Annotated in this window: 57 protein-coding genes, 12 tRNA genes, 1 pseudogene and 1 riboswitch (1 of these 71 running past the window's edge); of the genes and pseudogenes, 10 read left to right on the top strand and 60 right to left on the bottom strand. The window is 54.3% G+C overall.

Annotated elements, in window-relative coordinates:
- The 6 genes and pseudogenes from QO008_RS07620 to QO008_RS07595 all read right to left on the bottom strand — a co-directional run.
- Positions 1-1018, bottom strand: the 5' portion of a protein-coding gene (locus tag QO008_RS07620; RefSeq protein ID WP_232006496.1) for a carboxylate--amine ligase. 188 nt of this gene lie to the left of the window's left edge; only the first 1018 of its 1206 coding nucleotides appear in the window; the start codon lies at positions 1016-1018; its stop codon lies beyond the left edge, outside the window.
- A gap of 133 nt (positions 1019-1151) precedes the next feature.
- Positions 1152-2093 carry an ABC transporter permease gene (locus QO008_RS07615; RefSeq protein ID WP_232006495.1) on the bottom strand — a complete coding sequence of 314 codons (942 nt, stop codon included), beginning with the start codon at positions 2091-2093 and terminating at the stop codon, positions 1152-1154.
- Positions 2086-3198 carry an ABC transporter permease gene (locus QO008_RS07610; RefSeq protein ID WP_307385475.1) on the bottom strand — a complete coding sequence of 371 codons (1113 nt, stop codon included), beginning with the start codon at positions 3196-3198 and terminating at the stop codon, positions 2086-2088. The genes QO008_RS07615 and QO008_RS07610 overlap by 8 nt, the downstream gene beginning before the upstream one ends.
- Positions 3191-4720, bottom strand: a pseudogene (locus QO008_RS07605) (ABC transporter ATP-binding protein). The gene QO008_RS07610 and the pseudogene QO008_RS07605 overlap by 8 nt, the downstream one beginning before the upstream one ends.
- A 104-nt stretch (positions 4721-4824) precedes the next feature.
- A complete protein-coding gene (locus tag QO008_RS07600; protein WP_126464962.1) occupies positions 4825-5922 on the bottom strand; it encodes a BMP family lipoprotein in 1098 nt (365 codons plus the stop codon).
- A 110-nt stretch (positions 5923-6032) separates the two neighbouring features.
- Positions 6033-6968 (bottom strand): hypothetical protein, encoded by a 936-nt coding sequence (locus QO008_RS07595; protein ID WP_307385473.1) that lies wholly within the window; start codon positions 6966-6968, stop codon positions 6033-6035.
- 219 nt (positions 6969-7187) lie between these two features.
- Between QO008_RS07595 and QO008_RS07590 the strand changes: the two genes are divergently transcribed.
- A complete protein-coding gene (locus QO008_RS07590) occupies positions 7188-7649 on the top strand; it encodes a hypothetical protein (protein WP_126464958.1) in 462 nt (153 codons plus the stop codon).
- Positions 7650-7681: 32 nt separating this feature from the next.
- Here QO008_RS07590 and QO008_RS07585 read toward each other — a convergent pair whose 3' ends face one another.
- From QO008_RS07585 to QO008_RS07545, 9 genes are all read right to left on the bottom strand, one after another.
- Positions 7682-8872: an NAD(P)/FAD-dependent oxidoreductase gene (locus QO008_RS07585; RefSeq protein WP_307385471.1), complete on the bottom strand. Its 1191-nt coding sequence runs from the start codon at positions 8870-8872 to the stop codon at positions 7682-7684.
- 31 nt (positions 8873-8903) lie between these two features.
- Positions 8904-9944: an ABC transporter substrate-binding protein gene (locus QO008_RS07580; RefSeq protein ID WP_126464954.1), complete on the bottom strand. Its 1041-nt coding sequence runs from the start codon at positions 9942-9944 to the stop codon at positions 8904-8906.
- A 1-nt stretch (position 9945) separates the two neighbouring features.
- Complete coding sequence (locus tag QO008_RS07575; RefSeq protein ID WP_307385469.1) at positions 9946-10725, bottom strand: ABC transporter permease; 780 nt, start codon at positions 10723-10725, stop codon at positions 9946-9948.
- Positions 10715-11548, bottom strand: coding sequence for an ABC transporter permease (locus QO008_RS07570; protein ID WP_126464950.1), 834 nt, complete (start codon positions 11546-11548; stop codon positions 10715-10717). Before QO008_RS07570 ends, QO008_RS07575 begins: the two co-directional genes overlap by 11 nt.
- Before the next feature lies 1 nt (position 11549).
- Complete coding sequence (locus tag QO008_RS07565; protein WP_307385468.1) at positions 11550-12587, bottom strand: ABC transporter ATP-binding protein; 1038 nt, start codon at positions 12585-12587, stop codon at positions 11550-11552.
- A gap of 9 nt (positions 12588-12596) precedes the next feature.
- The gene (locus tag QO008_RS07560) at positions 12597-13136 is read right to left on the bottom strand and encodes a helix-turn-helix domain-containing protein (RefSeq protein ID WP_126464946.1); all 540 of its coding nucleotides are present in this window, start codon (positions 13134-13136) and stop codon (positions 12597-12599) included.
- Between the two features lie 178 nt (positions 13137-13314).
- Complete coding sequence (locus tag QO008_RS07555; RefSeq protein WP_197721107.1) at positions 13315-14244, bottom strand: pseudouridine-5'-phosphate glycosidase; 930 nt, start codon at positions 14242-14244, stop codon at positions 13315-13317.
- Positions 14231-15154 (bottom strand): carbohydrate kinase family protein, encoded by a 924-nt coding sequence (locus QO008_RS07550; RefSeq protein WP_307385466.1) that lies wholly within the window; start codon positions 15152-15154, stop codon positions 14231-14233. Before QO008_RS07550 ends, QO008_RS07555 begins: the two co-directional genes overlap by 14 nt.
- Complete coding sequence (locus QO008_RS07545; protein WP_307385464.1) at positions 15151-15729, bottom strand: thymidine kinase; 579 nt, start codon at positions 15727-15729, stop codon at positions 15151-15153. Before QO008_RS07545 ends, QO008_RS07550 begins: the two co-directional genes overlap by 4 nt.
- Positions 15730-15894: 165 nt before the next feature.
- Between QO008_RS07545 and QO008_RS07540 the strand changes: the two genes are divergently transcribed.
- The 3 genes from QO008_RS07540 to QO008_RS07530 are packed head-to-tail and all read left to right on the top strand — an operon-like array spanning position 15895 to position 19090.
- A complete protein-coding gene (locus QO008_RS07540) occupies positions 15895-16617 on the top strand; it encodes an ABC transporter ATP-binding protein (protein WP_307385462.1) in 723 nt (240 codons plus the stop codon).
- The gene (locus QO008_RS07535) at positions 16604-18202 is read left to right on the top strand and encodes a hypothetical protein (RefSeq protein WP_126464937.1); all 1599 of its coding nucleotides are present in this window, start codon (positions 16604-16606) and stop codon (positions 18200-18202) included. The genes QO008_RS07540 and QO008_RS07535 overlap by 14 nt, the downstream gene beginning before the upstream one ends.
- A 9-nt stretch (positions 18203-18211) precedes the next feature.
- Complete coding sequence (locus tag QO008_RS07530; protein WP_126464935.1) at positions 18212-19090, top strand: DMT family transporter; 879 nt, start codon at positions 18212-18214, stop codon at positions 19088-19090.
- 71 nt (positions 19091-19161) lie between these two features.
- On the opposite strand, the gene QO008_RS07525 is transcribed toward QO008_RS07530, so the two are convergent.
- The 11 genes from QO008_RS07525 to QO008_RS07475 form a co-directional block, all read right to left on the bottom strand.
- Entirely contained in the window at positions 19162-20004 is an 843-nt protein-coding gene (locus QO008_RS07525) for a metal ABC transporter permease (protein ID WP_126464933.1), read from the bottom strand.
- Positions 19998-20669, bottom strand: coding sequence for a metal ABC transporter ATP-binding protein (locus tag QO008_RS07520; RefSeq protein ID WP_307385458.1), 672 nt, complete (start codon positions 20667-20669; stop codon positions 19998-20000). The genes QO008_RS07525 and QO008_RS07520 overlap by 7 nt, the downstream gene beginning before the upstream one ends.
- Complete coding sequence (locus QO008_RS07515) at positions 20666-22060, bottom strand: metal ABC transporter solute-binding protein, Zn/Mn family (RefSeq protein ID WP_126464929.1); 1395 nt, start codon at positions 22058-22060, stop codon at positions 20666-20668. The genes QO008_RS07520 and QO008_RS07515 overlap by 4 nt, the downstream gene beginning before the upstream one ends.
- Positions 22061-22738 carry a ZinT/AdcA family metal-binding protein gene (locus QO008_RS07510; RefSeq protein ID WP_307385456.1) on the bottom strand — a complete coding sequence of 226 codons (678 nt, stop codon included), beginning with the start codon at positions 22736-22738 and terminating at the stop codon, positions 22061-22063.
- 253 nt (positions 22739-22991) lie between these two features.
- A complete protein-coding gene (locus tag QO008_RS07505; RefSeq protein ID WP_307385454.1) occupies positions 22992-23930 on the bottom strand; it encodes a D-alanyl-D-alanine carboxypeptidase family protein in 939 nt (312 codons plus the stop codon).
- Between the two features lie 111 nt (positions 23931-24041).
- Positions 24042-24647 (bottom strand): peptidylprolyl isomerase, encoded by a 606-nt coding sequence (locus QO008_RS07500; protein ID WP_126464923.1) that lies wholly within the window; start codon positions 24645-24647, stop codon positions 24042-24044.
- 1 nt (position 24648) lies between these two features.
- Positions 24649-25401: a type I methionyl aminopeptidase gene (map, locus tag QO008_RS07495; protein WP_307385451.1), complete on the bottom strand. Its 753-nt coding sequence runs from the start codon at positions 25399-25401 to the stop codon at positions 24649-24651.
- Entirely contained in the window at positions 25398-26291 is an 894-nt protein-coding gene (locus tag QO008_RS07490) for a tetratricopeptide repeat protein (RefSeq protein ID WP_126464921.1), read from the bottom strand. The genes map and QO008_RS07490 overlap by 4 nt, the downstream gene beginning before the upstream one ends.
- An 18-nt stretch (positions 26292-26309) precedes the next feature.
- Positions 26310-28382 (bottom strand): heavy metal translocating P-type ATPase, encoded by a 2073-nt coding sequence (locus QO008_RS07485; RefSeq protein ID WP_307385448.1) that lies wholly within the window; start codon positions 28380-28382, stop codon positions 26310-26312.
- 110 nt (positions 28383-28492) lie between these two features.
- A complete protein-coding gene (locus QO008_RS07480; RefSeq protein WP_126464919.1) occupies positions 28493-29296 on the bottom strand; it encodes a nitroreductase family protein in 804 nt (267 codons plus the stop codon).
- An 18-nt stretch (positions 29297-29314) separates the two neighbouring features.
- Positions 29315-29854 (bottom strand): phosphatase PAP2 family protein, encoded by a 540-nt coding sequence (locus tag QO008_RS07475; RefSeq protein ID WP_307385445.1) that lies wholly within the window; start codon positions 29852-29854, stop codon positions 29315-29317.
- Positions 29855-29958: 104 nt separating this feature from the next.
- Here QO008_RS07475 and QO008_RS07470 point away from each other — a divergent pair, with 104 nt between their 5' ends.
- Positions 29959-31824, top strand: a complete 1866-nt coding sequence (locus tag QO008_RS07470) for an ATP-dependent helicase (protein WP_126464917.1) — start codon at positions 29959-29961, stop codon at positions 31822-31824.
- Between the two features lie 23 nt (positions 31825-31847).
- Here the strand turns inward: QO008_RS07470 and QO008_RS07465 are convergent, their stop codons facing one another.
- From QO008_RS07465 to ribD, 8 genes are all read right to left on the bottom strand, one after another.
- Complete coding sequence (locus tag QO008_RS07465; protein WP_126464916.1) at positions 31848-32474, bottom strand: DUF47 domain-containing protein; 627 nt, start codon at positions 32472-32474, stop codon at positions 31848-31850.
- A gap of 9 nt (positions 32475-32483) precedes the next feature.
- A complete protein-coding gene (locus tag QO008_RS07460) occupies positions 32484-33536 on the bottom strand; it encodes an inorganic phosphate transporter (protein ID WP_307385442.1) in 1053 nt (350 codons plus the stop codon).
- Positions 33537-33563: 27 nt separating this feature from the next.
- Positions 33564-34919: a PFL family protein gene (locus QO008_RS07455; protein WP_307385440.1), complete on the bottom strand. Its 1356-nt coding sequence runs from the start codon at positions 34917-34919 to the stop codon at positions 33564-33566.
- A 13-nt stretch (positions 34920-34932) separates the two neighbouring features.
- Complete coding sequence (locus tag QO008_RS07450; protein WP_307385438.1) at positions 34933-35202, bottom strand: ACT domain-containing protein; 270 nt, start codon at positions 35200-35202, stop codon at positions 34933-34935.
- A gap of 196 nt (positions 35203-35398) precedes the next feature.
- A complete protein-coding gene (gene ribH / locus QO008_RS07445) occupies positions 35399-35860 on the bottom strand; it encodes a 6,7-dimethyl-8-ribityllumazine synthase (RefSeq protein ID WP_126464913.1) in 462 nt (153 codons plus the stop codon).
- A complete protein-coding gene (locus tag QO008_RS07440; RefSeq protein ID WP_126464912.1) occupies positions 35857-37086 on the bottom strand; it encodes a bifunctional 3,4-dihydroxy-2-butanone-4-phosphate synthase/GTP cyclohydrolase II in 1230 nt (409 codons plus the stop codon). Before QO008_RS07440 ends, ribH begins: the two co-directional genes overlap by 4 nt.
- Positions 37087-37095: 9 nt before the next feature.
- The gene (locus tag QO008_RS07435; protein WP_126464911.1) at positions 37096-37734 is read right to left on the bottom strand and encodes a riboflavin synthase; all 639 of its coding nucleotides are present in this window, start codon (positions 37732-37734) and stop codon (positions 37096-37098) included.
- Entirely contained in the window at positions 37716-38801 is a 1086-nt protein-coding gene (gene ribD / locus QO008_RS07430) for a bifunctional diaminohydroxyphosphoribosylaminopyrimidine deaminase/5-amino-6-(5-phosphoribosylamino)uracil reductase RibD (protein WP_307385436.1), read from the bottom strand. The genes QO008_RS07435 and ribD overlap by 19 nt, the downstream gene beginning before the upstream one ends.
- Positions 38802-38875: 74 nt before the next feature.
- Positions 38876-38990, bottom strand: a riboswitch (FMN riboswitch).
- A gap of 99 nt (positions 38991-39089) precedes the next feature.
- Between ribD and QO008_RS07425 the strand changes: the two genes are divergently transcribed.
- The 3 genes from QO008_RS07425 (at position 39090) to QO008_RS07415 (ending at position 41439) form a co-directional block, all read left to right on the top strand.
- The gene (locus QO008_RS07425) at positions 39090-39965 is read left to right on the top strand and encodes a GIY-YIG nuclease family protein (RefSeq protein ID WP_307385434.1); all 876 of its coding nucleotides are present in this window, start codon (positions 39090-39092) and stop codon (positions 39963-39965) included.
- 72 nt (positions 39966-40037) lie between these two features.
- The gene (locus QO008_RS07420) at positions 40038-40589 is read left to right on the top strand and encodes an RNA polymerase sigma factor (protein WP_307385432.1); all 552 of its coding nucleotides are present in this window, start codon (positions 40038-40040) and stop codon (positions 40587-40589) included.
- Positions 40576-41439, top strand: coding sequence for a hypothetical protein (locus QO008_RS07415; RefSeq protein ID WP_307385430.1), 864 nt, complete (start codon positions 40576-40578; stop codon positions 41437-41439). Before QO008_RS07420 ends, QO008_RS07415 begins: the two co-directional genes overlap by 14 nt.
- A gap of 117 nt (positions 41440-41556) precedes the next feature.
- Here QO008_RS07415 and rpsI read toward each other — a convergent pair whose 3' ends face one another.
- Both rpsI and rplM read right to left on the bottom strand, forming a co-directional pair.
- A complete protein-coding gene (gene rpsI, locus QO008_RS07410; protein WP_126464906.1) occupies positions 41557-41946 on the bottom strand; it encodes a 30S ribosomal protein S9 in 390 nt (129 codons plus the stop codon).
- Between the two features lie 16 nt (positions 41947-41962).
- Positions 41963-42391: a 50S ribosomal protein L13 gene (gene rplM, locus QO008_RS07405; RefSeq protein ID WP_126464905.1), complete on the bottom strand. Its 429-nt coding sequence runs from the start codon at positions 42389-42391 to the stop codon at positions 41963-41965.
- A gap of 194 nt (positions 42392-42585) precedes the next feature.
- Here rplM and QO008_RS07400 point away from each other — a divergent pair, with 194 nt between their 5' ends.
- Positions 42586-43560, top strand: a complete 975-nt coding sequence (locus QO008_RS07400) for a hypothetical protein (protein ID WP_307385428.1) — start codon at positions 42586-42588, stop codon at positions 43558-43560.
- A 45-nt stretch (positions 43561-43605) separates the two neighbouring features.
- Here the strand turns inward: QO008_RS07400 and QO008_RS07395 are convergent, their stop codons facing one another.
- From QO008_RS07395 to QO008_RS07345, 11 genes are all read right to left on the bottom strand, one after another.
- Positions 43606-45117 (bottom strand): 4Fe-4S dicluster domain-containing protein, encoded by a 1512-nt coding sequence (locus tag QO008_RS07395; protein ID WP_126464903.1) that lies wholly within the window; start codon positions 45115-45117, stop codon positions 43606-43608.
- Positions 45118-45129: 12 nt separating this feature from the next.
- On the bottom strand, positions 45130-45387 hold the full coding sequence (locus QO008_RS07390) for a (2Fe-2S) ferredoxin domain-containing protein (RefSeq protein WP_126464902.1): 258 nt from the start codon (positions 45385-45387) through the stop codon (positions 45130-45132).
- 29 nt (positions 45388-45416) lie between these two features.
- Complete coding sequence (locus QO008_RS07385; protein WP_126464901.1) at positions 45417-45908, bottom strand: QueT transporter family protein; 492 nt, start codon at positions 45906-45908, stop codon at positions 45417-45419.
- Positions 45901-46416 carry a phosphatidylglycerophosphatase A gene (locus tag QO008_RS07380; RefSeq protein WP_307385424.1) on the bottom strand — a complete coding sequence of 172 codons (516 nt, stop codon included), beginning with the start codon at positions 46414-46416 and terminating at the stop codon, positions 45901-45903. The genes QO008_RS07385 and QO008_RS07380 overlap by 8 nt, the downstream gene beginning before the upstream one ends.
- Positions 46417-46429: 13 nt before the next feature.
- Positions 46430-46930: a hypothetical protein gene (locus tag QO008_RS07375; protein WP_307385423.1), complete on the bottom strand. Its 501-nt coding sequence runs from the start codon at positions 46928-46930 to the stop codon at positions 46430-46432.
- On the bottom strand, positions 46920-48023 hold the full coding sequence (locus QO008_RS07370; protein ID WP_164715180.1) for an FAD:protein FMN transferase: 1104 nt from the start codon (positions 48021-48023) through the stop codon (positions 46920-46922). The genes QO008_RS07375 and QO008_RS07370 overlap by 11 nt, the downstream gene beginning before the upstream one ends.
- Positions 48024-48178: 155 nt before the next feature.
- The gene (locus QO008_RS07365; protein ID WP_126464897.1) at positions 48179-48526 is read right to left on the bottom strand and encodes an ArsR/SmtB family transcription factor; all 348 of its coding nucleotides are present in this window, start codon (positions 48524-48526) and stop codon (positions 48179-48181) included.
- A 215-nt stretch (positions 48527-48741) separates the two neighbouring features.
- Positions 48742-49515, bottom strand: a complete 774-nt coding sequence (locus tag QO008_RS07360) for a TPM domain-containing protein (protein ID WP_307385421.1) — start codon at positions 49513-49515, stop codon at positions 48742-48744.
- 9 nt (positions 49516-49524) lie between these two features.
- The gene (locus QO008_RS07355) at positions 49525-50076 is read right to left on the bottom strand and encodes a LemA family protein (protein ID WP_126464895.1); all 552 of its coding nucleotides are present in this window, start codon (positions 50074-50076) and stop codon (positions 49525-49527) included.
- Entirely contained in the window at positions 50073-51260 is a 1188-nt protein-coding gene (gene thiI / locus QO008_RS07350) for a tRNA uracil 4-sulfurtransferase ThiI (protein WP_307385418.1), read from the bottom strand. Before thiI ends, QO008_RS07355 begins: the two co-directional genes overlap by 4 nt.
- Position 51261: 1 nt before the next feature.
- Entirely contained in the window at positions 51262-52389 is a 1128-nt protein-coding gene (locus QO008_RS07345) for a cysteine desulfurase family protein (protein WP_307385416.1), read from the bottom strand.
- Positions 52390-52436: 47 nt separating this feature from the next.
- On the opposite strand from QO008_RS07345, the gene QO008_RS07340 reads away from it, so the two are divergent.
- Complete coding sequence (locus tag QO008_RS07340; protein WP_307385414.1) at positions 52437-53243, top strand: hypothetical protein; 807 nt, start codon at positions 52437-52439, stop codon at positions 53241-53243.
- Positions 53244-53304: 61 nt separating this feature from the next.
- On the opposite strand, the gene QO008_RS07335 is transcribed toward QO008_RS07340, so the two are convergent.
- From QO008_RS07335 to QO008_RS07275, 13 genes are all read right to left on the bottom strand, one after another.
- Positions 53305-54207 carry an acetamidase/formamidase family protein gene (locus QO008_RS07335; protein ID WP_307385412.1) on the bottom strand — a complete coding sequence of 301 codons (903 nt, stop codon included), beginning with the start codon at positions 54205-54207 and terminating at the stop codon, positions 53305-53307.
- A 135-nt stretch (positions 54208-54342) separates the two neighbouring features.
- Positions 54343-54417: transfer RNA gene (locus tag QO008_RS07330), tRNA-Trp, on the bottom strand.
- 150 nt (positions 54418-54567) lie between these two features.
- A tRNA-Phe gene (locus QO008_RS07325) sits at positions 54568-54643 on the bottom strand.
- Positions 54644-54647: 4 nt separating this feature from the next.
- Positions 54648-54724 (bottom strand) — tRNA-Ile (locus tag QO008_RS07320).
- A gap of 9 nt (positions 54725-54733) precedes the next feature.
- Positions 54734-54824, bottom strand: a tRNA-Ser gene (locus QO008_RS07315).
- Positions 54825-54829: 5 nt separating this feature from the next.
- Positions 54830-54918 (bottom strand) — tRNA-Ser (locus tag QO008_RS07310).
- 7 nt (positions 54919-54925) lie between these two features.
- Positions 54926-55001 (bottom strand) — tRNA-Lys (locus QO008_RS07305).
- Positions 55002-55005: 4 nt separating this feature from the next.
- Positions 55006-55082, bottom strand: a tRNA-Gln gene (locus tag QO008_RS07300).
- Between the two features lie 11 nt (positions 55083-55093).
- Positions 55094-55170: transfer RNA gene (locus QO008_RS07295), tRNA-Arg, on the bottom strand.
- Between the two features lie 3 nt (positions 55171-55173).
- Positions 55174-55247 (bottom strand) — tRNA-Gly (locus tag QO008_RS07290).
- Between the two features lie 35 nt (positions 55248-55282).
- Positions 55283-55368, bottom strand: a tRNA-Tyr gene (locus QO008_RS07285).
- Between the two features lie 23 nt (positions 55369-55391).
- A tRNA-Thr gene (locus QO008_RS07280) sits at positions 55392-55467 on the bottom strand.
- A 181-nt stretch (positions 55468-55648) separates the two neighbouring features.
- Positions 55649-55725: transfer RNA gene (locus tag QO008_RS07275), tRNA-Asp, on the bottom strand.
- Positions 55726-55742: the final 17 nt, after the last annotated feature.

Below are 55742 nucleotides of genomic sequence, written 5' to 3'. Positions count from 1 at the left end.
ACAGCCCTCGCGCTGTATGGCGGTGACAACCTTCTAAGCCGCCGTCGAGCACATCGTTTAAGAGATAGCTGATATAATTGAGCCCGCCGGCTTCCATATAAAAGCTGGAACGACCCGGTCGCAGGTTCATTTCGAAAACCTTAAATCTCCCATCGCGGGGGTCTCGCTTTAAATCGAAATTGCCGTAGCCTTTATAGCCGATCGCCTCCAAAAACTTTTGATACCGGTCGTAGACTTCCGGATTGTCTTCGGTAACGAGGGCATTGTAGTTGCCGATATTTAAGGGCAGCACCTCGTCTAAGAGGCATTTGCCGTAGCACATCATGCGCACGCGTCCCTCGCCGTCGGAATAGGTGTTGAGCACTGCCATTTCACTTTGATCCCCCGGGATAAAGTCCTGGAGGATCATGGCTCCCTTATAACCGGCGCCGTAGATCTGTGCCATCACCGTCCGCGCCGCCTGCGGCGTATGTATGGTGTAGGCCTTTTTTTTATGGGGAAAATCGATCATGGCATACCCAATGCTGTCATTGGGCTTTACTGCAATGGGATACTCCAAGCCCTCAAAATCAAAATCCGCGTATTCCGCATCCAATACATGGGTATCGGGATATTCGAGCCCGTAGGTTTCACACATATGGTAAAAGTCGATTTTATCTTCCAGTTTTCGGCGCAGCGCCTCCTCTACGATGCGAAAGCGATAGGCGCCTTGTAAGACTTCGGCATTGCGGCTCATCAGCTCCGCATAGAGATCCGAACAGGGCACGAGCACTTTCTCCTTGTCGGGATGCGCCGCGGCGAAGTCGAGGAGCGTGCGGGTAAATACCTCGTCGCGATAAAAACCCTCGACGATATGCGGCGTTACAATGCGGCTGTTTGCCGTCTCGACGAGCGCCTTGTAGCCGAAGGCATGAGAGGTCTTTTCGTAATGAGAATGACAGCTGCGGGCGATGCCGTATGCGTTGATGTCTGTGCCCAGTATGACGAGCATAACATTTTCCAATCGATTGCGATTCATCTTTCCTCCGTACTTTTTATATGTATTTGACGGCTGCCGATCGTTTTGAATCGACAATTATTCCTATTCTAGGATATCGCAAAGGAGAGCAAAAAAAAAGATGCGCAGACGCATTTGTCTGCACATCAACCATTTATTTGTTTCGCTTGTAGGGCAACCCGTTTGCCGACGGTCCACGTGCCTCGCCTACGAAGGCGATCATGGCGACCATGGTGATGACATACGGGAGCATATTCAAGAGGTCCGGCGCCACCGAAAGGGAGGTCGAACCCAGATAGACCACCAGGCCTTCCGCCGCCCCGAAAAGGAGGCACGCGAGCAGCGTGGTGTGAGGCTTCCAGCCGCCGAAAATGACCGCCGCAAGGGCGATAAAGCCTTGGCCCGAAATGAGGGTCTCGCGGAAGTTCGCCACCACGGCGAGACTCAGGCTCGCACCGCCCAGGCCCGCCAAAAATCCCGAGGTCAATACGCCGATGTATTTCATCTTATACACATCGACACCCAGGGTCTCGGCGGCGTGCGGGTGTTCGCCCACCGCCCGAAGGCGCAGTCCCAATTTGGTCTTGTAGAGGACGAAGTAAACCACGGCGACCAAGGCGATGGCGATATATACGGTGATATATTGGTTAAAGATAATATTGCCCACGGTGCCGCCCTTAAAGACGCCGGAAAATACCCGGGGCATCTTGTTGCCGAGGGGGATGGGTTGAGTCATCGCCGCCCCGTCGAAAAACAGGCGGGCGAGGAAAATCGAAAGGCCCGGCCCCAGCAAGTTGATGGCGGTACCGCTCACCACGTGGTCGGCGCCGAAGTGGATCGTCGCCACGCCGTGTAGGAGCGCAATGGCCATGCCCCCCAATCCGCCGGCGATAAAGGCGAGCCAGGGGTTTCCCAGATAAAATCCGACCGTTGCGCCCACCAGGGCGCCGATGGTCATCATGCCTTCGAGTCCGATATTGACGACGCCGGTGTTTTCGCTGACGATGCCGCCCATGGCCGCATAAATCAAGGGAGCGGCGTAGAGCAAGGTGATGCCCAGCACCCCGGCGATGCTTAACAGTATTGTGTTATTCAATGGTTTCCCCTCCCCCTTGTTTCTTCGCGGCAAATTTGTTGCGGATCCAGTCCATAAAGCGCGGCATGGCGATAAACAACACGATAATGCCGATGACGATATTGATAATCTCCGAAGGCGTCTTCATGGCGGAATTTAGCTTCCCGCCGCCGTAACTGAGGGCGGCAAAGAGAATGCCCGCAGGAATACAGGCGATGGGATGATTGGCGGCGATCAAACTGACCGCGATGCCGTTAAATCCGTAGCCCTGTTGTGCCGCCAACAGGCCGATATTACCCTGTACGCCGAGCACCTGCACGGCGCCGGCGAGCCCGGCGATGGCGCCGGAAACGGCCATGGAAATCATGACGTTCTTAGAGATATTGATGCCGCCATATTCCGCGGCAAATTTATTGTAGCCCACCGCCTTCAATTCGTAGCCCAAGCTGGTTTTCTTTAAAATAAACCACACTGCAATGGCGACGACGATGGCAAGCAAAATACCCCAGTGAACCGGCGGGTTCAAGATGTCCTTGAGGATTTCGTGTTCGCGCAAAAAGGCGCGCCCGGCGCCGGAGCGCTTCCACTCGCCCAAAATGCGAATCCCCGCCGACGGGTGAATGTCGAAGGAATAGTTGCTGTCGGGCTTTCTGAGAAATGCCTTGGTGAGCATATAGTTGCTCAGGTAGAAGGCGATCCAGTTCAACATAATCGAGGAGATGACCTCGTTGACGCCCCGCTTTGCCTTGCAGATGCCGACAATCGCGCCCCAAAGCGCGCCGAAGGCGACCCCTGCGAGTATGGCGACGACGGCGTGGATCACCGGCGGCATCTCGACCGCCGCGCCCACCATAATGGCGCCCAAACTCCCGACGATAAACTGTCCTTCCGCCCCGATATTAAAGATGCCGGTGCGAAAGGCGAAGGCGACGGCGATCCCCGTAAGGATGATCGGCACCGCCTCGACGATGGTCCAAGACAGATACTTGGGACGGCCGAAGGCGCCCAAAATCATGACCTTATACGCTTCTATGGGGTTTACGTCCACGGCAAGCAAGATAATCGCTCCCACCAAAAGGCCCAGGGCGACGGACATCAGCGTGTAGTAGAGCATACGCTTATTCATGGTCTTTACCTCCCGCCATATAGTAGCCCAATTCCTTTTCGTCGGCCTCCCCGTCTCGGAAGATCTTGGTGATCTGTCCCTCATATAAAATTCCGATGCGATCGGAAAGACTCATGACTTCCTCCAATTCGAAGCTCACCAACAGCACCGCCTTGCCGCGGTCCCGTTGTTCCACCAGGAATTTGTGAATGTATTCGATTGCGCCCACGTCGAGACCCCGCGTCGGCTGCGCTGCGATCAGGATTTCGGGATCGTCGTCGATCTCGCGCGCCAAGATGACCTTTTGCTGATTCCCGCCGGAAAGTTCTCCCGCCAGATAATCGCTGCGCCGCGGCCGAATGTCGTACGATTCCATCAGCCCTTGTGCATGGGTACGGATGGCTTCATCCTGCAAGATGCCGCCCTTGGCATAGGGCATCTCGTGGAAGCGGTGAAGGATCATATTTTCCGCCACGCTAAATTCCTACACCAGGCCCCGCTTGTTTCTGTCTTCGGGAATGTTGTTCATGCCCGCATCGCGGATCTCCTTGGGTGACTTTTGCGTCATATCCTTGCCGCCGATGAAAATCTTTCCGCCCTCAATGGGTCGTAAACCCGTAAGCGCCTCCAACAACTCCGATTGGCCGTTGCCGTCGACGCCCGCGATGCCGAAGATCTCGCCCTTTCGGACTTCGAGATTCAAGCCGCGGAGTTTTTCCACGCCGCGAAAATCCTTGACGCGAAGGCCTTCCACCTTGAGGAACTCCTCGCCCAACTGCATGGGCTTTTTATAGACCGAAAAGGCGATCTCGCGGCCGACCATCTTTTCTGCCAGTGCTTCTTCGGAGGTCGACGCCACATCCACCGTGTCGATCCACTTGCCCCGACGAATGATCGTGCAACGCTCCGCCAACGCTTTGATCTCGCCCAATTTGTGGGTGATGATGATAATGCTTTTTCCTTCTTCGGCGAGGGAGCGCAGGATTTTAATCAGCTCCTCGATCTCCTGGGGCGTAAGTACCGCCGTGGGTTCGTCGAAGATCAATATGTCCGCATCGCGATAAAGCGCTTTTAGGATCTCGACCCGCTGCTGCATACCCACCGAAATGTTTTCGATGCGATCGTCCGGGTCGATCTTGAGGCCGTAGCGATCGGAAAGCTCCATCACGCGTCTACGCGCTTCTTCTTTGTCCAGCACGACGCCTTTTGTGGGTTCTTCTCCCAAAATAATATTTTCTACCACGGTAAAGGGCTCGAACAGCATAAAGTGCTGGTGCACCATCCCCAAACCCGCCTCGATGGCGTCCTTGGGACCGCGAAAATCCACGGACTTTCCGTGGATCCGAATCGCGCCTTCCGTGGGCGCATATAAACCGTAGAGTACGTTCATCAGCGTACTCTTGCCCGCGCCGTTTTCACCTAAGAGTGCGTGGATCTCCCCTTTTTCGACGACGAGATCGATCGTGTCGTTCGCCACGAAGTCACCGAATTTCTTGGTGATTCCACGCATCTCCACGGCGGGCGCATTTTGTCTTTCAACCATCGTTATCCCCCTTAATATACTCGTTTTATTATACACTATCCCCCCGCTTTTCTAAAGGCGCAAACAAAAAGGAGAGGCATTTCGCCTCTCCCGCGAGATCAAATTTATTTTGCTTCAAATGTTTCGTATTCTTCCTTGGAGCTCGGCACCTTGATTTCGCCGGATACGATCTTTTCCTTTAAGGCGTCGATCTTGGCGAGGATTTCCGGTTTTACATTCTTGTCGCTGGTGGGTGCGATGTCGACCGTATCGCCGTCCTTCAAGCCGAAGCTGAGGTTTTCGCCGCCGGGGAAGTCTTCGCCCTTGGAAAGGCCTTCGAGCACCTTATAGACGGCGCTGTCTGCGCGCTTCATAGCGGAGGTGAGTACATTGTCCGGTGCGATGTCGTTTTGGTCGCGGTCTACGCCGATGGCCCATTTGTCTTGGTCCTTGGCGGCTTCGATTACGCCGTCGCCCGCACCGCCGGAAGCGTGGAATACCACGTCGGCGCCCTGTTGATACATATTGGTCGCGATGCTCTTGCCTTTGGCCGCATCGGAGAAGTTGCCGACGTATTGGCTGACGAACTGGATCTCTTGGCCCTTTTCCTTGGCCGCTTGGTCCACGCCCGCTTTGTAGCCGTATTCAAAGGTTTGAATCAACGTGGATTCTTGTCCGCCAACAAAGCCGACTTTGTTGGTTTCGCTGGTAAGCCCCGCGATATAGCCGACGAGGAAGGAAGGTTCTTCCGCCTTAAATTCGAGACCGGTCAGGTTGTCCGGACCGTCTTCGTAAGTATAGTCGACGATGACAAAGTTAACGTCGGGGTTATTTTCCGCCGCTTCCAACATCGCATCGCCCAAGTTGAAGCCAGCCGCTACGATGACTTCGTTGCCGGCATCCAACAGGGTTTCGATATTGGGTGCGTAGTCGCCCGCCTCCTTGGATTCTTGGTAGGATACGTCGAATCCGAAGTCGGCGTTTGCCTTTTGCAAGCCTTCCCATACGCCTTGGTTAAAGGATTGGTCGTTGATGCCGCCTTCGTCGGTGACAAAGCCGATCTTCATACCCTTTACGTCGCCGTCGGTCTTGCCTTCGGCTTCCGTCTTATTTGCATTCGTACCTTCATTGCCGTTATCGGCCGCTTTCTCTGCGCCGCCGCATGCCGCCAGTACAAATGTAAAGAGCATGATCATGGCCAGAAACAGCGATTTTTTCTTCATTTGGTTCCCCCTTTATTTGATCTGCATTTATTATAATATGGAATAGATAAAAATACAATTCGGTAAGGTTTTCCGGGTGTTTTTCTATACCCCCTTCGGGCCCTGTGATTTCAGAAGTAAATCCCCCTGGGCACCACAAAGACAAAGACCGAAAGGCAGAAGGCGAGGAGGAAAAATCCCAATCCCTGCCGCAGATCCAGCCCCGAAAGCCTGAGTTCCCGCCGCGTCATCAGCTTAAAGAGCAAATAGCCGATGCCCGCCGCAAGCGGAAGGAGCAAAAAGGCGCCGAGATTTCCTGGTGCTTTTCCCATCGCCCGGGGAAGCGCAAATACAAATGCGAGCATCGAAAACGGAATCACAGGATACAGCTTTTTGCGGTCGAGAAAAATCACCGCGCCGACGGCGATGACGGCGACCGCCGCCACGACCTTCGAAGCCGTATTCCAAAAGCGGACGCGGTTCATCGCCGCGGGATAGATCCTCTCCAAGCTGTTGATATAGATGCCCGAACGGGTCTTGGAACCGGTGACGGGCTTGACGTCCTTGTCGTCGTCCTTTGCGACATCGGAAAAGTCGTCGACCTTGCCGTTGGTGATAAATACGCCTACGGTCGCCACCGGTCTTTTCGAAGAGAGCGACAGTGTCCCCGGCAGATTCGACACGCTGAAGGCATAATCCCCTACCTTTTCATCCAGGGGAATGCGCATTTCGGCGTCCGGTTGGAGCGTAAAGTCCTCCTTTGCGACCAGATCGCGAATGTTTAAAGACTCATAGACCGCACCACTCACCTTGTCGTAGTCGCCCTTGAGCCGCACCTTGCTGTGCGACGGTTCCACGCCCTCCGGCAGGTACACATTGTCAGAAAGCGCGCCCAATACGCGCAGACTGGAAGCGTCGCCCCGATAGCGAAAACGCACGTCATAGCGATAGCGGCCGTCTCGTCCCCCTTCCGGTCTGCGGGTGATCTTCAAATGATCCACCCGGGCGGGATTGTCGAAAATCAATCCGTGGAAGGGTAAGTCTTTCGTCTCTTTGACGGGAAACAAAGCGGCTTCCGATATGAAGGGCGTTAGAGTCAGTAGAAAACATAGTACTAAAAAAACAACAAAAATAATTCCGTTTTTTATCTGTTTCTGCATGATCATCCCCCTAATTTCTACACGATTTTAATTTATCATACCATAAAGTCTACGCCGTGGGATGGAAAATTGGTGAAACCTTTTCATAGAAGCCGCCCCTGTGCTATACTGATTTCGGAGGTAACTATGGAAATCGAAAAAACAAAACTCTTACAGATCTTAAAAAAACTGGATTATATCGGGATGTTCGCCCTGGGCATTATGGCCGTCGCACATCCCTTCCTTCCCCTGTACGATGCATCCGGCAATTTCGTCGAATCCGCCGCCTTGGCGCGCATTGCGGTGATTATGGTCGTACTCGCCGTCGGCATTCCCTTTTTTAAGAAAGAGATCAACGCCATCGACGCCGGCAAAAAGCCCTTTAACATACATAAAAAGCACCCCACCGTCGTCTTGCCCAAGGTAAACAAAATCATCGCCATCGCCTTTGCGGTCTGCCCCTTTTTGTTTATCCCCCTGGCGATCTGGCGATACAAGGACGAAGGATTACAGTGGCAATTTTTTTACAGTCTATTTTACGTCTTCGTCTATCTCGCCATCGGCACGCGTCTGCAACTGAAGATCGCCCTGCAAGCGCCGGACAAATAAAAAATTCCCGAACCATCAAGTTCGGGAATTTTTTATGCTTTCTTTTCGGTAAAGGGATAGACCGCAGATATGGCTTCGTCGACGGGCGCCTTTTCTTCGACCATTTTCTTGAATTTCATCATATTTTTGGTCTCGCCGTAGAGGATGACGCCGGTGATCATGCCGTCTTTGGCGTAGAGGCGATGGTGAATGTCACCGTCGTCGTAGAAATAGACATCGCCCTCGCCGACCTCGCCGGCGCTGAAGATCTGAATGTCCCCCATATCCAACCGGGTAAAGAGCATGGGATTGTCGTAGCGAAGCGCGCCGCCCGCCATATTGGCGCCGGCGACTCTCCCCATAGACATCGAGGCGGGCCAGATTCCCATCACTTTGCCGTCTACCTGTGCCACATCCCCCGCGGCATACACGCCGTCGATATTGGTCTTTAAGCTATGGTCGACGACGACGCCACGGTCGATTGCGAGGCCCGTGCCTTCGAACAATTGGATATTGGGCTTAACCCCGGTGGAAAGGAGCACGAAGTCCAGATCGAGCACGCTGCCGTCCTCGAATTCGATGCCTTCCAGATGGTCGTCGCCTAAAAACCGAGAGGTGTTTTTGTCGGTATAGACCATATACCCCTGGTCCTTCAGCTCTTCGTTGAGCATTAGGCCCAGTTCGCGGTCCAGCTGCCGGCTCAATACGTAATCGGAGTGGTGGATAATCGCCACTTCTTTGCCCAATTCCTTCAGGCTGCGCGCCGCTTCGAGGCCCAACAGGCCGCCGCCGATGACCCCGACGCGCTGTTTGCCTTTTAAATATTTCTGAATGCCCAGCAAGTCGTCGTAACTTCTTAAGGTAAAGACACCGGGGATGTCCTTATTTTCAAACGGGGGCGCACTGGCATGGCTGCCGTTTGCCAAAAGGATTTTGTTGCCGCGAACGGTCTTTCCGCTCTTTAGGGTCAGGATCTTGGATTCGAAGTCGATCTTTTCGACCTTTTCGCCGATGAATTCGTCGATCCCCAACTGTTTCGCCCATCCCTCTTTGTTCAGATCGGGAAAGGTCGGATCCTTCTCGCCCAAGAGTTCGGTCAGCTTGATTCTGTAATACCCGTCTCGGTTCTCATCGCCCAACAACAAGATGGTGCCCGTGTCGTCGTTTTTTCGGATTTCCTTGGCGGCCGTTACACCGGCGATACCGCATCCGACAATTACATACTCATAAGCCACAACTAACATCCTCCTTCAGAATAAATGGTTTTTCGTGATCCTACCGCGCCGTCACTTCCGTCCAGATTCGGTCGTATTCTTCGACAAAGCTGCCCAGATCGCGGTACACTTCCAAGGGAGGGAGGGTATCGGGATCCGGATAGGCGACGGGATCGTTTTTGATCTCGTCTGGAAGCATTTCTATGGCCTCGGGGATCGGCGTTGCATATCCGACGTTGAACTCGGCGTTTTTCGCCGCAATATCCGGTCGGGACATAAAATTAATAAAGCGCATCGCCGCTTCGGGATTCTTTGCATTCTTTGGAACTACAAAAGAATCATACCATATATTCGTACCCTCTTTCGGTATTACATAATTTAAATCTTCATTTTCTTCCATCATCATCAGCGCATCGCCAGAATACATCACCGAAAGAGAGGCATCGCCCTGGCTCATCACATCTCGACCTTCGTCGGCAAGATAGGCATAGACCAAAGGCTTTTGCTCGATCAACGCTTGCCCCGCCGCCTCGAGCTCGTCGATGGAGCGGCTGTTCATGCTATATCCCAGCTTTTTAAGCGCCACGGCGATGGAATCGCGCTGGGAATTATACATAATGATCTGGTTTTTATACTTGGGATCCCACAGGCTGTTCCACGAGTCGATCTGCTCATCTACGTATTTCTCGTTGACGACGATCCCCAGCGTCCCCCAGTAATAGGGCACCGAATACTTGTTGTTCGGGTCGTATTCCATATCCAAAAAGCGCTTGTCGAACTTTTTGATATTTGGGATCAAAGAATAGTCCAGCGGCATCAGCATATCTTCTCGAATCATGCGCTCGATCATATACTCGGAGGGCACGATCACGTCATAGGGTTCGTTGGATTTTTTGATCTTGACGTACAGGTCTTCGTTGGAGGCGAAGGTGTCGTAGATCACCTTGATGCCCGTCTCTTCTTCGAACTGGGCGATGGTATCCATATCCACATACTCGCCCCAGTTGTAGACCGATACGGTCTGTCCCTCGTCCTTTTGATCGGCGCAACCCGTTAGGGCGAGGGCGAATATCAAAATGAGGATCCAAAACTGTTTTTTCATATTACACCTCGAAGTGGATCAGATCGATATCCCGCTTGTTCAAAATCAACAGCAGGATAAAGATCGTCACAAAGAGAATGGTAGAGATGGCGTTCATCGACGGGTTGATCCCCGTCTTCGCCATGGAATACAGCGCAATGGAAAGATTCGAGACCCCTTGTCCGGTGGTAAAAAACGAGATGATAAAATCGTCCACCGAAAGCGTAAAGGCCATCAGTGCGCCGGAGGCGATGCCGGGTTTGATCTGCGGAATCACCACATAGCGGAGCGCCTCGATGGGCTTGGCCCCCAAATCGAAGGCCGCCTCGACGGTGTTTTGATCCAGCTGGTCCAATTTGGGCAGCACCGATAGGATCACATAGGGCGTACAAAAGACGATATGCGAAAGCGTCATGGTTACAAGCCCCCGCTCCAAGGCGAGAAAGCCGAACAAACTCATCAGCGCCACCGCCGTTACGATGTCGGGGTTTAAGACCGGCAGATAGTTCACGTTTAAGACGAGGCTCTGCTGTCTGCGCCTTAAAGCGCGGATCCCGATGGCGGATACGGTACCCAAGACGGTAGAAACCACCGTCGCCACCGCCGCCACGAGGATCGTATTGTAAAAGCTGTTTAAAATAATGGGATCGGAAAAGAGATCCGTGTACCAGTGGGTGGTAAAGCCCGCCCACACCCCGCGGAGTTTGGTGTCGTTAAAACTGAACACAATCAACACCGCAATCGGCAGATACAAAAAGGCGAGCATCAGGCCCAAATACAGTTTTCGAAGTTTATTTCCCATGTTTCACGCCCTTTCCGTCGTCGATCCCGAACTTGCGGGAAAAGAAGAGCATCGTGAACAAAATCAGCATCAGCACCACGGAAATCGTCGAGCCGAAGGCCCAGTTGCCCGTAAAGCGGAACTGCTGTTCGATGATATTGCCCACCAAATAGTACTTATTGCCCCCCAAGAGCGCCGAAATGACAAAGGTCGAAAGCGCCGGGATAAAGCACATCAAAATCCCGCTGTAGATGCCGGAAAGAGAGAGCGGTAGCGTCACCTTGCGAAAGGCGTGCCAGGGAGAAGCCCCCAAGTCCTGCGCCGCCTCCAAGAGCGACTTGTCCATCTTCGTCAGTACGGAATAGATGGGGAGCACCATAAAGGGGATAAAGTTATAGATCATACCCATCAAAATCGCCCCTTCGTTATACATCATTTCGAAGGGCCCGAGACCCAACAGCCCCATCATGCGGTTTAAGACGCCGTTTCTGCCCAATAGGGTAATCCAGGCATAGGTCCGCAAGAGAAAGTTCATCCACATGGGAATCACAAAGAGCAGAATCATCATCGAGGCGTCCTTTTGCTTGAGCCGGGAGATAAAATAGGCGGCGGGATAGCCCAAAAGCAGGCAGACGACGGTCGATACCGCCGCGAGCACGATGGAACGCCACAGAATCCGGAGATAGATGGGCTGCAAAAACCGCGCGTACTGTTCCGTCGAAAAGCGGTATTCACCCATATTCATGGTGCTGATGCCGTTAAAGCTCATATAGACGATCAGCGCGATGGGAAGGAGAATAAACAATACCGCCCAAAAAATATAGGGAATCGAGAATCGCTTCATATCAGGACTCCGCCTTCATCACGTGGAAGTTGTCCGGTTCGATATAGATCCCCACCTCGTCGCCGGGTTCCTTGGAAAGGGTGGACTGCACCATCCATCGCTGGCCTTCCACATCGAGAATCATTTCGTAATGCACGCCCTTAAAAACCGTAGAAAGTACCTTACCCTTCAGCACATCCTCGTCCGTATAAGAGAGCTCCACATCCTCGGGCCGGATGACGATCTGCACCGGCTCCGACGGCAGAAAGCCCGTATCCACACAGGCGAATTCCCGCCCGTAAAAAGAGATCAAGCGGTCTTTTACGAAAATGCCGGGGATAATATTGCTCTCGCCGATAAAGTTCGCGACGAAGGCGTTTTGCGGCTCGTTATAGATGTCGATGGGCGTGCCGATCTGCAGGATCTCTCCGTCCTTCATGACCACCACCCGATCGCTCATGCTCAGTGCCTCTTCCTGGTCGTGGGTGACGTAGATAAAGGTAATGCCCACGCGCTCTTGGATCCTCTTGAGTTCAAACTGCATCTGCTTTCTGAGCTTTAGGTCCAAGGCGCCCAACGGTTCGTCGAGAAGAAGGATCTCGGGGTCGTTGACCAGGGCCCGGGCGATGGCGATACGCTGCTGCTGCCCGCCGGAAAGGGAGTCGATCTTTCGACTTTCGGTGCCGGGCAGATTGACGAGGGCGAGCATTTCCCGCACCCGCGTCTCGATCTCTTTTTGGGGCGTGCCCTTGAGTTTTAAGCCGAAGGCGACATTGTCGAAGACATTCAGATGGGGAAAGAGCGCGTATTTTTGAAACACCGTATTTACCGGCCGCTCGTAGGGCTTCAGGGCGGTCATATCCTTCCCGCGAAACAACAGCGTGCCTTCATCCATGGTTTCAAAGCCGGCGATAATCCGAAGGGTCGTCGTCTTTCCGCAGCCGCTGGGACCCAACAGGGTGACGAACTCGCCATCTGCGATCTCCAGATCGATGCCCTTCAGTACTTCCGTTTCGTCAAAGGTCTTTCGAATGCCCTTGAGCGTAATAATTTTTTCCATGTCCACCTCCTAAAAACTCGGGGGATCCGCAACCCACAAAATGCGCGCTATCCGCTTGCCGCGATTCACAAAATAACAGGCGGCATTGCCCGACGCATAGATCGTATCGCCCTTTTTGACCTCGTGTCGTTCCTCTCCGTAAAAGAAGTAGAGTTTGCCCTCGAGGATATAGGCGAAGCTTTCGCCTTCGAAGGGCGAGAGTACGCGACTTCTCCCTTCGGGCTCAATTTGCCAAAGGGTCGGTTCCATGGCGTTTTTCTGCGCATTGGGGACGATATAGTCGATCGAATAGCCGTCTTCTTCGCTTCTCGCTTCAAAGGCGTCGTCGGGCGTAAAGACGACTTTTTCTTCGCCCTTTTCACGAAAGAACTCCTCCGGCGTGATGCCGAGGGCCTCGCAAATGTCGAGAAAAGTCGCCACCGACGGGCTGGTAAGGTCCCGCTCCACCTGAGAGATAAAGCCCTTTGTCAGCTCGCTGCGCTCCGCCAGTTCTTTCTGCGTCAGATTCTGTTTTAGCCGCAAATTGCGTATTTTCTTTCCGAATTTCATGGATCACCACTAAACTTTAAGGTTAATTTACTAAACAACGGATACCATTATACGAAACCAACCCCCCCCGGGTCAACGGCAATTCGAAGACTTTGCGGGAATTTAACGGAAACAAAAAAAAGAGGACGGCAATGTCCTCTTTATAAAATCGATATAAATTCTCTGACAACGAAGTCGTTTATGCCTGCGCGGCATATGCCTTGGCGATGGCGGCGCCCAGGCGGGTATTGTTGTATACCAGCGCGATATTGGACGCGAGACTGTCCCCTTCGGTGGCTTCCAATACCCGAGACAGCAAAAACGGCGTAATCTGTTTACCGTGGATGCCCGCATCTTCGGCATCGGCGACGGCGGTTTGAATCGCCTCTTCGATCCGATCCGCATCCATAGCATCGGCCTCGGGAATGGGATTGGCCACCAGAATGCCGCCGGAAAGGCCGAGTCCCCACTGGGTGTGCATCAGCGCGGCGATTTCCTCGGCGCTGTCGTAGCGGAAGTCTACCGCATGTCCGCTCTCTCTCGTGTAAAAGGCGGGCATGGCTTCGGTCTGATAGCCGACGACGGGCACGCCCTTGGTTTCTAAATATTCGAGGGTGAGGCCGATGTCGAGGATCGACTTACAGCCGGCGCAGACCACGGCGATGTCGGTGTCCGCGATCTCTTCCAGATCTCGGGAGATGTCCATGGAATCCGCTCCGCCCCTGTGCACGCCGCCGATGCCGCCGGTGACGAGGATCGGAATGCCCGCGAGTTTCGCCGTAAGGATCGAGGTGGCGACAGTGGTGGCGCCGTTTGCCTTTGCAGCGACGATATGGGCATAGTCGCGGGTAGAGCTCTTGACGACATCCTTTGCCGTCGCCATAAACGCCAGCTCTTCTTCACTGAGGCCGACCTTGATGCGCCCGCCGATGATCGCGGTGGTGGCGGGGGTGACCCCTGCCTCGCGCAAAATCTCTTCACAGCGCTTTGCCGTCTCGAGATTTTGGGGATAGGGCATCCCGTGCGAAATAATGGTCGATTCCAGCGCCACGACCGGCTTGTCTTCCTCGAGGGCCCGCGCCACTTCCGGCGCGATGTCCATATATGCCTTCAGATCAAATTGTTTCATAATAAACCTCCTCTTTTTCTCGCTCCCACGCGTCTCGGCGGAAGTCGATCAGTTCGCTTTCGTCACGCATAAGCACCATGCGGGCACAGGCGACGGCGCCCCGCGCGGCCTGCACGATGTCGTCGCCGGCAATCAGACCCGCCGCTAGCCCCGCGCAAAAGGCATCGCCCGCCCCGGTGGCACCCCGTATTTTCATGGGATTGGACGAAAAGTGAAGGGTCTTTTCTTTCGAAAAGAGATACGCCCCCGCCGCCCCCGCGGTAATTACGGCATAGGTAACGCCGCGTTCGACCAATCTGTGGCCGCAGTCGAAAATATCCGCATCCTCTGTCGTTCCGGCGAGGGCCCGCGCCTCCGCTACATTGCACTTGAGGATGTCGATGCGATCCAGCACGTCGCGAAACTTTTTTACCTTGATCGCACTCACCCCGTCGACGACGGCAAAAATCTCCCAGGAAAGGATCGTCTCGATGCTTTCTCGGGGCAGGTTGCCGTCGAGTACCACCGCCCGGGCGCCTTCCGCCTCGCTGCGCCTCTCTAAGATCCGATCGGGCGTAAGATGGCGAAGAACCGCCATGTCGTTTACGGCATAGACCATTTCGCCCTCCTCGTCCAACAAGACGAGATAGGTGCCGGTCCGTTCCCCGGGGGCGATATAGGCGCCTTTTGCGTCCACATTCGGAGGCAGAGAACTTAAGATCATCTCTTTTGCGGCGTCGTCTCCGAGCGCGGTCATCAGCTTGACCTCTACGCCCATGGCGGCCATATTCGAGGCGATATTTCGCCCCACGCCGCCGGGCCCGATCTGTACCCGCCCGGGATTGGAATCGCCTTCGGCGAGGGGCTCGGCGGATCGGCCGCTGATGTCCAGATTGCAGCCGCCGAATACGAACGCATAGGGCGCGCTCACCGCTCTCCTCGATTCTTGAGTCGCTTATAACAGGGCCGGCACAGGGGTTCGTATTTTTCGGTGGCGCCGATCACCACGCGACCCGCCTCTTTGCTGGTGCGGTGCGAAATCCACGCATCGGCGCCGCAGTGGGCGCAGACGGCGTGGTGCTTTTCCACATAATCGCAGACCGCCATCAATTCTTTTACGATCTCAAAGGGGCGCCCCTCGTAGTCCATATCGAGCCCCGCACAGACGATGGTCTTGCCCTCGTCCAGCAACCGGTCGAAGGCGGCGAGAATCTCCGCCGTATCGCCGCCCAAGAACTGGATCTCATCGATCGCCACTACATCCGCCTGGCGATCGTAGACCGCCTCTACCACCCCGTCGATATCCTCTACCACCAATGCCTCGGTGGAGGTGTCGTCGTGACTGGTAATCGCCGATCGAATAAATCGGGTATCCATCGTAGGCTTTAAGACCACGGTCTCATAGCCGGCGATGCGAAATCGCTTAATCTCCTTTTCCAAACTCGAAGTCTTGCCGGAAAACATACTTCCGGTGTGTAGGATCAATCTTCCTCTATACTGATGCATTGTTTCCTCCTCGGGGAAAAATTATACCACACTCCTCGCTTCGAATTTTAATAATCCCATCTCCCTTCTTACGATATAGATTTCCATTTTCCGATTCTGTTATGATCCTGTTATACTGTTATGTTATATTGTTAAGGTAAGAGTATAAATATAAGAGGAGGTCCTATGCTAAACATTCAAAATCTCTCAAAATTCTACGGGAACAAACAGGTGCTGTACGACATCAGCTTTTCCCTGGAGCCGGGCGACATCTGTGCGTTTATCGGGGCAAACGGCGCCGGTAAGACCACCACGATCAAATCCGCTTTGGGGCTGATCCCCTTCGATGCGGGGACGATTGCCATCGGCGGGCACGACATCGAAACCGATCCGGTGGCGGCAAAAGCGCTGATCAGCTATGTGCCGGACAATCCCGAACTCTATTCCTTTATGCGGGGGATCGACTATTTGAATTTTATCGCCGACATCTTCCAACTGGATTTCGAGACGCGGAAAGAGCGGATCGAACGCTATGCCGCGGAATTTTCCATCCACGACCGCTTGGGCGAAGCCATCAGCAATTACAGCCACGGCATGCAACAGAAGCTCGCGTTGATCGGCGCATTGCTCCACGATCCGCGCCTCATCGTCCTCGACGAACCCTTTGTGGGGCTCGACCCCCTCGCCACCCGTTCGGTGCGGGAGAATTTTAAGAAGATGGCGCAAGAAAAAGATACCACCATACTCTTTTCCACCCACGTACTTGAGGTGGCGGAAAAACTCTGCAACAAAGTCGCCATCATCAAAGACGGGCATCTGATCTATTTCGGCCCCACCGAAGAAATCCTCGCCAAGGGCAGCCTAGAAGACCTCTTTGTAGAAAGGATGCAGGCCGATGGAATTGCTTAAAATCCTATCGCGTCTGGAACGCAAGCGCATATTTTCCAAATTTCAGGCGGGCAAGAGTAAAATCTTCGGCATCTTTATCTATCTCTTTTCCCTTTGGGGCATGCTGTTTTTGGGCGGATTCTTCCCCATGTTCATCGTGGCGGGACGTACGGCGACGCTTTCCGATGCGCAAAAGGATCTGCCGTTTTCCGAGATCCTCAGTGCCGCAGAAATGCTTTCGGTCGTGGATCTGGTCCTCTTGCTCTTGTTTGTGTTAATGGCGCTCGGGACCTTCTTCCAGTTTCGGGACCTCTTCTTCCATTCCTTTGATGAGAACACCCTCTGGGCGCTTCCCATCCCCAAAGAGAGCTTTATTCTCGCGAAATTTAGCGGTTCCTGGATGACGGAAGTCCCCATGATCCTCGCCTTTTCGGTGGGGTCCCTGGTCCTATGCTATCTCGCCACCGAATCTCTCTTCAAAGTGTTCCTGTTGCTCTTGTCGTTTCTCTTAACCACGATCCTCGGAGAAGCCGTCGGCGGATTTCTTCGCATCGCGTTTTCCCGCATTTCGTCGGGCCGCGAAATGCCGAAGTTTGTGAAATCCCTGATCGCCGTGGCCATCTTCGCCACCTTTATGATCCTCTATTACTACGAGATCGCCCAGGAATTTCGCCATATCGCGGAATTTTCCGCCTTCTACAACAATCTGCCCGGTCCCTTCCACCTGTTTTCTTATATGTTGTCGGCCCATATATGGGTGTTTATTCCCTATGCGCTGCTCGCGATCGGGATCTTTTATCTGTTCCTGACCTATATGGGAAAACACTTCTTCGAAATCGCCGAGCGATTGGAGAAAAAGGGCGCGACAAAAGTCATCGGCGAAGACGCCTTTTCCCCTCGCTCGAAACGATCCGCCCTCTTGCGAAAGGAAATCTCTCTCTACTGGAGCAATACAGCGGTCGCCATGAATACCTTCTTCGGCATATTGGTGCCCATCATCCTCTCGCTCCTCCTCTTCGTGCCCTCACTCAGAGAGGCCTTCCTCTATTTTATCGAATCGCAATCCCTTCTCCCCAGAGACGCCTTTATCTTCCTTGCGGCGATGGGCTTCGGCGGCATGATGAATATATCGACCTTCTTCTTTTCCCTGGAAGGCAAGAATGCCTATAACACCTACGCCCTCCCCCTCTCGGGGCGAGAGATCTTTTTGACAAAACTCGCGGCGGGACTCGTGCTCTCCCTCCCCTCTTTGCTGTTGAGCATCGTCCTGGTAATCATCGCGCTTCAGCCCGCGGCCGCCTACTGGCCCTTTTTGCTCCTCGCGCCCTTGGCCTATGCCTGCCTCTCCAACGGCTTCGGCCTGTTCTTCGACTGGAAGTTCGCGAATTACAATTGGGAGAACCCCCAGGAACTCGCCAAAAACTCCAAGCAGAGTTTCTTCTCGTTCTTCGGCTCCCTCTTTGTGACCTTTGTGATGATCTTTTTGGGCGTCGAGATTATGGGCGCCTTTCCCCTGCTCTATGCCGGCATTTTGACCGCGATCCTCGTCCTCGCCGATGTCATTCCCTTTCTCTTGCTGCGGGATATCCGCATCTACGAACAATAGGAGGCACCGATGAAAGAACGAAACGCATCGATCCTCCTCGCCGCGGTGATCATCGCCCGAGCGAGCAGCTATTACTTTATTAAGCTCGGTATGGAGAGTATGGAAACCTTTAATCTCCTCTCGACCCGATTTTTCCTGGCGACGGCGCTCTTGGCGATCTTCTTTTTTAAGCAGCTCTTTCCCATGACGCGCAGCACTTTTCGCCACGGCTTCGTACTCGGCATTCTGTTCTTCGGCGTGATGGCCTTCGAGTTTAAGGGGCTGCTCTCTGCGGAGGCGTCGACGGTGGCGTTTTTAGAAAACACCTCCATCGTCCTTGTGCCCTTGATTCTCGCGGTGCTGTCGCGCACCTTTCCGGATCGCTGGTCCTTGGTGGGCGTCGCCATTACGCTGGTGGGGGTCGCCTTTCTGACCGGCCGTGACGGCGGGATAAATCTTTCCATCGGCGAGATCTATGCCCTCTGCTCCGCCTTGTGCTATGCCGCGGTCATTATTATGACGGCAAAATATGCCGCCACCGACGACACCTTCCAGCTGGGATTTTTGCAGGTCTTTTGGATCTTTGTCTACTCGACCGCGGCGACCTTCCTCTTCGAGACGCCCCATCTGCCCCGCACCGGGGTGGAATGGTGGGTGATTGTCGTTTTGGCCGTGGTATGCACGGGCTTCGGCTTTACCTTACAGCCCGTGGCGCAAAAATACGTCTCGACCCAAAGGGCGGGGATGTTCTGTGCCTTTAACCCCCTGTGTGCGACGATTATGGGCATCACCCTCTTGGGCGAAGTACTCACGCCATATAAAATCGTGGGCATCGTCTGCATACTCCTCGGTCTGTTTCTCCCCATTTGGATGGAAAATCGAAAACCGCGCAATCGCGCGGCATCGTAAATACATTTCGCCCTTGGAAACCAAAAAGACGGCGGCAAGTTGGATTGTCTCACTTGCCGCCGTCTTTTTGGTTATAGGGATATGCGTCGTATATGGTTTTCTTTTTCTTCCCGGGCGGATCCCCGCGAGCGCCACTTTTTTCCGGCGGCCACGAGGAGCATCCCTGCCACCGCAAGCACCACGATCACTCCGCCGGTGGGGACGTCGAAATAATAGGAAAAGAGAATCCCGCTCATGGTATAAAATACGCCCAACAACACAGAATTGCGATACACCTGTCGATAGCTTTTCCCGACGATCAGCGCCGTCGCCACCGGCAAGATCAGGATCGAGGAGATCATCAAAGCGCCGACGATTTTACAACTTAAGGCGATGACGATCGCACTCAATGCCGTAAGCATGCCGTTTACAACGGGCACGTGTACGCCCGCCAAACGCGCCAGATTCTCGTCGATCGCGATATTTACCAAGCCGCCGTATAGGACGATGCTGAAAAATACCGTAACCGCGAAGACCACCGCCACCTGCAACACATCTCCCGCCGTGACAGAAGCGATGCTGCCGAAGAGGTAGCTGTCGAAATTGTTGCCGCCCGGCGCAAACCGCGATAGAATCGCGGCGGCCCCAAGTCCGATACTCGTAATCACCGCCGTCGCCATATCGCCGTGGGCGGGCAGGCGGTGTCGAATATACTCGATGGCAAAGGCAGATAGGAGACAAACGCATATGGCCCCGAGCACCGGACTGATGCCCGAGATCAAGCCCAGCGCCACTCCCGCGAGGGAGGTGTGAGACAGGGAATCGCCGATCATGCTGGTCTTTCTACTGACCATGACGACGCCGATCATGGGGATCATAATCGACAGCATACATCCCGCCAGTAAGGCGTGGCGCATAAATTGAAATTCTAGCATCGCACGAGTCTCCCTTCTTCCATCGCATAGATGATGTCGGGGCGCAGCGCTCTTTTGATCAATTCCATTTCGTGGGTGACGATCAAGACCGTCTTCTGCTTTGTGCGGCCCATGGTATTTATCAATTCGAGAAAACTTTCCTTGCTCTCCTTGTCCACCCCCGCCGTCGGCTCGTCGAGAATCAACACCGACGGGTCGTTAATCAAAGCGCGGGCAATCATCGCGCGCTGCTTAAAACCGCCCGAAAGGGCAGAAAACGGCGTGTGCCGATAGCGCGCCATCCCGAGTTCTTGCAATGTCTCCTCCGCTCGCATATATTGTTCTCGTTTGATCGTCTTTAACCACCCGAAACTGTGATACAAATTCAGAGCGACCAGCTCCCGCACGCTGACGGGAAATCCGATGTCGTTAAAGTTCTGTACTTGGGGCACATAGCCGATATTGCGAAAGTCGCGGATCTTTGCACTTTCTATGCCCTCGATACAGACGCGCCCCTTTCGGGGACGCAGCTCTCCCAGGAGGAGTTTGAGAAATGTGCTCTTTCCGGATCCGTTTTCGCCGCATATCGCGACAATCTCTCCGCTTTTTGCCCGAAAATCGGCGTCTTTGATAATGTCTTCGTCGGCATAGGCGAAAGACACACCTTGCATTTCGATTAGGCTCACGATCGCCCTCCTTCCATCGATCGGTACAGCGCCTCGAGATTTTCTTCCATAATCCTCGTGTAGGCGCCCGGCGCTTCATTATCTGCGCCCTTTACGTACTCCATGCTCCGAAGGGGCACGGCCTCGCCGTCCACCTCTTCGGTTATAATTTCTGCGACCTTCGGCGGCATATAGTCTTCGTAAAAAATCGTCCGAATCTTCTGTTCTCGGGCATATCGAATCGCCCGCTTAATGGTCTCGAGACCCGGCGATTCCTGAGAAACCAGATTTTGCAGGGGGAACTGCTTGAGGCCGTAGTCCTGGGCGAGGTATTCCCACGCGTAATGGGTAACCACGAATTCTCGATCGGACTTTTTTATGGTTTTGAACTTTTCCACATAGCGTGCGTGGAGCGCAGCCAAGGCGTCCTGTGCCCGAAAGGCCGCCTTTTCGTATGCTTTTTTGTGTTCCGGATACAGCTCGATCAGATTGTCCCGTATGGTCGTCAGATAGGCCTTTCCATTGGGGACCGACAGCCATGCGTGGGGGTCGTAGGTAATCTTATCTTTCATAGAAGTCGAATGGGTCACGATGTCTTCTACCGGCATCTTTTGATCGCCTTTTTGAATTTCATAGGACAGGATATCCTCAGAAATCCGGTCCGAGATCACATACCAGTCCCCGTCTGTCGGCAAAGTAAAATAGACTCTCCCGCTTTGGTGCCCCATCTCCAGGGCGTAGACCTTCCCGGCTTCGACGGGAATGGTCTCTTCTTGGGCCACGCGCTCTCCCGGATCCATCATGTATTTTTTTGCCTTTTCAATCCGTTTTTCTTCGTCTGTTCGTTTATCGCCTTTCAAAAAACAGACCCGCATGGCGTCTTCGTGGGTATGACCGAACTCGAATTTATATCGCTCTTTTGCTTTGCCTCGCATCCTCGCCATATACTGAAAATCTCCCAAATCGGCGGCGCCTTTATAAGAGATGAGATCGACCTTGGCCGCTAGATTGACCACGCGTACGTCAGGAAGACTCTCGCGTATTTTGTCTTCCCACGGCTCCATATTGGCGCCGTTGATAAACAATATATCCGCGCGGGAAAGCGCCCGCAAATCCTTTGCCGAAGGCTCCCACAGATGCGGATCGGCAGAGGACGGCATAAACGACTTCAGCTCCACCGTATCTCCCGCCACCTGCCGTACCAAATCGTAAATGGGAAAAAACGATGCGTAGACCACGGGCTTATCGGTCGTCTCTTCCTCTTGTATGCGACCACAGCCGAAAAGTCCGGTGCACAAAGCGCTTAGCACAATCAGCAGAAGCCATGGTTTTCGCATGCGCCTCTTTCTTTTTGCATCGGCACAAGGCGAAGGCCCAAGATGCTTCTCGGGCCGGTTTCGTTTGGTATACATTTATTCCTCTTCGCCCAGGATTTCGTGGATGACCTGATCTTGTGTGGAATCGGGATCTACAAACACGGGCCACCAATCTCCGTCTTCCAATTCCGGGGCATCGATCGCCTTGGCGTAGCGCGCGTGGAAGTGGGTGATGTCTCCTTCGCCGCCGTGGGGCTCCATCAATGCCAAGTATTTAAATTGTTCGGGCACCTCTTCTTCCGCTTCAAAGACGGCAAACTCGCCGTGTTCGACGCCCTTTCCGAGGGTCTTTATGTAGCGGTATTTGCTCTTTGCCAATTCTCGGTCGGCATCGTCTTTCAATGTCAACGTATCGCCGGAAAATGTGATGCTCGCGATTTCGCTGTGGGCGCCTGCCGCGTGTTCTTCTAAGAGATCCGGCCCGCTTTTATCTTCTTTTTTGCCCAGCTTGTCGGCGGCTTTCGATACATAGCTTTCCTTGTAAAAAGCGGTGATGCTCTTCCATTCGGGGTGCAGCGATTCCCAATCCGAGAGCGATACCGCCTCTACTTCCTCTTCATCCTCCGGTTTCGCCGTCTCGGCGGGTGCCTTCTCTTTTTCCTCGACAGCCGCCGATGTATTCGAATTGCCCCCGTCGTCTGATGCCTTGTTTCCGCAGCCGCTGAAGAGGCCCATGCACAATACTAAACTTAAAATCCATGCGAACTTTTTCATTCCGCTCTCCTTTCGTGTTTTTCCTTCGGCGATTTGCTCTACAAATGGTCGGCGGAGAAATGCGCCACATATTTCGCGCTTTCCCCGAGATTGCAATAGCGTTCCCATGTATCTATGTAATGATAATGGTTATTGGTAGTATATATTTTCCCCGTACTTTTGTCAAGGCCGTGGCGTGAAATTTAAGAGGATTCGTTTTTTGGCACACAAAAATCCGCATCCCACGGGATGCGGATTCGGCGGTTTTTCTCTGCTACTTAAGGTCTATGGACGCCATAATTTTCATCGTGTCCTCGAGCGGTCGATCGGTCTTGTTCGACACGTCCTTTAACGGCGCGCCCATGACGACGACGATATACTCCTTGCCGCCTTTTTCACACAAACTCGCCCAACATTCTCCGGCGTCGATGGTGGTGCCGCTCTTGCCGCCCAATAGGGTGCCGCACTCTTTCTTCCACCGCCGGTCTTTGCCGAGTACGGTGGATTCGAAGGCGACGCCCTTGGGGTGATCCGCCGTGGAAAAAGAAAGATAGCGTTTTTTGGTAAAGATCGTCCGAAAGTCGCCGTTGACCAGCGCCTTATCGAGGAACATCGCCATGTCCTTTGCTGTGGAATATTGCCCCGCTTCGTCGAAACCGCCGACATTGGTAAAATGCGTGTTTCGAATCCCGAAATCGGCGATTCGACGGTTCATCTCCGCGCAGAAGGCGCTCTCGTCGTTGCAGATATATTTCGCCAAACTCCCCGTCGCCTCGCCGCCCGATGCGAGGAGCGCGCCGTAGAGGAGATCGCGGGCGTGTAAGGCTTCGCCGGGGGCAAACCCCGCCATGCTGGCGTTTTTTACAAACATATCGTCGTACACTGCCCGGTCCACCTGCACCACAGCATCCTTGTCGATCCCCATATCCAGGGCGGTGTAGACGGTTATCATCTTCGTCAAGGAAGCGGGCGAGACGCGCACATCGCTTTTGCGATCGTATATCGCCACTTTCTCCGCCCGGTCCCACACGTAGACATATTTGCAGTGAAGGGGCCCCAATCCGTCGAGCCATTCCAATGCGCCGAATCCGACGATCAGCCATGCTTGCATGAGCAGAAACAGAAGGAGCGCCACCGGAAGCAGTCGCGTCGTTTTCCGCGGCGGCATTTTTTCGCCGCTATCTCTTTTTATCTGTTGGTCTGTATATTCCATGTATCTGTCCTTTCTTCTCCTCGGCGTCTCTTCAGTAAATACGCGCAGCCAGAAGAAATATTACGGACAGATCAAAATTCGCACAAAAAAAGCGCCGCAGCGCTTTTGAGATTATCCTTCGAAGGTATAGACCGCCGCACTTCGAATGGCGATGTCTTCCTCGGGGCGATCCATGGAGTTTCTGGGCGCGCGGGCGATGGCATCCACCACGTCGGCGCCGGCATAGATCTGGCCGAATACGGTGTGTTTGCCGTCGAGCCAGAAGGCGCCGCCCTTTTTCTCGTAGGCGTCGATGACGTCTTGGGTATAGCCGTAGGCGTCCCCCGCGTCGCGCATTTGAGAGAGGATGTCTTCGCCCAGCTTTTGGCCGTGTACGATAAAGAATTGGCTGCCGTTGGTATCGGGCCCGGCATTCGCCATGCTGAGCGCCCCGGTCAGATTGCGATAGGCGGGGTCGAACTCGTCCTCAAACGAATCGCCCCAAATGCTTTCGCCGCCGCGTCCGCTTCCGGTGGGATCTCCCCCCTGAATCATAAAATCGGGGATGACGCGGTGAAAGATCACGCCATCGTAATAGCCTCTTCGGATCAGTTCCGTAAAGTTTTCCACCGCTTTGGGGGCCGCTTCGGGAAAGAGGCGAATCTCGATATCGCCCTTATCGGTCGTAAGGCGCGCCATGAGATCGCCCGCGCGGGGCGCTTCGATTTGTTTGAGCATATTATTCTCCTTGTTCGGTCAGGACGACGACCCCGTCTCGAGTCACCGCCAGGGTATGTTCGTACTGGCAGGACAGAGAACCGTCTTTAGTCCTCGCGGTCCAACCGTTTTTGTCCATGCGGATGGGCCAATCCCCCGCGTTGATCATGGGCTCTATGGTAAATACCATGCCTTCCTGCAAGCGCAGGCCGCGGTCGGGCTTGCCGTAGTGGAGCACTTGGGGATCTTCGTGCATATTTTTTCCGATGCCGTGGCCGACGAAATCGCGTACCACCGAAAACCCGTTGGCCTCGGCGTGGCTCTGAATGGCGTTGCCGATGTCTCCCAATCGGGCGCCGGGACGTACTTTCTCGATGCCCCGATACAGGCATTCTTTGGTGACATCCATTAGCTTCTTCGTCTCTTTCGAGACTTCGCCCACTGCATAGCTCCACGCGGAATCCGCCAAATAGCCGCCGATATTGACCACCATATCTACGGTGAGCAAATCCCCTTCCCGAAGCGGCGTGTCCGTGGGAAAGCCGTGGCAGATTTCGTCGTTTACCGACGCGCAAATGCTATACGGATAGCCCTGATAGCCCTTTTGTTCGGGATGGCCGCCGCGATCTGTGATAAATTTTTCGACGAAGCGGTCGAGTTCCATGGTGGTGACGCCGGGTACGATTTTTTCCCGAAGCGCCTTGTGTACGGCGATCAAGAGATCCGCCGCCTTCTGCATTTTTTCGATTTCGTGTTCGGTCTTTATGATTATCAACTGTCCACCTCCCGGACGATGTCTTGTAAATCTTCATCTCTCGACGCCCACATGCGCGCGTCGCCGTCGATGGCGATGGCGCGCTTCAGATCGGCCAGGGCGGTGGTTCGCTTGCCCAGGCGCATAAAGCTACAGGCGCGGTTGTAGTAGAGATTGACGCTGTGTAAGTTTCTGCGTATCCCCCGCGTCAAAATATATACGGCGTCTGTCGGCCGCTCGTTTTTCAGAAAGATCGCCGACATATTCAAATACGTCGGGGCGTAGTCCGGGTCCAAATCCAGCGCGTCGCGATACGCCGTCATCGCCTTCTTATCTCTCCCCGTCTTTTGGTAAATGACGCCGAGATTGTAATAGCCCCGGGCGTAAGTCGGCGAGAGCTCCACCGCCCGTTTGGCATAGCCCAACGCCTTCTTGTATGCGCCCCGCTCTTCGTAGATCGAGGCGATGTCGCTTCGGACGATGCCGTTTTCGGGCACCAGCGTCGCACATTGGTAAAAGAGCTCCAGCGCCACGTCTTTATACCCCAATCGATCGTACAAGAGCGCCATTTCGTAATAGGCACTCTCGTAAAAGGGATAGGACGCCACCGCTTTTTGAAAACAGGAAATGGCGCGGCGAATCTCGCCTTTTTCGCTATAGAGCACCCCCATGCCGTAATGCGCCCCGGGGTAATCCCCGAGTTTTGTAATCTCACGGAAAAAAGCAATGGCGCGATCCTCGTTTCCCGCCTGCCAATACAGGTCGGCGACGGAAAATAAGGTCTCTGCCAATGCTTTGTCATCGGGTGCAAAAATCATCGATTTTTCTAAAGATTTCAGGGCACGCTTGCGGTCTCCTCGCTCGAGAAAATCTCTCCCCAAAATCTGATAGTTCTTCCACTTTCCGGACATATACGCCTCCCGAAAATATTATACCACACTCGTTTCGGAAGGTTTATAGGTCAACAGCGTCATGGCGATAAACACGCAGATCAGCGAAACGCCGACGTCGGCAAAGACCGCAAGCCACAAGTTACCGATGCCCGCTATGCTCAAGACGACGACCAAAAGCTTTACGGCGAGGGCAAATGCGATATTACCGTAACTCACCCGCTTCGCACGATTTGCCAGGGAAAACAGGAAGGGAAGTTTGCCGATATCGTCGCCCAAAATAACCACGTCGGCACTTTCGATCGCCATATCGCTCCCGCCGGTGCCCATGGCAATGCCCGCATCGCTTCGCGCGAGCACCGGGGCGTCGTTGATCCCGTCTCCCACATAGACGACCTTCTTTCCCCGGGCGAGCACTGCATCCAGCGCCCGAATCTTCTCGTCGGGGAGAAGCCCGCCGCGGGTCTCGTCGATTCCCAATTCGCAGCCCAGCGCTTCGGCGATCGCCGGTTTGTCGCCGGAGAAGATATAGGTGGTAAGGGTGCGCTTCAAATGGCGGATCGCCTCGGCGACGCCCGTTTTCATGGTGTCGGTAAAGGCGATTCTGCCCAAAAGCGCCTTGTCCTCGGCGACGAAGACCGAGGTCTCTTCGGAAGAGGGGGGCAAATCTTCGATGCCCACAAGCGCCATAAGCGCTTCATTGCCGACGGCGACGGAAGCATTCTCTATGGTGCATAAAACTCCCTTTCCCGGCACTTCCTTGACATCCGACGGCGTTCCCTTCGCCTTTGCATTCGCGAGTATGCTCCGGGCGATGGGGTGATTCGAGTACTGTTCCGCCGTGGCGGCGAGGTATAAGATGCGGTCTCTATCCCCTGAAATTGCGTCGATGCGTGCCAGAGAAAACTTGCCGTCGGTGAGCGTCCCGGTCTTGTCGAAGGCGACGGCATCCGCTTCGGCAATGGCCTCTAAAGCCGTCGATCCCTTTACAAAGATCCCCTCGCGGGAGGCGCGCCCGATCCCCGCAAACATCGTAAGGGGCACCGAAAGCACCAAGGCACAGGGACAGCTTATGATCAAAAAGGCACAGGCGCGGTAGATCCACAGATTCCAATCGCCGAAGACTAGGGACCCGCCCAAAGCGACCGCGAGGGCGATACACACCACCACCGGCGTATATATGCGAGAGAATCGGGTGATCCAGCGTTCGGTTTTGCCCTTATTGAGCCGCGCATCGGAGACCATAGACTCGATCCGCGCCATGGTAGACTCGCCCGCCGCGCGGAGCACCGATATCTCGAGGGCGCCGTCCAATGAGATGGCACCGGCGAGCACCTCGTCTCCTTCGGAAACCGCGACGGGTACGGATTCTCCGGTCATATGCTGATTGGAGATATGTCCCGATCCCTTGCGGATCTTTCCGTCCGCCGCCAGGGTATCGCCGGCACGCAACAGGATCGTATCTCCCGGCTGCAAGGTGGCGGCGTCGACCTCTATGATTTCATCGGCGATCAAATGCGCCGTGGTCGTGTCGTTCTTTAACAGAGATTCCACCGATGCCGTCGCGCGATCCACTGCGCGATCTTGCAATGCCTCGCCCAGTCGATAAAAGAGCAATACGCCCAATGCCTCGGTGTACTCGCCGATATAAAAGGCGCCGATGGCGGCGATGCTCATCAGAAAGTTTTCGTCGAATACCTCGCCGGTGCGAATGCCCCGAAGCGCCTGGCGAAAAATCGGAAAGCCCGCTATGACAAGCAGCGCCCCATAGAGGACGGTCTGCAAAGTTCCCGACACCAGTAGGGTGTTTGCTACGGCGGCGAGGAGTATGCCCAGAAGGCACATCGCCTCTTTTTGAAACGCCGCTCGGTCTTCGCCTTCGTTCTCCGTTTCGTCGATCTCTTTTTCTTCGCGGACGACGATGTCGGATTCGACCGCCGTACAGATTCTCTTTATCTGTTCTTTATCGGCAGCGTCCGGACCTTCTACGGCGAGTCGCTTTGCGGTGAAATCCAGCCGCGCGCGATCAATGCCGGGCAATGCGCCGACGCGCTCTTCGATTTTTGCGGCGCAGTTCGCGCACCCCAAATTGTCCAATCGATACGTATACAAAGGATCCTCCCTCCGCTAACACATGATTGATTGTTCATGTGTAGGATACGCTCCTTTTCGGTTTTTGTCAATAAAAAAAGCGCCTGCAGGCGCCTTTTCCTTCGCCGGAATCAGATGGAAATTTCTGCGACGGGTTCCAATCCGCCGATGTCGGCTCCTTCTATGAGTGCCCAACGCTTGTGGGTGCCGGTGCCCGCGAGCATCGCCTCGAAGTAGTACATGACGACGCCGATATCCACATAGCTCTTTTGGCCCTTGGATTTGTCCATAAACAGCGTAACCGTACCGTCGTCTTTGAGCAAGAAGCGCCAGGGCTGCGCGTTTACATGGCTGGGCGCAAAGCGAATGGAAGTAAACAGCTCAAACAGGCCGTAGTTTTCCAATACTTCCATAGTGACGGGCGTATCGAGGTGATCCTTAAATACGATTTCGTCCACGCTATAGCGGGGGCTTACGCCGTCTTCGGCAAATACTTCCTGGTTTTCGGCGTGCCCGAATCCTACGATGTAGTCGACAAATTCTCCGCCTTCGCCGAAGAGCATTTTCTTGGTATCGTCGTCGACTTGGGTGACGGTGATCCAGCAGGTGCCGAATCCGCGGTCGACCAGTGCGGTGTTGAGTTTTTCGAGATAGTAGCCGGTGCGGATCAAATCTTCTTTGTCGTGGCTCTTTACCTTCAATGCGATATAGAAGGGCGCGGCAATCATCACGCCGCCATAACCGGCTTTGCCCTTCAGGCTGTTTGCGATGGTATCTCCGTTTTCAAACAGCGCGAAGCTGATGTCCTCGCTGCCTTCTTCGTTTTCCACCTTGGCGAGAATATCTCGTACCCATTGCATTTCGGTGGCGGAAAGATCCGTAGGACCGAATTCCCGAACCGTTTTTCTCTTTTGCAAGAAGTTTGTCATTACCATATACGCTTCCTCCTTTTGCTAAAACCAATTTGCTACGGCATCGTAGACATAAATATGTACAACATACGCGACGCCGATGCCGAGTATCACGCCCGCCAAGACATCGGTGGGATAGTGTACCGCGAGATACGTCCTGGAAACCGCCACCAGTATCGCCATGGCGATAAAGAGTACGGCAAGTTTCGGAAAATACAGTGAGAATGTGGTGGCCACGGTAAATGCCGCGGTCGTATGTCCCGAAGGAAAAGAATAATCCCGTAGGTCGATCCCGTAGGTATTGAGGTTTTTCAAAATCCAGTAGGGTCGACTCCGGCTGAATGCCCGTTTTAAAATTTGTGCCAGCAAGGTACTCAGCACCAATGCCAGGACCATCTCGTAGGCCGATTGCCCGATCCAACGTTTTCCGAGCGCGAGCATGAAGAGAGAAAACGCGACCAGACATCTGGGATCTGCAATATTGGTATACAAATAAAAAAACATATCGCAGTAGGGATTTTTTAATTCCTTATTGATGCGTTCCATAAAGTATTCATCAAAAGATTTAAACGGGTTTTTCATCTTCACCATCCTGTACATACCTACTCCGTTCATTATATACCATGCCCCAAGTCTTGAAAAGGACATTTGCCCGAAGAAATGGTATACTCGACGGGAGGTGAACTATGAAACTGACCGATGAACAGAAAAAGGCGATCTCCCACGACAAAGGTCCCGCCCTGGTCCTCGCCGTGCCCGGAAGCGGAAAGACGACGATGCTTCTAAGCCGCACCAAGAGACTGATCGAAGCGGGTGAGGATCCGGTGCGCATTCTTACGATAACCTTTTCAAGGGCCGCCGCCAAAGATATGCAGCTCCGCTACCGCAAGCTCTTCTATGAGGAACCGGCGCCGTCTTTTTCCACCATCCACAGCTTCTGCTTTTCGGTGCTGAAAAATTACGAGCGCCGCTCGGGCATTCGCTACACCTTGATCGAAACCGCGCAAAACATCGGGAAGTGGCGCATCCTCGCCGATCTATGGCGAGAGTATCTGCACCGAAGCCCCAACGACGAGCAGCTGGAGACCTTGATCGGAGAAATCGGATACGTCAAAAATAAAATGCTCGACCCCGACGCCTATCAGAAACAGGCGCGCAGTCCCCTCTTTACAAAATTTTACCGAGGTTACGAATCGCTCAAGCGCAGCCGCAACTGGATCGACTTCGACGATATGATCGCCCTTTGCCCCGAAATTTTTCAAAAGGATCCGGGCCTCTTGCGCGCCATTCGTAGATCCTACGACTATGTACAGCTCGACGAAGGCCAGGATACATCGCGCGGTCAGCTCGCCATCGTCGATGCCGTTTTGGGAGCGGAAAAAAACCTCTTCGTCGTCGCCGACGACGACCAGTCGATTTACGGCTTTCGGGGCGCCGACTTTCAAGGTCTCATGTCGCTGAAGGACCGCTATCAGAATCTGAAGATCTACTATCTGTCCCGCAATTTTCGCTCGACGGAATCGATTATCGCCGCCTCCACCCGTTTTATCGAACAGAATAAAAAGCGCTATTCGAAAGACGTGCACGCCGTACGGGAAAGCGGCGTCGCGCTTCGCTATGTGGAGCTCGACGATCTCAAACGACAATACGCCTTTATCGCATCTGAAATTCAAAAACACGACCTCAAGGACGTGGCGATGCTCTATCGCAACCATATCTCCGCCGTGGGCTGTGCGGAATACTTCGAGCGGAAGAATATCGCCTTTTCGATGCGCGAGGGCAAGATCCGATTTTTGCGCCACCGCGTCGTAAAGGATCTCTTGGAGATCGTGCGCTTTGCCCAAGACCCTCGCGATCTCGAATCGTTCTCGCATATTTACTATAAAATCCGCGGCTATATTTCCAAGAAAATGGTGGAGGACCTCGCTCGCCGCGGCGTTTCGGTATCGGTCTTCGACACCATGCTCGAAGGAAAGCTCCCCGACTATATGCGGAGGGACCTCCAAGCGCTACGCCGCGACTTTATGTATCTCGCGGGCCTTCCCCTCGCCGAAGCCTTTCGATTTATTCAAAAGGATCTGGAATACGAAAAGTATTTGGAAAACCACGCCAATACCTTTGGCTCCTCCAAAACCGCCGCCATGCGCATTCTCTACTACGCGAAATTTATCGCCAAAAACTGCGCCGATGCGGACGCCTTTATGGCCCGCTTGCAGGCGCTGGACCGTCTGCTTTCGGGCGGCGGTGCCAAGGAACCGGGCATCGTGTTGAGCACGCTGCACGGCGCCAAGGGGTTGGAATTCGATGCGGTATTTCTGATCGACTTAAACGAAGATGTAATCCCCGCCCGCGCCGCATCGGACGCACATCCCCACGAAGTGGAGCGCCTGCTCGAAGAAGAGCGTCGCTTGTTTTATGTGGGCATGACCCGGGCGCGCCATCGCCTCTATTTTCTCAGGCCCCGGCGCATCGACCGGGAAGTGGCGAGCCCCTCCCCCTTTTTTACCTGGGCAAAAGAAGACATATTGCGGCAACGAAAAAACCGGTCCTAAACGCTAGGGACCGGTTTTTGTATTTATTGGTTTTTTAACATGGCGGATTCGAATTCGTTCGCCGCACCTTCTATGCTGTCCATACAGTTTTCCATCACCGTCAAGAGTTCCTTCCAAGTCAGGATGCGGCGGGGGTCGAAGGTGCCGGTAAAGTCGAAGAGGGCGCGCATGGAATTTAAGTACAATTCATCGCCCTTGCCCTCGAGGGAGTTGATGTGAATAATGCGATCCTTTACGTCATTGGAGCGCTTGAAGTTGCTGAATTCCAACACCAGCTCTTCCAATAGCAGCGTGCCCTCCAGAATTAATTCGCCGAATTCTATGCATTCGGGGATCAATTCCCGCACCCGATACATATACAGACCCAAGAGGATCTCCTCGATGCTGTCGACCACCGTATCGAGCTTTTGGGTCACTTCGATAATGTCTTCCCGCTCGATGGGCGGCAAAAATTCGATGGCCAGCTGATTCATAATCGAGTGCATGGTATGGTCCGCGTCGTTTTCGATGCGCTTCATGGCTTCGGTCTTTTCTTTCAGCTTGGTGTGATCGTAATTGTTTAAGATGTCGCTGAGCAGTCTGGCCGCCGCCGTCGCGCGATCCGTCATATCGCTAAACTTCTGAAAATAGTCGAACTTTCTTTCTCTCATGGAATGCTCCTAGAAAATTTTGATAAAGATATACGTTACTATAAAGCCGATCAACCCGCAGCCAGGAAAGGTCAACACCCACGCCAGCCCCATCTCCCGAACGACTGCCCAGTTGACATTGCGAATGCGCTTGGAGGCGCCCACGCCCATAATCGCCGTGGTCTTGGTGTGGGTGGTGGAGACGGGGATCCCGGTAATCGATGCGAACAATAGGCTGATCGCCGCCCCCATATCGGCGGCGAACCCTTCGTAGGTCTCCAGCTTGACCATATTCATCCCGACGGATTTGATGATCCGAAGTCCGCCGATGCTGGTGCCGAAGCCGATGACGAGCGAGGTCAGAATCATCAGCCAGGAGGGAATGATAAAATGCCCGGCGTTTCCGGTGCCGGCCCCCAGGCTGATGGCGAGCATAAATACCCCCATAAACTTCTGGCCGTCCTGCGCTCCGTGCATAAATGCCATGGCCGCCGCCGAGATCAGCTGTCCGTTCTTAAAAAATCGCTTGGTCTTTCGTCGGTCGGCATAAAAGAAGATGCGCTTTACCGCCTCGACCACGATATAACCCATGCCGAAGCCCAATACCGTCGAAAGCACCAGGCCGTAGATGTTTTTGATCCACTCTGCGCCGTTGATGCCGGCAAGGCCGCCGTGCAGGGCGATGGCAGAGCCGGAAAGACCGGCGATCAGGGCGTGGGATTCCGAAGTGGGAATCCCGAAGTACCAGGCGGCAGTCGCCCAGATGACGATACTGAATAAGGCGGCGCACAGGGCGATGACCGCCTCGTTGTTGTTGCCGTTAAAGTCTACCATATTAAAGATGGTTTCGGCGACATTCGCATTGAGAAAGGTCATAACGAATACGCCGAGAAAATTGAACAATGTCGCCATATAAATGGCCTTTTGCGGTTCGATGGACCGCGTGGATACGGCGGTGGCGATGGCGTTGGGCGCATCGGTCCATCCGTTTACAAAAATAACGGCGAGGACGAGCAAAGCGGTAATAAAAATAGCCGGGTCCTCGCTGATCATAGCGATAAATTCTTGAATAGAGACTGTCATTCTTTTCCTTTCCAGACGGCAAAGACGTCAGTTCTTAAAGCTGTGGATCGGGGCGGGGATAAATCCGCCGCGCGCCGCAAATCGACGACAGTCGTTTTCGTGTACGGGAAGGATGGGAGCCTCGCCCAGGAGGCCGCCGAATACGGCGCCGTCGCCCACTCCCTTTCCGCAGACGGGAATGATGCGAACCGCCGTGGTTTTGTGATTGATGATGCCGATCATCGCCTCGTCCGCGAGGATCGCCGCAATGGTCGATGCGGGCGTATCGCCGGGAATCGCGATCATATCGAGACCCACCGAACAGACGCAGGTCATGGCTTCGAGTTTATCGAGTCCCAATGCGCCCGCTGCGGCCGCATCGATCATGCCCTCGTCCTCGGAGACCGGGATAAACGCGCCGCTTAAGCCCCCTACATGGGCCGAGGCGTTAATGCCGCCTTTTTTTACCGCGTCGTTTAAAAGCGCAAGCGCCGCCGTGGTGCCGTGGCCGCCCACCCGGCCGATGCCGATCTCTTCGAGGATCCGCGCGACGCTGTCGCCCACCGCCGGCGTCGGGGCAAGCGATAGGTCGATGGAGCCGAAGGGCACGTCGAGGCGCTCGGCGATTTCTTTTCCCACCAATTCGCCCATGCGGGTGATCTTAAAGGCCATCTCGCTGATTACGCGGGCGAGCTCGTCGAAGCGGTCCGCGCGATAGTTTTCCAGGGCGGATTTCACTACCCCCGGTCCGGAAATGCCCACATGGAGCACGTGATCCGAAAGACCCACCCCGTGGAATGCCCCTGCCATAAAGGGATTGTCCTCGACGGCGTTGGCAAAGACCACGAGCTTCGCACAGGCGATAGAGTCGTCGGCGGAAGAAAGCTTCGCCGCTTCGATAATCTTTTCGCCCATAATCCGCACCGCGTCCATATTCAGCCCCGACTTGGAGCTGCCTACATTCACCGACGCACAGACTTTTTCGGTCGACGACAAGGCCTCGGGAATCGCCTCGATCAGATTTCTCTCCTCGGCGGTCATACCGCCGTGCACTAGCGCCGAAAACCCGCCGATAAAGTCGACGCCGATGGCAATGGCGGCCCGATCCAAAGACTTAGCGAGCTTCACATAGTCCTCGCGGCTGCCGCCGGGCAATAAAAGAGACGCGGGCGTTACGGAAATGCGCTTGTTTACGACACATACGCCGTATTTTGCGGCAACCGCATCGGCCGTCTCGACCAGGTCTTTGCCCAATGCGGTAATCTTCGCGTATACCTTTTCCGATACCTCGTCCGCGTCGTCGGATATGCAGTCCAGCAACGAAATGCCCATCGTCGCCGTGCGGATATCCAAATTCTCGTGGTCGAGCATATGTATGGTTTCCAGAATAGAAGAACGATCCAAGAAAATCCCCTCCCTAAATGCGGTGCATTCTGCTAAAAAGCGCTTCGTGTTGCAGGCGGATATCCAAGCCCAACTCTTCGCCGAGGGACTGATACTCTTCTACGACTTCTTCTAAGGCAAAATTTTCGTCGGCGTGTTCCACGACGAGAATCATCGTAAAATAGCCGTCGACAATGGTTTGACTGATGTCCAAAATATTGAATTTGTGTTTTTGCAATTGCTCGGTGACGCGATAGACAATGCCGATCTGATCGCGTCCCAAGACGCTGACAACTGCTTTCATAATAACCCCTCCTCACTTCCAATATTATAACATAGAGTTTAAATAAACTTGGCACTCTTAATGTATAGATTACAAACTTGATCTTATTTTGAAGAAATGCGTGCATCCTTCGTCTTTTCTTTCTGAAAATACAAAAAAAAGGAGAAAGACCTTCGTCTTTCTCCCCTATTATTACATATTTTTCAAATTCCGCCAATCAAATGCGGTCGAACAAATCGACCATTTCCAATACGCTCATGGCCGTATCGTATCCCTTGTTGCCGCTCTTAGTGCCGGCCCGCTCGATGGCCTGCTCGATGTTTTCGGTGGTGACGACCCCGAAGCCCACGGGAACACCGCTGTCTAAGGATACCTTGGCGATGCCCTTGGAGACTTCGTTGCAGACATAGTCGTAGTGGGTGGTGGCGCCGCGGATCACCGCGCCCAAACACAAGATGCCGTCGTATTCGCCCTTTTCTGCGAGGCGTTGAGCGGCGAGGGGGATCTCAAAGGCCCCAGGCACGCGGATCAGGGTAATGTCGTCGTCTTCGACCTCGTGGCGGATCAGGCAGTCCAGCGCCCCGTCGAGGAGCTTTCCGGTAATAAAATCGTTAAAACGGCTGACGACGATGGCGAATTTTTTGCCCCGTCCCGTCAATTTTCCTTCAATCGTAATCATCGCATGGCCTCCTCGGATGTCTCGCCGGTGTTAAATTCGTCCAAGTAATGGTGCATCTTTTTCGCCTTGGTCTCCAAATAGAAGTGGTCGCACGCCTGGGAATGGATCTCGATGGGTTCGCGCTTTACGATTTCCATGCCGTATTGGTTCAAGTGGTAGACCTTATCGGGATTGTTGGTGAGCAGGCGGATCTTTCGGACGCCGAGATCCCGAAGGATTTGCGCGCCGATATAGTATTCCCGCGCGTCTTCCGGAAAGCCCAGGGCGAGATTCGCCTCAATGGTGTCCATCCCCTGATCCTGAAGGGCGTAGGCCTTGAGTTTGTTCAACAAACCGATCCCTCGGCCTTCCTGGCGCATATAGAGCACGACGCCGCGGCCTTCTTCCGAAACCCGCTCCATCGCCTTGGCGAGCTGATCGCCGCAGTCGCAGCGCAAGGAGCCGAAGGCGTCGCCCGTAAGGCATTCGGAGTGCACGCGGCATAAGATCTCTTCGTCCTCCGAGATCTCGCCTTTAACGAGCGCCACGTGGTGCTCGCCGTTTAGGCGGTTGCGGTAGCCGTAGGCGGTAAAATGGCCGTGTTTGGTCGGCATATCCGCCTTGGCGACGCATTCTACCAGCGGGTCGTGGGTCTTGCGGTATTCCTTGAGCTGTTCGATATGGATCAGCGGCGCGCCCGCTTCTTTCGCCATCTCCCGAATGCGGTCTCTTCGCATCATTTCGCCGTCGTCTTCCATAATTTCACAGCAGAGTCCGATTTCGGTAAGCCCCGCCAAGCGCAAGAGATCCACCGTACCTTCGGTATGGCCTTCGCGCTCCAGCACCCCGCCGGGCTTTGCGATTAAGGGGAACATATGCCCCGGGCGGCGAAAATCTGTGGGCGCCGCTTCGGGATCCGCCGCCTTTCTCGCGGTCATGGCGCGCTCTACGGCGCTAATGCCGCTTCCGGTCTCGACGTGGTCGATGGATACGGTAAATGCGGTCTCGTGATTGTCCGTATTCTGATAGACCATGGGGGCGAGCTTCAAACGGTCCGCCTCTTTTTTGCTCATGGGCATACAAATCAGTCCGCGGGCATGGGTCGCCATAAAGTTTAACTGTTCCGTCGTACAGGTCTCGGCGGCGACGATCATATCCCCCTCGTTTTCCCGGTCCTCGGAATCCAATACAAAAATCATCTTTCCCGCTTGCAGTGCGCGGACTGCTTCTTCAACTGTGCTCCACATACGATCCTCCTAAAATCCGTTTCTGCGAAGAAAATCCATATCGATCCCCCCGCCCTTTGTATGACATTCTTTTGCTCTTAAAATATACTTGCCGACGATGTCGAATTCCACCGTGATCGGAGAACCCCGCTCCAATGTGCCCAGATTGGTCTCTCTGAGGGTCTCGGGAATCAACGATACCGTAAACCCATCGGCGTCGGTGCGGGCGACGGTCAGGCTGACGCCGTTTAACCCCACCGAGCCCTGGGCGACAAAATAGGGAAACCAGTCGCGATCGACTTTCACCGAGAGGAGATAGCCGCCTTCGTGGGGCGAGATTCCCGCGACGGTGCCCACCGTATCCACATGGCCCTGCAAAATATGCCCGCCCATGCGCGTAGTGGGAAGGAGCGCCCGCTCCAGATTTACAGAGGCGCCTGGTGCCAATCGGTCCAGACCCGATTTTTGTGCCGTCACGGTCATCATATCCGCCCGAAAGCGGTCCTCCGAAAAGGCGGTGACGGTGAGGCATACGCCGTCGGTGCAGATCGAATCGCCGATCGCCACGTCTTCGAGGACGGTTTTGCAGGCGACTTCGATCTCGATCTTCTCGCCCCGGCGGCGCATATGCGCAACCGTTCCGACTTCTTCTACGATTCCTGTAAACAAGCTCTCACCCCGCGTATCTTGAGGTCCGAACCGCAGCGCTCCACTTCCGTAAAGACATATTCTCTGCGGTCCTTCAAAAACTCGACGCCCTCGCCGCGTACGGCCTCTCTGCCGCCGCCCAGTAAGGTCGGGGCGAGATAGAGGACGAATTCGTCGACGAAATCGCCTTTGATCATGCTGCCGTGGAGCGTCCCGCCTCCTTCGACCAAGAGGGTACCGACGCCCCGGTCGTAGAGATCTTCGAGAAACGAAGCGGTATCGAGTACGCCGTCGCGCTCTTCAGTAAAGACCACCGCGACGCCCTGCTCGGCAAGGCGATCCGCCTTTTTTCGGTCCATGCGGGCGGTGTAGACCACCGTTTCGATCTCGCCGTCGAAGAGCTTTGCCCCCGCGTCCAGTCGTCCCATTCGGTCCAAGACGATGCGGACGGGCTGTTTGCCTTCGCCGCTTCGGTTGGTAAGACGCGGGTCGTCTAAGAGCGCCGTGCGGGTTCCCACGAGAATTCCATCGACTTCGCCGCGAAGCCGGTGGCCGTCTTTGCGGGCCGCTTCGCCGGTGATCCATTGGCTCTCGCCGCTTCGGGTGGCGATTCTCCCGTCGACGGTGGCGGCGTACTTGGCGAGTATGTAGGGCCTATGTTTTGTAATGCCCGTAATAAAGGCGCGGTTTAGATGCGCACATTCCGCTTCCAGTACGCCCGTGGTTACCTCGACGCCGCTTTGGCGGAGCCGGGCGATGCCGCCACCCGCCACCTTCGGGTTCGGATCCTCCATCCCCACGACGACCCGGGCGATCTTTGCCCGCACAATGGCGTCGACACAAGGGGGCGTCTTGCCGTGGTGCGAACAGGGCTCCAGATTCACATAGAGCGTGGCGCCGGCGGGATCTTCCTTGGCTCGCCGTAGGCAGTCCACTTCGGCGTGGTCCGCCCCGTAGGCGCGGTGATAGCCCTCTGCGAGAATCCGCCCGTCCCGTACCAGGACCGCGCCAACCATGGGATTGGTCTTTGTATGTCCCCTTCCCTTCGCCGCAAGCGCCAGGGTTCTCTGTATAAAACGTTCGTCCATATTGCCTCCCATAAAAAATCCGGAGCACGGGGCTCCGGATGGTACGCAAATTCAGGGCAATACAAGTATTGCCTATGATTCTTCTCCCATCCGGACTATACCGTCGGTATCGGAATTACACCGATTCAATCTTTCGAGTCGTGGACTATGACCACCGGTGAGGAATTGCGCCTCGCCCTGAAGAACTTCTATGCAGTTAGGAAATGTTTTCCTTTCAATAATATACCACGGACTCCCTTTCTTGTAAACCCCCTTGTGTATCTCTGTCTATCGGCGTAGGATAACGGTATGGAACTATTGCAATTATCGGAACTTTCCCGTATCGAGCCCAGGCCGGGCATTTACAAAATGTACGACCGCGGCGCGCTCCTCTATGTGGGAAAAAGCAAGCAACTGAGACATCGCGTGCGCCAATATTTCGGAGGATCCCATCACGCCCCCAAGATCCGCCACATGGTGGCGCGGATCGACGCCGTGGGCATCGAATACACCCCCTCTCATCTCGAGGCCATGCTCGCCGAAGAACGCGAGATCAAGCGCCTTCAACCGCCCTATAACCGTATGTTAAAGCGCGAGATACGCGCCGTTCGCTTTGTGCCGGATCGAAGAGCGCCCTTATTGTATCGCCTCGCCCCCGGCGGATTTGGCCCGGTGCAAAAAGAATCCTTTCTACGGGAATTCTTTTTGTCTCTTCGCCATCTCTTTCCCTTCGACGACCCCCTCGCCTATCATCCCCTGCCCCTCCGGCTTACGGCGGCGGAGGCGGCGCAGACCGAGGCGCGGCTTGCGGCGATCTTTTCCGACGAAGCGGCGTTTTCCGCCTTTCTCGATGCGATCCGAACGCTCCAGAAGAAATCCGTCGCGGCACTGTACTTCGAGCGGGCCGAGACGCTGGAGGTGATGCATCGCCAGGCGAGCCGCCTCGGCCGCAATCTCTTCCTCTACGACGCCTTTCTTTCGGATACACATGTCCTCTGCGAACCGACGCCGGCGGGAAACCGGCACTTTGTGGTAAAACAAGGCGTCCTCACCCATGTCGGCTATGAAGAAGGCGCGCTGCAAGCCTATCCCTATCGCGATACGGCCACCGAAGACCACCGCCGCATTCTCTTTTCCCATTACGTGCAATACGGGGATTGCGATACGCGCGGAAACTTTTTTTGATTTCTTTGTAATATTTTAGCCCTACCTGCGTATTTACTCTATGAAAGATACGGCGCCAAGGAGGTGAGCCTATTGGAAAGAACGGAAAGAATCGATTCCGTTTCCGCTTGGGAGGAGGCGGCGAATTTCGAGGAGATCTACGAAGCGTATTTCGATCGGATCTTTCGATTCGTCGCCTACCGCTTGGCGGATAGAGAATCGGTGCGGGATGTAACCGCAGATATCTTTCAAAAAGTATATACGAATTTCTCCGCATACGATGCGGCAAAAGGCCGCTTTGAGGTTTGGATTTTTTCCATCGCGAGAAACACCCTAAACGACTACTATCGAAGACAGGCTCGCAGAAAGTGGCTGCCGCTGGAAAATCTGATCCACATTCTCCCGTCCGAGGAACGGGTGGAAGATCGGATCGAGCGAGCGGAAGAACACGAGCATTTGCGAAAGATCATTCGACGCCAAAGCGAGCGGGATCAACTGCTCCTGAGCTATAAATTCGGCGCAGAGCTTTCCAACGCGGACATTGCGGCGTTGATGGCGCTGACGCCGAACCATGTGGGCGTCCTACTGCACCGACTTTTGAAAAAAATTCAACGCGAGATGGAGGCATATTATGAAGAATCCTAAAGATTTGCAGTCTTCGAATTTTCGGGCGGAAGAAGAGTGGACCGCGCAATTAAAAACCCTCTATGTGCCCGATGCACGGGACAAAGAAGCGGTACGCCGCCGCATAAGAAACCGGGCGCGGCGCCGCACAACACCCGCCATTGCGGCCGCCGCCGCGCTCTTGGTCTTTACCTTACCCTTTACGGGCTTCGGAGAAAGCATCGTTGAGACGATACGGCAGGTGGCAACGCCCACGAACCGTATCGTCGTCCACGAGGAAAAGGCGAACGCGCATCTGTCGAAGAGAACCCTGCCCGAAACCTTAAAGGGTAAGCTCTACGACCGAGACGGCCGCGAAATTACCGATGCGACGGTCCTCGATAAAATGGAACCGCTCTTTACCCGAGAGGGAAAAGAGATCGAACACATCGAGTTCGACGATGCAACCGGCCAGGCGACATTCGTCTTAGAAGAAGAGACCGACGACATCGACTTCAGCGTCTATGAACCGATCCCTTCCGTGGCCGATCGACTGACTTTTACGCCCCTGGTCTTATCAGAGCGCTACCCCTATGAGTATGCCGACGTATACGCGACAGACGATACAAAAACCGACTACGTCGCCTTTCACTATAAGACGAAAGACGGCAAGGAGATCTATATCGACCAGCGCCGCGACATCCCCGGCGCCGGCTATGAAATCGGCGGCGAGGAACCCATCGAAACCCACATCATCGACGGCATTCGAGTGATTGTGCAGGGATCGAGCCTCTACGCCGAACGAGACGGCATTCTCTTGGGTGTGACGGCAAAAGACGCCGACAAGGGCGAGCTCCTCGCCATATACCGGGACCTTCGGCCCCTCGAGTAGCCAAATCGATTTGCACAGCAAAAAAACGCCCCCGTACCGGCTCTATACCGTTTCGGGGGCGCTGTTTTTCGGCATAACAAAACCCGCATACGCGATGTATGCGGGTTTTTTGTAATCTTAACGCTTGGAGAATTGGGGAGACTTTCTCGCTTTTTTGAAGCCGTATTTTTTACGTTCCTTCATTCTCGGGTCACGGGTCAAGAAGCCCGCTTTTTTGAGGATGGGGCGCAATTCGCCGTCCGCTTCGACCAACGCTCTTGCAATGCCTTGACGAATGGCACCGGCTTGTCCCGTATAGCCGCCGCCTTTTACGCGGACGATGACATCATAGTTGCCTTCGGTTTCGGTGATCTCCAGGGGAGATTTTGCGACGATGCGCAAGGTTTCGAATCCGAAGAAATCTTGGATGTCGCGACCGTTGACGATGAACTTTCCGCTACCGGAAAGGAGACGCACTTGGGCTACGGACGTCTTTCTTCTACCTGTTGCTCTGTATTGTTCTGCCATCTAAATCACCCTTCCCTTATACTTCGTATGCTTCCGGCTGTTGTGCTGCGTGGGGATGCTCGTTGCCCGCATAGACCTTCAGTTTGCGGAACATGGAGCGGCCCAAGCGGCTCTTGGGAAGCATGCCCTTCACCGCGTATTCGATCACGCGCTCGGGGTGCTTTTCGCGGATTTCGCTGTAAGCGACTTCACGACGTCCGCCCGGATAACCGGTGTGGTAGTCGTATACCTTGTCGTTCCATTTGTTGCCCGTCATCTTAATCTTTTCCGCATTGATGACGATTACGAAATCTCCCGTGTCCACGTGCGGGGTATAGATGGGCTTGTTCTTGCCGCGAAGGATGTTAGCGATTTCGGTTGCCAGACGACCGAGGACCTTGCCTTCGGCGTCGATGACATACCATTTTCTATCTACTTCATTGGCTTTCGCCATAGTTGTCTTCATGGATGACCTCCTGCTATATCAAAGAGACGAATGTTCAAAAGTTTCCGGGGCTTTAAAACACTAGCAATTATTGTAGCTGAATTTTGGGTCCTTGTCAAGAAAAATCCGCATAAAACCGCAATTCTACGCCCTTTTGTTAGATTCGTCCGCGTTTCGGTATAAAGGCTATATAGACCATAGAAAGCGAGTGCATCATGAATCGAACCAAAGGCAAACGAAACGGCCACTTGCCGTCTTTTCGTACATTTCAATACGACTGCGACGCGGACAACGCCCGCCCCTACTCTCTTTTACATCGGCCCCGGCCCTTGCCCCTCGCCCCGGAGATCACCGAGGCGCTGGAGTATCTGTTGTGGTATGTGCCGAATATCAATTCGTTTCAATCGGCATCGAATATTCTGATCGAAGAAAAGCTCTACGAAGACTTTAGCTTCAGCATGATTGTCGATACCCTGCATCTCAGAAAGGAAGACGTGCTGGTGCTGGAATACATCGACGACGACATCGTCGACTACTATATGGAAAAGATCTGCACCAATTGCCAAAAGATCATCCTCACCACCGGCGACGACGAGACCAAGACCTCGGCGTTGGTCCGGCATATGCGAAACGCCATCGCCCACGGTTTTTTTACGGTGATCGACGATCGCATTATGGCCTTCGACGTGCGCCACATCCCCAAAGAAAATGAAACCTATGGCTGTACCGCCATTATCAAACTCGATCCGCTCCACTTGGTACAGACGCTCGCGCTCTTGGAGCAGGAGCTCACCCACGAAAAGCTCGCCCAGGTAGCGTTTGCAAAATGCGGATACGAAATCCTCGAGACCGACGTCAAAAATCCCGCGCTCCCCTTCGATTTTTCCATGCAAAAAGACGGCGTGGTGTATGCCGTCGAGATTAAAAAGATCGACTTCGAGGGGATCGCCGGTCCCGAACATTTAGAAGGCATTCTCTCCCACTTCCCCGTCTCGGTAAAAGAAGAGAAGGTGCTCTTGATGGACTCCGCCGTCTTGGACTCGCGAGCAAAGGCGACGCTGCGCCGAGAAAAGATCTTTCTCTTGGACCGGGACAATCTGAAATCTTTGATGGCAAAAGACGACGTACTCGGCCGCATCCGCCGCGAGATGGCGAAGGGCAACGGCGAGGCGCGCTCCCAAAAAAAATGAGTAAGTACGGAATTTCGTACTTACTCATTTTTGGATGTTTTCGCTTTATTTGCTAAAGTCCTTGAGGCTGTCGTCGACGAGCTTGTTTTCCAAGGGCGTCTTGTATTCAGACTCTTTCATATAGCTTTGTACGGACTTGCGCACGCGGTTGGTGGCGGCAATGGTGCCCATACCGGCGATACATCCGCCTTCGCAGGCCATACCTTCCAGCAGGTGGCCCTCTTTTCGGCCGGCTTTTGCCATTTGTAGCATCTTGATGCACTCTTTCAGGGAATTGGCGCCTTCGATTTGAATGTCGCGATCCGGATCGATCTTTTCCGCCACTTCCTTGACCGCTGCGGCGACGCCGCCGGCGATGGCATAACCCCGCGCGGAGGAAGAGGACTCTTCTTCTTCGGCGGTGACTTCCATTTCAGCGGGCTCGATATCCATGGCGACAAACATGCCCATCAGCTCTTCAAAGGTGATGACGAAGTCGACATATTCCTTTACATCGCCGGAGACGGCCTCTACCTTTTTGGAGGTACAGGGACCGACGAAGCAGACCATGGCCTCGGGATCGTCCTTCTTAATGTGTTCTGCGGTATAGCGCATGGGCGAGCCGGAGTCGGATACATAGTCCTTGAGTTCCGGGAAGCGGTAGTCGATCAAAAGCGTCCAGGAGTGGCAGCAGCTGGTCCCCATAAAGGGAATCTTTTCGGGCACGCGCTCCAGATATTCCTTGGCTTCGTGCAGGGTGGTGTAATCCGCTCCCAATCCGACCTCTACCATATCCTCGAATCCCAATTGTTTCATGGCCGCGCGAACTTGTGCGGGGGTGGTGGATTCGCCGAACTGGCCGATATAGCTCGGCGCGGGGATGGCGTAGATGCGTTTTTTGCTCTTTAATGCCTTGGCGAGCTGATAGATCATGGTCTTATCGCCAATGGCGCCCCAGGGGCATTCGGTCACGCAGCGACCGCAGCCGACGCATTTGTCGTGGTTGATAATGGCGCGGTCCAATTCGTCGCTTTCGATGGCGTCCACCCCGCATACCGAGGCACAGGGGCGGTCGTATTCGACGATGGCGTTATAGGGGCAGGCGTTTTTGCAGCGGCCGCAGCGGACGCATTTTTCTTTGTCGATAATCGCGCCGTGCTTGCCGATGCTGACGGCATTGACCGGGCAGACATTGGTACAGGGATGCGCCATACATCTGCGGCAGTTGTCGGTGACCACAAAGGCACGGGTGGGGCAGGCTTCACAGGCGAATTTGATCACATCGACCAAGGGCGTCTCGAAGATCGAGGTGTCTACGTCCACCTTGTCGAATCCGTCGGTGACGGGTATGTATTCGCCGTAATCTCTCAACCCCATGCCCATGGCCAGCCGAATCATCTCTTCGGCGATGGCGCGTTGACGGAATATGTCCTGGCGATCGTTTTCCGGTTGACCGGGAAAAAGCCGATATCCGGCAGTTTCCAGCTCTTCGATGGGTCTGTCCGTAAAAGCCATTCTGGCCACCTCGGCAAAGACGCGGCGGCGCAGACTCATGACACTTACATAACTCTCTTTCACATTTCCCTCCTATTAGTCAATCTTTCCCGCAAGCTTTAAAATGCGTTCACAAACTTCTTGGGGCGCGGCGGAGGTGATGCGTTCGCCGTCGATTTCGACCACCGGCGTATTCTCCGTACCTTGCTCCTTACATACATTCAAGCAGTTGGTATGGGTGATTTCCAGTTCTCCCTCTTCAAAATACCGCTTTTGAAGGTTTTCCAGCGCATCGAGCATATTGCTGGATCCCATCATGGTGCAACGAGCACCTACGCAAACATTGACTTTCATATACACTCCTTCTGTATTGCAACGGACTCTTACTGAGGGTTCTTACTTACAATGGATCGAAAACCCGGATTTCTCTCGAGGACTTCGTAGACCGGCAGACTGATCAGGGTACAGATAATCAGCTCACTTGCCGCCACAGAAGCGCTCATGCCGAGAAAACCGGCGATTCCGCCGCCGTAAACCAGATACAACTCAAAACCGATAATCCAAGAGAATAGGGCCGGCATCAAACTCGCCACCCACTTCCGATGGATCTTTCCCATCACATACAGGCTGATGGCCGTATGAAAGGTACCGAAAAAGATATCGTATATACCCAAGGGGGATGTGATGTTCGACAGTAGAACGCCGAGTACGATGCCCGGCGCGAAGGCGGGATTATAAAATGCCAAGAGATTCATTACTTCCGCCACGCGGAACTGAATGGGCCCGTAGGACACCGGCGCCAATACCACCGTCAGACCGTAATAGACGGCGGCCAGTACTGCCGTCGTCGCAATCCACTGTGTTCGTTTATTCATGCGCATTTTCCGCCTCCTCTGTGTTGCGATTGCTGTGCGCCAATCGAGCGGCCGCCGCCGCGGCGATGGCCGCCACCATATCGTCGGAGAACGTGGTAACTTCCTTGCCCTTCATCTTGTCGAGTTTGTCGATAATGCCGATCTTCTTCTTGTCCAAATAGCCGAAGTTCGTCAGTCCGATAGAACCGTAGACATTGACGATCGAAAGACTCATCACTTCGTCGATGCCGTAGAGGCCTTCGTCCTCGGCGATGATGGTCTGAATCGGCTCGTCGAACAGTTTTTGATCCACCGCCTTGTCGATGGCAAGTGCCGTCAATACGGCGTGGATCGTCTCCCGCTTCCGCAAAACCGCCAAAACATTTTCTTCACATAGTTCTATTGTAATGGGCACATAGTCTTTTTGCAACTCATAAACAATCTCGGCGATGTCCTGCACCCGCACGCCTTTTTCGGCGAGGGCATCCAACGCCAGGCGATACAATTCTTCCATATCGTATTTATACATGCTTTCCTCTATTCTAGTATTTTTCTCGAATTCTCTGTCTTTTGCGCCGCTGATACCGCAAGTCATCCACCGCTGCGACAAATAGCGCTGCGGTCTGGGGCAAGACGCAAAATGCGGCATATACCGCGGGCTTAGGCACAAGGCGCAACAGGCGAATCGCCGCGATCTGCGGCAGCATCAGCGTATCCGCCGGCAGGCGCCATAGCGAACGAAAGGGCCCGCGCAAAAAGGTCTCCCCGCCCCCGCCAAAATACGCGATCCCCAACAGAAGCGCCCAGAGGATCGCCGGAACGATCCACAGGGCGATTGTGTCGGTGACGGGGCTTTTGGAAAAGAACTTTCCCGCCGCCACATAGGGCGCAAAGAGCAATAGGGCAATGGGCAGGCGAAAGACCATACTGCCATAAAACAATCGCTCCAAGGGCGGCGCAAAATGGAGCAATATTAAAAATGCGGATACCATCAAGATATTCAGCGCGTGCACGACGATAAAAAGTACGGCGTTATTTCGCATTGCTCGCCCCCTCGCTCTTCAACTTGTCTCGAAGGCTTTCGGTAAATTCGATGCTGCCGTCTTTTAAGATCCAATAGGCTTCGACGCCGTCTAGGGAATCCACCAGCTTTCTGCCTTCTTCATAGGGCATACAAAACACCGTCGTGGACAAAAAATCCGCCAGTCCGCTGTCTTCGGAAATGACCGAAACCGCGCGGAAGTGATCCGCCGGCATCAGCGTGTCCGGATCGATCAGGTGGTGGTAATTCTTGCCGTCCACCGTATAGTAGCGCTGATAGTCACCACTGGTGACCACCGAGGTATTATTGGCATAGACGACGTCTTTCATATTTTGGGCCGTCGGCCGCTTCTCGGTGATTGCATCGGGGTCCTGCAGGCCGATGCCGAAGGCGGTGCGATTCGGCTCCGGCGCCGATCCGATCAGCTTTACATTGCCGCCGGCACTCACCAGCGCCGCCTTACAGCCCGCTTCTTCCAGTTCTCGGCAGGCAACTTCGGTGGCATAGCCCTTGGCGACGGCGCCCAAATCGATCGAGAGATCGGGGTCCTTGATCTCCACCGCGTTCTCCTCGGGATAGAGCACGATATCGTCGATATTGGTATGCGCGGCCGCCTGTCGTAGCGCGTCCATAGGCGGCAATTCGGCGTTCTTTTCTCGATCGTGGTCGTGGCCTTTTTCCGTCGTATAACGATCGCGATACGTCTTCCAAATATCCGTTACGGCGCCGAATGCGATATTGGTCTCGCCGTATTCTTTATAGCGTTCGATCGACAGCGACAAGAGATCCATCAGCTCAGGTTCTACGCTGAATTTTCCCTTTCCCGCCGCATCGTTTAACGCCTTTAGATTGCTGACATTTTCGTAGCGATTAAAGCCGTCATAGATTCTATGCAGCGCCTGAAATCTCTTATGGAGCAATTCGGTATATTTGTCGCCTTCGGCCTTGCTGTCCGCATAGACGATGGCGGTAACCAGCGTGTCGAAGGTGTCGTAAAAAGTAATCTCGTAGCGCTCCGGCGTCCGCTTTATGCCGCCGCATGCCGTCATCAGCATGGCGAGGGCGAGGAGCAGAGCGGTCCATTTTTTTCTCATTCCATCTCCGTCTTTCTTTCCCATAGTTGTATATACCTACTCAGTTTACCAAATTTTTCTGATTCCCGAAACGAAATCCGCGATTTCTCGCCTATTTACGAAATCTTTGCAACCAAAAAGAACGGATCGGGCCGTTCTTTTCTTTCGGTATATATCTATTCCGCCTTCCACGCGCCGCCACAACAGAGTCCCAAACATCGACTCGATTTCCGATGCCCGACTTTGGAACGGGCGACCTGGGCGAGAAATTGCTGAAACTCGCGAATCACCTCGGCATTGATCGTATAGAAATGCCATTTTCCTTCCTTGCGGTCATCGATCAGCCCCGCACGCGAAAGGATTTTCATATGGTGGGATAAGGTGGGCTGCGTGATGTCCAAATCCGGCAGTATGTCACAGGCACAAGCCTCGCCGTCGATTAAGTATTGCATGATCTTTAATCGGTTCAAATCGCCTAAGGCTTTACAAATTTCGACCATGTCCTGTTGTTTCTTCTCCCGCATTTCGCATCCCGTCCTTTTCTTTGCCGTTCGCCGGCCGCTGTCTTTCGCGCGGCAGTGCGAATCGTGCGCGTCGTTATCGTGATTCTATTCTATAAGATGGCGTTCGGTGGGGCAAGGAATAAAGAGAATAGATCTCAAATTTTTCATGACAAATTCTTTACATCTTTGCCATAAAATTTACAAGGCGTAAAAAAAGCATCCCGCAGGATGCTTTCTTACCAGCCGCCGCTGGCGCCGCCGCCGCCGGAAGAACCGCCGCCGCCGAAGTTTCCTCCGCCGCCATAGCCGCCGCCAAATCCGCCGTAACCGCCGGGGAAGAAAACGGGACCGCGATAGCGCCGTCGTCTGCCGCGACCACCGCCGGAAGAGCCGCCACCGCGAAGGAAGATGGACAAGACGATCAAAATGATCACCCAGCGAAGGATGGTGTCCACCACCTCGTCCTCCTCGACGGGCTCGACGGTTGCGGTGACTTCTTCGCTGCCGTCGATTTGAATATTATACTCTTCCTCGATCACCGCTAGAATCTCTCCAAAGCCGGTTAGAATGCCGTCTTCGTATCTGCCTTCCTTAAAATACGGTGTCAGATCGTTTAGAATGGCTTTCGCCTTCATATCCGGCAAGGCGCCTTCCAGACCGTAACCGGTCTCGATGCGAAACTTCTTGTCCCCCATCGCCACCAATAGGAGCACGCCGTTGTCTTTCTCTTTCGATCCGATATTCCACGCATCGAAAAGTTCCACGGCGACGTCTTCTATGGGCGCCCCGTCGGGCAGGCGGTCCAATACGCAGACGACGACCTGCGCGCCGGTCTGTCGGGCGAGCGATTCGTTCGTAGAGACGATTTTTCCCTTCGCCGCATCGCTTAGGACATCCGCTTCGTCATAGACGTAAAATTCCCGCGTCGGCTGCGGCAAATCCTTCCCCGCTGCAAAAATCGGAAGCGGGAGCAATAGGAGTAAGAGGAAGAGCCAAACGCGCTTTTTCATAGGCTTTTCCTAAAATTTCACTTGCGGTACCTGATCGGCACCCGCCGCCAGTTGGAAGTACTCCCGCTCGTGAAATCCCAAGATGCCCGCCACGAGATTGGTGGGGAATCGCTTTACGGCGCGGTTGTAATCGCCCACGCTTTCGTTATAGCGCTTGCGTTCCACCGCGATCCGATTTTCCGTACCCGCCAATTCCGCCTGCAGGTTCTGAAATCCTTCGTTCGCCTTTAATTCCGGATAGGCCTCGGCCACCACATTGATGTTGCGGATGGCTTCGTTCATTTGTGCATCGGCCGCCGCATATTCCTTGGGCGTCTCGGCGCGCTGAACGGCGCTTCTCGCCTCGGTTACCTTGGTAAATACGTCTTCTTCGTGTTTTGCGTATCCCTTTACGGTCTCTACGAGATTGGGGATCAGATCCGCCCGGCGCTGCATGGTGTTTTCCACCTGTGCCCACGCCTGGTCTACGTTCTCGTCCATGACCTGGAATTTATTGTAGGTTGAGCCGAACAGTACGGCGATCAAGACGAGTATGACCGCCACGGGTATCCATTTTTTCATAGCTTCTCCTTTGCTCGAATTCGGGTGATTTTTAGTGTCTCCATCGACGCATCCAGCATCTCTTCTATGGGAAGGAGTGCTTCGGATGCTTCCATTTCTTCTACCGTGGGCCGGAGGGAAGGGTGCTTGGGCAGAAATACCGTACAACAGTCCTCAAAGGGTTCGATCGATGTTTCGTAGGTGCCGATCCGCTCTGCCCAGCGAATAATATCTACCTTATCCATGCCGATCAGCGGCCGAAATACCACAGGCTTTGCCACATCGTCGGTGACGTCCAGGCCGTGGATGGTTTGGCTCGCCACCTGTCCCAGGTTTTCGCCCGTCGTCAGGGAAAGATAGCCGTGTTTTTCGGCCAATCGATTGGCGATCCGCATCATAAAGCGGCGGGAAAGGACCGTCATCTGCTCCGGCGGACAATTTTTGTTGATCTCTTTTTGAATGGGCAACAGGTTTACGCTGTATACGTTCATTTTGGTGGTATAACGGGTGAGGATCTTTGCCAGGCGCATCACCTTATCCTCCGCTTGCGGCGAGGTAAAGGGATAGGAATGGAAGTGGAGCGCGTCCATCTGTACCCCGCGCTTCGCCATCAAAAAGCCCGCCACCGGCGAATCGATGCCGCCGCTTAGGAGCAAGAGCCCCTTTCCGTTGCTTCCCAACGGCAGACCACCGTAGGTCGAGATCTTTTCGTGGTAGAGATACATCTCCTTTTTGACGTCGACATAGAGCATCAGATCCGGCGCGTGTACGTCGACAGAGAGCTTCTCCTCGAAGGCATCCAATATAATGGCGCCCAGTTCCCGATTGATCTCCTGGGAGTTCAGGGGAAAGGACTTGTCGCTGCGCTTGGTGACGACCTTAAAGGTCTGCATCTCCGGATGCGCCTCGAGCACCGCTTCTACATAGCGAACGGACTCCGCCTTTAAGCGCTCCCAATCCGCATCGAAGGCCACCGAAGGCGAGATATATACGATGCCGAAGACGTGGCGCAGGCGCTCTATGCTCTCTTCTTCCCTTGCGGGATCGATCTCTACCTGAATCTTCCCCATTTCGGGGATAATGGAAATATACCCAATATCCTCCAGGACGCTCTCGATATTCTGTACGATTCTGCGGATAAAAAACCGCCGATTGGCCCCCTTCAGGACCACCTCACCCAAACTCAAACTTAATATGCGTTTCATCTTATCTCCTGACTATCGAACGAACTTCGTCTACGGCCTCCGCGAGTGCCGCCGCAAAGATCCGCAATTCTTCTTCTGTGGTCTCTCGGCTCATACAGATTCGTATGGTGCCTTCCGCCTCCCGGTCCGTAAGGCCCAGCGCCGTCAATACGGGATTCTTCCCCGTTCTGTGGCTGGAGCAGGCGGAGGAGGTGGAGATATAGATCTCGCGTCCCTCCAAAATATGCAGCAGTACCTCGCCCCGGGTATCGGGAATGCTGACATTTAATATATACGGGCTCGCCGGTTCGGTGGTGTTGATCCGGATCTCGGGGATTTCTTCCAAAAGCGAGCGGAGCAATCGCACGCGCGCCTCCGCCTCCTCCTTTCGGATGCCCTCTTCTTCTAAGGCGCGAAAGGCGGCGCCCAAACCGTAAATGCCCGGAATGTTTTCGGTGCCGCTTCGAAACCCCATTTCCTGCCCGCCGCCGCGGATCAGAGGGGCAATATCGCGCCGCAGCAGTATGCCGCCGATCCCCTTGGGTCCGTGGAATTTATGGCCGCTAAAGGAATAGCTGTCGCAGCCGATGGCGTCGAAATCGATCGCCAGCTTGCCGACCGCCTGCACACCGTCGATATGCACCTTTAAGGCGGGATGGGCGGCCTTTAGCCTTGGCGCCCATTCCTCGACGGGATTGATCGAACCCAATTCGTTGTTGACGTGAAAGAGGCTGAGGGCGATCGTGTTCTCGTCGATCGCGCGATCGAGCGCTTCAAAGGGAATATGGCCGCTCGCATCCACCGCCACCTCCCGGAGCTCGATCTCCTTATTCCGCAGGACATTCAAAACGGAGGGGTGTTCGATATTGGTAGTCACCACATTCTTATCGCCTAAGGAAGCGCCGGATACATAGGCGTCGAGGGCCGTATTATTGGACTCCGTGCCCCCCGAGGTAAAATAGAGTTTTCCCTCTCGGCAGCCGAAATAGGCGCATATCTGTTTGCGGATCGCCTCTTTTTCGCGATCGACCCGAAAGCCGAAGCTATGCAGGCTCGACGGGTTCGAAAAATCTTCCACCAGCGCCCGACTTACGGCGCGAACCACCGAATCCTTCGGCTTTGTGGTGGCACAATTGTCTAAATATATCATCTCTTGCCCTCCTTTTCCTGTGGTATACTAACCCCCAGGAGGCATCTATGTCAAATCATTTCCTACAGATCTATTGTTCCCGCTACGGGCGGGGCGGCCGCCCCGTGGCGTATGGCTATCTGCCCAAAGAAGGCAGCGAAAACATCGGCATCGAGGTGGATCCCGCAAAGGATTGGATCGCGCCCCTCGACCGCATCCTTACAAATCTCCCGAAAACGGAAGATCTCTACGTCTATCACGCCGACTACGAAATCAAAAAGGCCGCGCCCCTCTTTTCTTCTACCGCACGGGACCGCTTGCGGTCGGCTTTAGACCTATATCCCATGCTCAAAGCCATCACCGGGCTTGCACCCGAGTCTTCGTATACCATGGCGCATCTCGCCGAAAAGGCGGGGTTTTCGAAGGCGGTCGCCGTGGGCGATGCCTTTGTCGAGCGCTTCCGTATTGCCGATCCCGCCGCCCTCTATGACCAGATTCGGCACAATCTCCTCGCCATGAAAGCCATATACTCCTATTATACCGCACTCCGCAAACGCACGACACGGCAAGGGGTGCAAATGACCGCATTCTCCCTCTCTCCCTTTCAGATACGGGGAAGAACCCCCGGCGGCAGAGACCGCTATTATCAGCGCGACGACATCCTGTACTGGGAAGAAGACGGCCGCTTTCTCTTCGAGGCGGACGTTCGCTATATGCCCTACGACGCCGAGAAAAAGGCACTCGTCCTCCGGGGCGACTTTTCAATCTCTTCCGCCGTACCCACCCCGCCCGGTTTCGTGGTCTTCGGCATAGACGACGAAATATACTACGACGTGATGGCCGAATTGCTCGCATATCTCAGGGACTGCGCGTAGACCTCACCCATCAGAAAAAGCACCCGAATCGGGTGCTTCTTTTGCTTTGCGTGCACAGACTTTACGAGATTTCGGGAACAATGGGCGGCTTGGCATCGACCTTGGGAATCCCGATCCGCAGATTAAACATCTCGCCATGTATCGGTTTTACCCCTTGGTTCACCTCTACCGACCCCTGCATCGAAAGATACATCAAAATATCGGTCGCATCCCAGCCGTAGGCGTCCCGGATCAGACGCGCCACTTCATGGCAGCCTTCCCATAGGGCATCGTCATAGGCTTTGCCGGTGACATTCACATAATAGCGATCTTTCAGCTCGGTAAGGGGCCAGTCCAGGCGAAAATCCTTTAAGACGCGCACGCGCAATACGACTTCGCCGCCGATCTCCAGACCCGCACCCGAAAGCTCGCCATCTCCCATCGTGGCGTGCAGGTCGCCCACCGCGAGCAGACCGCCCTTCACGCGCACCGGCAAATAGACCCGGGCGCCTTTTTTTATTTTGTTGGAATCCATATTCCCGCCGTGGTTGCCGCATAGACCCGACACCACCGCACCGGATGCCGGCGCAAGCCCCAATACGCCGATCATCGGGTCTACCGGCCAAGTAATGTCGTTAAATTTGGCCATGCCATTTTCGATTGGGATGATTTTTGTACGCGCCTCGGTCAAATCGCACAAGGGTCCGGTTTCGGGAATGACGACGCCGAACCCTTTCTCGCCGATGGAAATGTCGAGGACGTCGACGACGACCGCATCGCCCGGCTCCGCTTCTTCGATAAAGACGGGACCTGTCGCAGGGTTTGCCTTCGACAGATCGAGCTCGTGAACCAGATCGCTTTCGCTGTGAATCTGCCCGCCGAAGCAGTCCTCGGTCCGAAACGTCAGGATGTCCCCATCCTTTGCCCGGCCGATGGGCGCGTTTTCCGGAGAAAAGGTGTAGACCGTTTTTTCAAAGACTTCCATATTGCCTCCTTTGCACGTAAGCTATGTTCGTGTATCGAGTATAGCAAAGGCACAATATGAATACAATATGTTTAGGGCGAGACGCGTTTTACGACAACAAAAAACGATCGGCTGAAACAGCGCGATCGCTTGCTTTGGCAGGAGTAGTAGGACTCGAACCCACGACATTTGGTTTTGGAGACCAACGTTCTACCACTGAACTATACTCCTATATGTAGCTCGTCTACGACGATATACTTAGGATAACAGATTTTTACCCATTGGGCAACAGGTATTTATCAAAACGATAACTTCCCGTTAACAACGACATAAAAAAACTGCAGCCGCCGAGCTACAGTTATGTAAGGATCCCTCCTCAACTGGTGCCCAGAGCCGGAATCGAACCAGCGACACGTGGATTTTCAGTCCACTGCTCTACCGACTGAGCTATCTGGGCATAATGGTGGGCCCTCAGGGACTTGAACCCTGGACCTACCGGTTATGAGCCGGGAGCTCTAACCAACTGAGCTAAAGGCCCTCACAAATTTGGCGGAGAAGGAGGGATTTGAACCCTCGCGCCCCGTGAAGGACCTACTCCCTTAGCAGGGGAGCCTCTTCAGCCACTTGAGTACTTCTCCAATTTTGGCGGAGAGGGTGGGATTCGAACCCACGTGGGCGTGAACCCTAACGGTTTTCAAGACCGCCTCGTTATGACCGCTTCGATACCTCTCCTATTTTGTGGTGATCCATCCGCGACTCGAACGCGGGACACCCTGATTAAAAGTCAGGTGCTCTGCCGACTGAGCTAATGGATCATAATGGCTGGGGCGACAGGACTCGAACCTGTGGAATGCCAGAGTCAAAGTCTGGTGCCTTACCGACTTGGCGACGCCCCAATACAGTTTAATGGCGCACCTAGGAGGATTCGAACCCCCGACGCACGGATTAGAAGTCCGTTGCTCTATCCTACTGAGCTATAGGTGCTCATGGAGCGGGTGAAGGGAATCGAACCCTCGCAACCAGCTTGGAAGGCTGGGGCTCTACCACTGAGCTACACCCGCTTATGAGATTGAATTTGTACTCCGCAAAAACAATATGGTGGAGGAGAGTGGATTCGAACCACTGAAAGCTGAGCTAACGGATTTACAGTCCGTCCCCTTTGGCCAACTCGGGAACTCCTCCAAGAAGTTATGCACCTTCGTGCATGGAGCTGGTGGGAGGACTTGAACCCCTAACCTACTGATTACAAATCAGTTGCTCTGCCAATTGAGCTACACCAGCATGAAGAAAGACGGGGATCATACAATGACCTTTTGCTCCGCTTTTGCGGACTGCCCAAGACCTGTCACGGTCTCATGCAACCATTTCCCGAAGAAGCCGACCAAAGGGAAGGCTGATTCGCAGGAAATGTCTGCTGACAGGGAACCTGTCGACACATTACTTTCTACTTCTATAAGTAGAATGGCGACCTGGATCGGGCTCGAACCGACGACCTCCAGCGTGACAGGCTGGCATTCTAACCAACTGAACTACCAGGCCATAATAACACTTGTAGT

Origin of the sequence: Aedoeadaptatus ivorii (assembly GCF_030815095.1) — a bacterium.
Taxonomy (GTDB): domain Bacteria; phylum Bacillota; class Clostridia; order Tissierellales; family Peptoniphilaceae; genus Aedoeadaptatus; species Aedoeadaptatus ivorii.
The sequence above is the reverse complement of the archived record's forward strand: the minus strand, read 5'-3'. Positions and strand labels throughout refer to the sequence as shown.

What these genes read in the sequence shown, in the direction of transcription:
- QO008_RS07610 (WP_307385475.1), bottom strand. Translation starts at nt 3,198, where the DNA reads ATGAATAAGCGTATGCTCTACTACACGCTGATGTCCGTCGCCCTGGGC.
- QO008_RS07600 (WP_126464962.1), bottom strand. Translation starts at nt 5,922, where the DNA reads ATGAAGAAAAAATCGCTGTTTCTGGCCATGATCATGCTCTTTACATTT.
- QO008_RS07590 (WP_126464958.1), top strand. Translation starts at nt 7,188, where the DNA reads ATGGAAATCGAAAAAACAAAACTCTTACAGATCTTAAAAAAACTGGAT.
- QO008_RS07585 (WP_307385471.1), bottom strand. Translation starts at nt 8,872, where the DNA reads ATGTTAGTTGTGGCTTATGAGTATGTAATTGTCGGATGCGGTATCGCC.
- QO008_RS07580 (WP_126464954.1), bottom strand. Translation starts at nt 9,944, where the DNA reads ATGAAAAAACAGTTTTGGATCCTCATTTTGATATTCGCCCTCGCCCTA.
- QO008_RS07575 (WP_307385469.1), bottom strand. Translation starts at nt 10,725, where the DNA reads ATGGGAAATAAACTTCGAAAACTGTATTTGGGCCTGATGCTCGCCTTT.
- QO008_RS07570 (WP_126464950.1), bottom strand. Translation starts at nt 11,548, where the DNA reads ATGAAGCGATTCTCGATTCCCTATATTTTTTGGGCGGTATTGTTTATT.
- QO008_RS07565 (WP_307385468.1), bottom strand. Translation starts at nt 12,587, where the DNA reads ATGGAAAAAATTATTACGCTCAAGGGCATTCGAAAGACCTTTGACGAA.
- QO008_RS07560 (WP_126464946.1), bottom strand. Translation starts at nt 13,136, where the DNA reads ATGAAATTCGGAAAGAAAATACGCAATTTGCGGCTAAAACAGAATCTG.
- QO008_RS07555 (WP_197721107.1), bottom strand. Translation starts at nt 14,244, where the DNA reads ATGAAACAATTTGATCTGAAGGCATATATGGACATCGCGCCGGAAGTG.
- QO008_RS07545 (WP_307385464.1), bottom strand. Translation starts at nt 15,729, where the DNA reads ATGCATCAGTATAGAGGAAGATTGATCCTACACACCGGAAGTATGTTT.
- QO008_RS07540 (WP_307385462.1), top strand. Translation starts at nt 15,895, where the DNA reads ATGCTAAACATTCAAAATCTCTCAAAATTCTACGGGAACAAACAGGTG.
- QO008_RS07535 (WP_126464937.1), top strand. Translation starts at nt 16,604, where the DNA reads ATGGAATTGCTTAAAATCCTATCGCGTCTGGAACGCAAGCGCATATTT.
- QO008_RS07530 (WP_126464935.1), top strand. Translation starts at nt 18,212, where the DNA reads ATGAAAGAACGAAACGCATCGATCCTCCTCGCCGCGGTGATCATCGCC.
- QO008_RS07525 (WP_126464933.1), bottom strand. Translation starts at nt 20,004, where the DNA reads ATGCTAGAATTTCAATTTATGCGCCACGCCTTACTGGCGGGATGTATG.
- QO008_RS07515 (WP_126464929.1), bottom strand. Translation starts at nt 22,060, where the DNA reads ATGTATACCAAACGAAACCGGCCCGAGAAGCATCTTGGGCCTTCGCCT.
- QO008_RS07510 (WP_307385456.1), bottom strand. Translation starts at nt 22,738, where the DNA reads ATGAAAAAGTTCGCATGGATTTTAAGTTTAGTATTGTGCATGGGCCTC.
- QO008_RS07505 (WP_307385454.1), bottom strand. Translation starts at nt 23,930, where the DNA reads ATGGAATATACAGACCAACAGATAAAAAGAGATAGCGGCGAAAAAATG.
- QO008_RS07500 (WP_126464923.1), bottom strand. Translation starts at nt 24,647, where the DNA reads ATGCTCAAACAAATCGAAGCGCCCCGCGCGGGCGATCTCATGGCGCGC.
- QO008_RS07490 (WP_126464921.1), bottom strand. Translation starts at nt 26,291, where the DNA reads ATGTCCGGAAAGTGGAAGAACTATCAGATTTTGGGGAGAGATTTTCTC.
- QO008_RS07480 (WP_126464919.1), bottom strand. Translation starts at nt 29,296, where the DNA reads ATGGTAATGACAAACTTCTTGCAAAAGAGAAAAACGGTTCGGGAATTC.
- QO008_RS07475 (WP_307385445.1), bottom strand. Translation starts at nt 29,854, where the DNA reads ATGAAAAACCCGTTTAAATCTTTTGATGAATACTTTATGGAACGCATC.
- QO008_RS07470 (WP_126464917.1), top strand. Translation starts at nt 29,959, where the DNA reads ATGAAACTGACCGATGAACAGAAAAAGGCGATCTCCCACGACAAAGGT.
- QO008_RS07465 (WP_126464916.1), bottom strand. Translation starts at nt 32,474, where the DNA reads ATGAGAGAAAGAAAGTTCGACTATTTTCAGAAGTTTAGCGATATGACG.
- QO008_RS07460 (WP_307385442.1), bottom strand. Translation starts at nt 33,536, where the DNA reads ATGACAGTCTCTATTCAAGAATTTATCGCTATGATCAGCGAGGACCCG.
- QO008_RS07450 (WP_307385438.1), bottom strand. Translation starts at nt 35,202, where the DNA reads ATGAAAGCAGTTGTCAGCGTCTTGGGACGCGATCAGATCGGCATTGTC.
- ribH (WP_126464913.1), bottom strand. Translation starts at nt 35,860, where the DNA reads ATGATTACGATTGAAGGAAAATTGACGGGACGGGGCAAAAAATTCGCC.
- QO008_RS07440 (WP_126464912.1), bottom strand. Translation starts at nt 37,086, where the DNA reads ATGTGGAGCACAGTTGAAGAAGCAGTCCGCGCACTGCAAGCGGGAAAG.
- ribD (WP_307385436.1), bottom strand. Translation starts at nt 38,801, where the DNA reads ATGGACGAACGTTTTATACAGAGAACCCTGGCGCTTGCGGCGAAGGGA.
- QO008_RS07425 (WP_307385434.1), top strand. Translation starts at nt 39,090, where the DNA reads ATGGAACTATTGCAATTATCGGAACTTTCCCGTATCGAGCCCAGGCCG.
- QO008_RS07415 (WP_307385430.1), top strand. Translation starts at nt 40,576, where the DNA reads ATGAAGAATCCTAAAGATTTGCAGTCTTCGAATTTTCGGGCGGAAGAA.
- rpsI (WP_126464906.1), bottom strand. Translation starts at nt 41,946, where the DNA reads ATGGCAGAACAATACAGAGCAACAGGTAGAAGAAAGACGTCCGTAGCC.
- rplM (WP_126464905.1), bottom strand. Translation starts at nt 42,391, where the DNA reads ATGAAGACAACTATGGCGAAAGCCAATGAAGTAGATAGAAAATGGTAT.
- QO008_RS07400 (WP_307385428.1), top strand. Translation starts at nt 42,586, where the DNA reads ATGAATCGAACCAAAGGCAAACGAAACGGCCACTTGCCGTCTTTTCGT.
- QO008_RS07390 (WP_126464902.1), bottom strand. Translation starts at nt 45,387, where the DNA reads ATGAAAGTCAATGTTTGCGTAGGTGCTCGTTGCACCATGATGGGATCC.
- QO008_RS07385 (WP_126464901.1), bottom strand. Translation starts at nt 45,908, where the DNA reads ATGAATAAACGAACACAGTGGATTGCGACGACGGCAGTACTGGCCGCC.
- QO008_RS07380 (WP_307385424.1), bottom strand. Translation starts at nt 46,416, where the DNA reads ATGTATAAATACGATATGGAAGAATTGTATCGCCTGGCGTTGGATGCC.
- QO008_RS07375 (WP_307385423.1), bottom strand. Translation starts at nt 46,930, where the DNA reads ATGCGAAATAACGCCGTACTTTTTATCGTCGTGCACGCGCTGAATATC.
- QO008_RS07370 (WP_164715180.1), bottom strand. Translation starts at nt 48,023, where the DNA reads ATGAGAAAAAAATGGACCGCTCTGCTCCTCGCCCTCGCCATGCTGATG.
- QO008_RS07365 (WP_126464897.1), bottom strand. Translation starts at nt 48,526, where the DNA reads ATGCGGGAGAAGAAACAACAGGACATGGTCGAAATTTGTAAAGCCTTA.
- QO008_RS07360 (WP_307385421.1), bottom strand. Translation starts at nt 49,515, where the DNA reads ATGAAAAAGCGCGTTTGGCTCTTCCTCTTACTCCTATTGCTCCCGCTT.
- QO008_RS07355 (WP_126464895.1), bottom strand. Translation starts at nt 50,076, where the DNA reads ATGAAAAAATGGATACCCGTGGCGGTCATACTCGTCTTGATCGCCGTA.
- thiI (WP_307385418.1), bottom strand. Translation starts at nt 51,260, where the DNA reads ATGAAACGCATATTAAGTTTGAGTTTGGGTGAGGTGGTCCTGAAGGGG.
- QO008_RS07345 (WP_307385416.1), bottom strand. Translation starts at nt 52,389, where the DNA reads ATGATATATTTAGACAATTGTGCCACCACAAAGCCGAAGGATTCGGTG.
- QO008_RS07340 (WP_307385414.1), top strand. Translation starts at nt 52,437, where the DNA reads ATGTCAAATCATTTCCTACAGATCTATTGTTCCCGCTACGGGCGGGGC.
- QO008_RS07335 (WP_307385412.1), bottom strand. Translation starts at nt 54,207, where the DNA reads ATGGAAGTCTTTGAAAAAACGGTCTACACCTTTTCTCCGGAAAACGCG.